Origin of the sequence: Klebsiella sp. CN_Kp066 (assembly GCF_040065135.1) — a bacterium.
Classification (GTDB): Bacteria; Pseudomonadota; Gammaproteobacteria; order Enterobacterales; family Enterobacteriaceae; genus Klebsiella; species Klebsiella oxytoca.
Window position 1 is genome coordinate 169,301 of record NZ_JBEAIU010000056.1, and the last position, 57,671, is coordinate 226,971.

A 57,671-nucleotide genomic window follows, 5' to 3' on the forward strand; every position below is an offset into this window, starting at 1 on the left:
TTCATTTGACTTTAGAGGTGAATGATTCGTTAATAAATATCGTTGAATTAAGCGGCTGAAATATAGCTATGGCTATGTTTCAGCCGCCGGGAAATGATTAAATATAGCGTAAGCTATATTGTTAACTCATTGAGTGGAAACGAGAAGTTTGTATATCTTTTCCAGGTCGTCGATATTTCGTACGCGGATCAGCAGGCGACGTTGTTCTAATTGCATCACCAGCACCCCGTCTTCTGATAAATTCATCTCTTTAATACGCTTATATTCAATCCAGATATTGGCGAAAAAAAAGCCCTGCTTTTTGAAGATGATTTTGGGCGAACGGATCCAGAAAAGATATAACCCCATTAAGGCCAGGGCAGATAATAACCAGGTGGTGATAAGTTCGCCATGATTAGCGATGTTGTTATAAATCAGAATGGCAATAAGACCGACGAAGATAATGCCATCGACGCGATTGCGGCGGAGCAGGGGGGTTGCCAGCAAAACGGGGCCATTGCGGCGCGGCATGATGAACTGGTCGTAAACCGCAAACGCGAACAGTACAAGAATAAACAGGATTAACACCAGGTCCGTGATTGTCATCCATCCTCCAAATAAAAAAGCCGGGGGCAAGCCCCCGGCGCACAACGTATTGATTACTGGCCCAGCAGGCCGACTGCGTAGCCTGCAATACCGATGACGAAGAAGCCAACGATGATCCACAGGGCGTTAACTTTCTTACGCAGCAGCCACATACAGGCGAAGGTCAGCAGCAGCGGCACCAGTCCCGGCATCAGCTGGTCAAGGATAGTTTGCACGGTGGTCACGCGCGTCTGGCCATCCTGACCGGTGATGGTGGAGACCACCAGCGGAATGTTGACGTGCGTCCATTTGTTAACCAGCGCCCCCATGACAAACAGGCCGAGAATAGACGCCCCCTCGGTCAGTTTCTGCAGGAAGCCGCCGCCCATATCTTTAACGATGTCGATACCTTTACGGTAACCGTACGCTACGCCGTAATAACGGGTCAGCAGACGCACCGCGTTAAACAGGATAAAGAACAGCAGAGGCCCGAGCAGGCTGCCGCTCATCGCGATACCGGCGCCGAGTGCGGCGAATACCGGACGAACGGTACCCCAGAAGATTGGGTCGCCTACGCCAGCCAGCGGGCCCATCAGGCCAACTTTGATACCGTTAATAGCACCATCGTCAATCTCTGCGCCGTTAGCACGCTGCTCTTCCATCGCCAGCGTAACGCCAAGAACCGGCGCTGCAACGTACGGATGGGTGTTAAAGAACTCAAGGTGACGTTTAATCGCCTGTTTACGCGCATCGTTGTTCTCCGGATACAGGCGACGAATAGCCGGTACCATGGAGAAGCAGAAGCCCAGCGCCTGCATACGTTCGAAGTTCCATGAACCCTGGAACAGGTTAGAACGAATGAACACGCCACGAATATCACTCTGAGTCAGTTTTTTCTCGGTGGTATTTTTAGTCATATCAACCATTTCGCTCACCTGTTAGTCCAGTTCGTTGTCGAGATCGTTATTACCAGCAGCCTGCACAGGCGCACCCGCTACGCGGTTATATTTCGGGCTCAGCTGGATGTAGAGCACCGCCATCACGGTACCAATGACACCCAGAGCGACCAGGTTGAAATCGGTGAACGCGGCGGTAACAAAGCCCAGATAGAAGAACGGCATCAGGTAGCCTGCGCGCATCATGTTGATGACCATCGCATAACCGACAACCACGATCATGCCGCCCGCGATGTTCAGACCGCCGGTGACCACTTCTGGAATGGCGTTCAGCATGCCCTGCACTTCGCTGGTGCCCACGGAAATCGCCACGATAACCGCCGGAATAGCGATACGCATGGCCTGCAGGAACAGAGAGGAAACGTGTAGCCAGGATATGGCCGTCAGGTTTCCGTTCTCCGCGGCCTTATCCGCCGCGTGCTGGAAGGCAACGGTGATGGTACGAACGATAATGGTCAGAACCTGGCCTGCCGCAGCCAGCGGGATGGCCAGCGCGATACCGGCACCGATGCTTTGATGGCCGGCGATAACCAGAACGGTAGAGATAATAGATGCAAGGGCGGCATCCGGCGCAACGGCCGCACCGATGTTCATCCAGCCCAGGGCGATCATTTCCAGGGTACCACCGATAATAATACCGGTTTTCATATCCCCGAGAACGGCGCCAATCAGCGTACAGGCCACCAGAGGACGGTGGAACTGAAATTCATCAAGTACCGACTCCATACCCGCAATACACGCGACGATGAACACCAGCACAATCTGAAGAAAGGTAATCTCCATTGCACTTCTCCTGTTGATTAAGTCTTAAGTTGAAAATTGCGTTGCGATCTGCGGGGTGACTTATTTCACCTTGGCGATCAGATCCATCATTTTCAGTTTCTGGTCGGTGGAAACTTTGCGGGCTTCCAGTTCGATACCGCGGGCGTTCAGCTTTTTGAACGCTTCGATATCTTTTTCATCGACCGAAATGGCGTTGTTCACCTGCGTTTTGCCCTGACGGAAAGCCATACCGCCGATGTTGACGCTGGTGATTTTCACGCCGCCTTCAACCACGCGCTCAACGTCCGTTGGGTTAGTGAACAGCAGCATAATGCGCTCGCCTGCGTATTTGGGGTTGTTATAGACGCGGATCATTTTCGCGACGTCTACAACGTGGGCGGTAACGCCCGGAGGAGCAACCTGAGTCAGCAGCGTTTTACGTACCGTATCCGCCGCAACTTCGTCGCTGACGACGATAATGCGGGAAACGTTGGTTTCTTTAGTCCAGCGGGTGGCGACCTGACCGTGGATTAAACGGTCATCGATACGCGCAAGCCCGATAACCATGTAGTCGTTTGGACCCATTGGTTTCAGCGGCGCAGCCGCTTTCGGTGCAGCAGCCTGAACCGGAGCAGGGGCGGCCTTTTCCACCGGCTTCGCTTTCAGGGCCTTCACGCCTTCGCGACCGGTTTCCACCGCCAGGGCAACCAGCTCATCGAACGACGGGTTATCGTCGCGCGCCATCAGCGTTTCGACCAGCATCGGAATATTAACGCCCGCGATGACTTCATAATGTTCTTTATCGACGACAATGCGGCTGGCAGCGTTAAACGGGCTGCCTCCCCATGTATCGACGAGAAATAACACGCCTTTTGCTGTATCCAGCTTTGCCAACTGAGCGTTGTACTTCTCGATCAACGTTTCTGCGTTTTCGCCAGGAACGAAATCGATCCAGCCAACGTTTTCCTGTTCGCCCAGCAGCATTTCTGCCGTTTTTAACAGCTGTTCTGCAGCCCAACCATGTGTGCCTATTACAATAGCAATCGTCACTTGCTACCTCCTTTATAATCGTGAATGCATCATCTGTTGTGATACATCCTGAATCACTCTTGCGAACAAAATCGATTCAGTAAGGGTGTAAGATATAAAGTAATTACTACAGCGAATTATTTTAGACAGTGAAAAAATAATTAATGTGATGAAGCTCCGCTAATTTTGCATCGGTTGGTAATTATTTTGCAGCGCAAAAAATAGTCTTAGCTATTGCAAAGACAGGTAAATTTTTTCCAATATTGCTCTATATTTTGCTATGTTTACGTTCCGTTTAATCACTCAGGAGTATAGGGCATAGCCCGCTATATGGATCGTCACCGACGCCTTTTCACCTTCCGGCATTCGTCTGCCGCCATCACCTGCTACGTTTTTTCACCAGCAACAAGTGTCTCGTCTGTGCATGACACAGCGATGACTACGCCTGTCGTTAACTGGAGCTGCTCATGGAATTCTTAATGGATCCCTCTATTTGGGCCGGTTTGCTGACGCTTGTCGTCCTTGAAATCGTATTGGGTATCGACAACCTGGTATTTATCGCCATCCTTGCCGACAAGCTGCCGCCAAAGCAGCGGGATAAGGCGCGCCTGATCGGCCTTTCGCTGGCGCTGTTTATGCGCCTGGGTCTGCTGTCGGTCATTTCGTGGATGGTGACGCTCACTAAACCGCTTTTCAGCGTTGCCGATTTCTCGTTTTCCGGACGCGACCTGATCATGCTGCTCGGCGGGATATTCCTGCTGTTTAAGGCGACCACTGAACTTCATGAACGGCTGGAGAACCGCCAGCATGACTCCGGTCATGGTAAAGGTTATGCCAGCTTCTGGGTGGTTGTACTGCAAATCGTGGTACTGGACGCCGTGTTCTCGCTGGATGCCGTGATTACCGCGGTCGGGATGGTTAACCATCTGCCGGTAATGATGGCGGCGGTGGTGATTGCGATGGCGGTGATGCTGCTGGCCTCGAAGCCGTTGACTAATTTCGTCAACCAGCATCCGACAGTGGTGGTGCTCTGCCTGAGCTTCCTGCTGATGATCGGTCTGAGCCTGGTCGCGGAAGGTTTTGGTTTCCATATACCGAAGGGCTACCTGTACGCCGCGATTGGCTTCTCGATTACCATCGAGTTCTTTAACCAGATTGCGCGTCGTAACTTTATTCGCCACCAGTCGACGCTGCCTCTGCGCGCGCGTACCGCCGATGCGATTCTGCGTCTGATGGGCGGCCGCAAACAGAGCGCTGCGGCACACGATAGCGATAACACCTCGGTGGTGCCGGTGCCGGAAGGCGCGTTTGCGGAAGAAGAACGCTATATGATTAACGGCGTGCTGACCCTGGCCCAGCGTTCGTTGCGCAGCATTATGACCCCGCGTGGGGAAATAAGCTGGGTGAACGCCGAGCAAAGTGAAGAGGAAATTCGCCGTCAGCTGCTCTCTTCGCCGCACAGCCTGTTCCCGGTATGTCGCGGCGAGCTGGATGAAATCATTGGTATCGTGCGTGCGAAAGAGATGCTGGTGGCGCTGGAAGCCGGTGAAAACGTTGCCGCACTGGCGTCGGCTTCGCCGGCGATCGTGGTCCCGGAAACCCTCGACCCGATTAACCTGCTGGGCGTCCTGCGCCGGGCTCGCGGTAGCTTTGTCATCGTCACCAACGAGTTTGGCGTGGTGCAGGGCCTGGTGACGCCGCTGGACGTACTGGAAGCGATTGCCGGGGAGTTCCCTGACGCCGACGAAACGCCGGAAATTATCATTGATGGCGACGGCTGGCTGGTGAAAGGTTCAACCGATGTGCATGCCTTGCAGCAGGCGGTAGGCGTCGACGATCTGGTCGATGAGGACGAAGATATTGCGACGGTTGCCGGGCTGGTCATTGCCGTCAACGGTCATATTCCTCGTCCTGGCGACGTGCTGGAACTGCTGCCCTTGCAGTTCACCATCGTGGAAGCCAACGACTATCGCGTCGATCTGGTACGCGTCGTCAAGCAGCGCCAGTATAACGACGAAGAAGAGTAACCTTTGTGCCCGTCGGTTTCATGCCGACGGGCTGTTTATTACCGCATTTCCCGACGCTTTTCCGCCGCCAGCCACTGCGGAAAGTCCTCTACCGGCATAGGTCGGGCATAATAATATCCCTGCAATAAATCGACGCCGTTGTCGCGCAGATAGGCTTCCTGCTCCTGGGTCTCGACGCCTTCCGCCACCATCACTATCTTCAGACGATGGGCGAGAGCGATGATCATGTCGGTCACCGTTGCGTTGACGCTATCGACACCAATCGCGCCGATGAAAGACTTATCAATCTTCAACACATCAGGACGCAGTTTTTCCAGCCAGGAAAGAGAGCTGTTGCCGGTGCCGAAATCGTCGATGGCCAGCTTTACTCCCTTAAAATGGAGATGTTCGGCCATATGGTGATCGCCATCCTGGAGCACGTCGCGTTCGGTGAGTTCAACCACCAGCTGCTGTACCGGATGGGCGCTAAACCAGTAGTGGTGCAGATCGCGCAGCAGTTCGCCATTCGCGAAATGGCGGGCGGCGACGTTAATGCTGATGTGAAACTGTTTATCCTGCGGAAAGAGGGCTAATTTATGGGCCGTCTGCGAAATAACGTAGCGGGTCAGGGGCAGTATCAGGTTATAACCTTCGGCGATGGGGATAAAGACATCCGGCGAAATAGCGCCTCTGCGCGGGTTATTCCAGCGCAGCAAAATCTCCACGCCGCAGCATTGCCGGGTGCGTAAGTCCTGCAGGGGCTGGCACCAAAGCGTGAACTCGTGGGCGGCGATTCCAAGGTTAATTTCCCGGGAAAAGCTCATTCTTCCCGCGGTCGCCAGCCACGCAATACCGGTCATCAACAGGCTGATTATCAGCGCCAGGGGCAGTTCGCCCGGTAGCTCATTGAAGGCGACCGCTGAGGCGCCCGGCCCGCTGACGCTAATCGTGAAAGGAAATTCCGTCGAATGCTGGCGATAGATGATTTGCTCGCCTGGCAACGCTTCGTGATCGACCAGCCCGGTGCCGCTAATAAAGCTTTTTTCACCGACGCTGAGGCCAATTCCGGTAATTAACGCCGATTTTGCATTGAAAATTAACTCGCCCAGCAGCTCGATATTAATCACCAGCAGCACGCCGTCGTCACCGCTAAGCGAAGCGGGATACCACTGGATGAGAACCGGCGTTCCCTTGAGCAACGAAGAGTCGTAGCTGAAAGTAAGCAGCGGGTGACTGGTCGGCAAGGCGGGCTGTAACTGGTGCACCGGAATATTTCGTTGACCAAAAATACTGGAGCAGTACAGCTGTTTCGACTGCACCAGGGCGATGGATCGCACTGTCTGTAGCGACGCCGCCAGCTTACGTAACGTGAGATGAATTTCCTGACAGGGCTGGTTTACCAGGTGCAGCAGGGGTGCGTGCTGTGCCGCCAGAGGCCGCAGGATATTATCCATGGCGGTCACCATTTTATTGGTGCTGATCTGGACGCGCTGCTGATTTAGGCTACGCTGCGAAATAAATCGTATTACTAACGTCGTCGTTAGCGTAAGTAGCGCGACCAGCAAGCAAACCAGAATGCGTTTCCTGCGATAGGTTGTGATAACTTTTTGTGCAGTCTGCATGCGCGACGCCCTGTCGGCTAAAAGTGTTAATGAGAGTAACAGCCGTTATAGAGCAAGTGTAGTGGGCGCAGATAATATCGAGAGGAAAAAGAAGAATGCGCCCGTGGGCGCATTCTGTTGAGCAATGATTAGTCGCACTGAACTTTGATTGCCAGGCCGCCGCGCGACGTTTCCCGGTATTTGGCGTTCATGTCCTTACCGGTCTCATACATCGTCTCAATGACTTTATCCAGCGACACGCGCGGTTCGCTGGTGCGGCGCATGGCCATCCGACTGGCGTTGATGGCTTTGACGGAAGCGATGGCGTTACGTTCAATGCACGGTACCTGCACCTGGCCGGCCACCGGATCGCAGGTGAGACCAAGGTTGTGTTCCATGCCGATTTCCGCCGCCACGCAGACCTGCTCGGGGCTGGCGCCAAGGATTTCCGCCAGACCTGCAGCGGCCATCGAGCAGGCCACGCCGACTTCGCCCTGGCAGCCGACCTCAGCGCCGGAAATGGAAGCGTTCATTTTATACAACGTACCGATAGCGCCAGATGCAAGGAAGTAACGAATATAGATATCCGGGCTGACGGACTCGATAAAGTGGTCATAGTAAGCCAGTACCGCCGGCACGATGCCGCAGGCGCCGTTAGTCGGTGCCGTGACCACGCGGCCACCGGCGGCGTTCTCTTCATTCACCGCCAGCGCGAACATATTGACCCAGTCCACCACGTTCATCGGGTCGCTGGAGAGTTTATCGCTGGCAACCAGCATCCGCCGCAGCGCCGAGGCGCGACGAGGCACGCGCAGCGGGCCAGGCAGTACGCCTTCGGTGTTCATGCCGCGGTCGATGCAGGCGCGCATGGTCTGCCAGATATTAGCAAAATAGTCTTCAATCTCTTTTTTGCTGTGCAGAGCCAGCTCGTTCTGCATCACCATGCCGGACAGCGACATGCCGGTCTCTTTGCAGTAGCCCAGCATCTCCTGGGCGGATTTGAACGGATAGGGTACGGAAAGTTCGCTGGCGCTCTCTTTGCCGAAATGCTCTTCATCGACGATAAAACCGCCGCCGATGGAGTAATAGGTTTTGCTGTAGATTTCTTTCTCGCCAGCCCAGGCATGAATGATCATCCCGTTTTCATGCAGCGGCAGGTTGTCGCTACGAAAACGCATGCCGTCATTCTGCGGGAAATCGACCTCATGCTGCCCCTGCGCCAGCAGCAGGCGTCCGCGCGTTTCAACGTCGCGAATAAATGCCGGTATCGCATCAATATCGACCGTATCGGGCTGATTGCCCGCCAGTCCCATAATAATAGCGATATCCGTATGGTGGCCTTTGCCGGTTAATGACAGTGAGCCGTAGACGTCAACCGCCACGCGCGTCACTGTATTAAGCAATCCCTTTTCGACCAGGTCATCGACGAACTGTTTACCGGCCTTCATCGGCCCTACAGTGTGGGAAGATGAGGGGCCGATCCCCACCTTGAACATGTCGAATATACTAATCACGCTAACACTCCTGACAGGGTTGTCGCGAGTGCGACAACGATGTAATCACTGCGCATAGTGTAAGAGGGAACCGGGTCATCAGCTTATGTATTCACATGAATTAAACTAATGGATAACCGCGGATTTACTAATGCTGTGAACCCGCGCTATTAAGTATATACCCTGGAGAATTCGAGTTGCAGAAAAGCTAGCTTACACGCAACCTGAAGTATGGCGGGTAGCGCTAAGGACGAGCGCCTATCTGCAGCGCCAGCTCGCGAATAATACCGGCGGTCATTCCCCAGACAAAATAATGCTGGTACCAGGATAGCCAGACGCGATGCGAATTGCCGCGGCGATGGATATCCAGCGGGTGATAGCGTCCCAGCCGCAGCGCTTCGGCCAGCGGCATTTCGAAGACCGCAGCGACTTCATCCTGGCTGGCATGATAGTGCAGGTCAGGTGGAATAATCCCTACCACCGGGGTGACCTGAAAGCCGGTGACGCTATCCACCGGCGGCAGAACGCCGATGACCTCAACCGACTCCGGCGGGATCGCGACCTCTTCCTGCGCCTCGCGCAGCGCGGCGGCGATCAGCGTCGCATCGCTGTTATCTACCGCGCCGCCGGGGAAAGCGACCTGACCCGCGTGCTTGCGCATCAGCGGCGAACGCTGGGTTAGCAGCAGCCCAGGCTGCGGGCGACGTACAATCGGGACCAGTACCGCAGCCTGACGCTGGTTAAGCGCGCTACGCGTGGGCTGCGGGCGCAGAAGCTGAAAACGCGAAAGGAAATCGTCAAGTTCGAGGGCGCTGTCCGCCATGTTTTAGCTCTCCAGTTGCTGCAGGATACGATTAACTTTATCAAAAGTTTCCTGATATTCCGCTGCTTCATCGCTATCGGCGACAATCCCGCCTCCGGCGGAGCAGTAAAGCTGCCCCTGCCAGGCCGTCAGCGTACGGATGGTAATGCTGGTATCCATATTGCCGCAGAAGCTGAGATATCCGATGCTGCCGCACCACGCATTGCGCCGCTGCGGCTCCAGCTCATCGATGATCTCCATCGCTCTGACCTTCGGCGCGCCGGTAATTGAGCCACCGGGAAAGGCCGCGCGCAGCAGGTCGGCGGCGTGCAGATGGGAAGGCAATCTGGCGGTCACGGTGCTCACCAGGTGATGCACGGCAGGGAAGGGCTCCACCACAAACAGTTCGGGCACCCGGACGCTACCGGGAGCGGCAACCCGGCCAATATCGTTGCGCATTAAATCGACGATCATCAGGTTTTCGGCGCGGTCTTTTGGCGAGTTCGCCAGCTTTTGCGCCTGCAGCGCGTCCTGCTCAGGGTCGGTCAGCCGGGGGAGCGTCCCCTTAATCGGCCTGGTTTGAATTTCGCCTTGCCGAAGCTGAATAAAGCGCTCGGGCGACAGGCTTAATACTGCCCCTTCATCCAGGCGAATAAAGGCGCTGAACGGCGCGCGATTGGCGCGGTTAAGCTGACGGAAGGCCTGCCACTCATCCCCACGATAGCTTGCCGTAAACCGCTGCGCCAGGTTGACCTGATAGCAGTCGCCGCTGTGCAGCCAGGCCTGGATCTGGCGAAACTTCTCGCCATACTCTTCGCGGCTCATATTTGAGCGCCACGCTGAGGTCAGGGTAAAGGTTTCGGCGACAGGCTCTGCCTGTGCTTCCAGCCACGCCAGGCGCGCCTGCGGATCGTCATAGCTGAATAACGACACCTCCCGACGCTGGTGATCGACGATCAATGCCCAGTCGTAGATCCCCACCGCCATATCCGGCAGCGCGATATCCGCATCCGCTCGTGACGGCAGAGATTCAAAGCGGCGGCCCAGATCGTAGCCGAACAGCCCCAGCGCGCCGCCGAGAAACGGCAGATGCGGATGAGGCTGCGGATGCAGGTTGAAGCGCGCCAGCTGCTGATGCACGAGCGTGAGCGGATCGGCGTCAGAGGTGATGACGGTTTCCCCCTCGTTGATGATGGTCGTTTGACCACGCGTTACCAGCGTGGCTCGCGGCTGGGCGACAACAATATCAAAACGATTATGCGGATGTTCGGCAAAGCCGGAATGCAGCAGCATCGCCCAGGGCCGGGAACTTAAGGAGCTAAAATAGTATTCAGCGGCATCCGGACGCCAGGGCAGGGAAATCATAGCGGGGGACAACATCGTCTTCTTCAATCCTGATCGTTACCGCCCGCTGGTATACAAGAGGACGGCGTGAAATAATTACGCCCCACAATGTAGCAGGAGTCAGTCATGTTTGCAGGTTTACCTTCGCTGAGCCACGAGCAACAGCAAAAAGCAGTGGAAAGAATTCAGGAGCTGATGTCCCAGGGCATGAGCAGCGGCCAGGCTATTGCTTTAGTGGCCGATGAACTGCGCGCCTCCCATACCGGCGATCGGATTGTGGCGCGCTTTGAGGATGAAGACGAGTAAACTCCCTCCAGTTGAGATCAGGTGCCGCTTTCCGCGAACGGAAAGATCGCATCGGGTCGTTTCCCGGGGGCGTCGTAAAGCGTCACGTGCGTCACGCGCTCGCCGCGCCAGAAGGTAATTTGCGTCCCGACTGGCGTATGATTCACTTGCACTTCCGTCAGCGGTGCGCTGTTGGCAAAATCCCACAGGCAGACAAAACGCGCCTGCGGCAGGTGACTGCGTATGACCAGATAGCTGAGATCGTGAGTCGCCGGGTTATCGGGCGCCACTCCCTGCCAGAGTTCACCATCACCGGAAAGCCAGAGCGCAACGGTATCGCCGTCGCGCGCAAAGTGGCGCGGCTGGCAGCCGTTCAGCGGCGCCATGGTTGCATTGGCCATATGCCGCAGCGGTCCGCTGAGCGAAAAGGGCTGCGGCGTGCCGCTCTGATCCAGCGCCTGCGCCGCCAGGTGCAAAGTCCAGTCGAGCTGCTGGCGATGTGGGTTCTCTACGGTAGAGAGATCGATCAGCACCTCTTCAAGCCATAGCAGGCGACGGCGAAAGCGCACATCTCGCCAGGCCGTCGCGTCCCACTCGACGCGGCTATGACTGTCTAGCTCCGGCGGCGGCTTGCCCCAGTCAACCTCGCTGTCCAGCCACAGAGCGTCGCTATCCATATGCCAGCCTGATACCTGCGGATTGGCCGGAGGCTGGTTGGTCTGATTGACGGAAAGCGTATTATGGGTGGCGCTGTTTTTGTAGTAGTCGTAGTGCATTTTCGCGCCGTAGCCGGTTGTGCCCATATCCGGGAGCAGCCAGCCGTCGTGATGCCAGAGCATCAGCCCCAGCCTGTCGTAATGATCGTGTTCGCCGCCCCAGGGACTGTGCTTTATCAGCAGCGCCTGCTGCGGGCGCCGCCAGAGAGTGAGCCCCGCGCCTGGCGCAAACAGCGATTGCTGAGGAATGAGCTCCTGCGTCGTTTCAGGCAGCGGCTGGTTGCGCCACAGCAAGGTCTCGCGGACATCAGGTTCCGTTTCAATAAACTGCAGCACGGCGGCGTAGAGCGGGTCACGCCAGATAAACCAGGCGAATTCGTACAGATCCCGGTGTCGCAGCTTTTCTTGTCCGGCGAGGCAGTCGTTGAGGCGAGGGAAGGTTCCGTCCGGCAGCAGCAGCGACAGCGGGAACTTCAGCATCGGCTGATACCAGGGGCCATCCAGCAGGCTCCAGCGAGTGCCGCGCGCCAGTTTTTCAAAGGCAAAAAAGCCCTGCAGCGCGTAGTAGTGGTAGTGAATCGAACCTTCAAACCATAGCCCCTCCGCCAGCAGGCCCTTTTCCAGCTGCCAGCGCAGGCCGTAAGGCTGGTTAACGGCGAATTCCAGCAGGCTCTCATCTTCGAGAACGAAACCGAGAACGCCAAGCGCCGCGCTAATTTTGACTTCGTGATTATGAATCTGCGCAGTGCGGTGCTCGCGTAGAAACGTTGCCGCGCAGCGCAGCAGGTTGTCGCGAATATGCCGCTCTTCGGCGGAGGTTAAGCCGTCGCGAATAAAGTCATAACCCAGCGCCATCTCCAGAATACAGTTGGCTTCACACAGCGTCTGGGCGTTCATCTTCCCCGGTCCGTTGTTGGGAATATCACCGTGAATTTGATAGCCGGGATAGACGTCAGCGTAACCCATCAGCAGCGTGCGAACTTTATCGCGATACGCCGTTTCGCCGGTCAGCCGCCATATCAGACCAAGCTGCTGACAGGCGCTGGCGTTACGACCGTTCATTTCTCGCCACCATGCGCCGTCCCACGGCTCACCGCTGAAAATTTCGCCATCAACCGGGCAGGCGTGGCGATGAGGCATATCCGCCCGCCACGTCAGCCGCACGCCGTGATGGGGGCAAAAATAGTAGAGGTTCCAGCTGGCGATCCCCGTTTGTGGAATGAGCGCCGTCGCGTCAAGCTGCGGTTGCGCTTCCTGCACCAGCCGTTCAAGCAGACCGCTATCGCCGGCTGCACGTCTGGCAATGTCGGGCCAGAGTCCAGAAAATTGTTTCATTAGCGGTTATCCCTGACCTCTGACGATGGGGAAAGCGGAACAATGAGCGTGGTGATATCGTCGGGATATTTCGCTCTTAACCATTGCGCTTTGGCGCGGAACAGGGGATCTTCCGGCCAGGCATGCGCGGCGGTGGCCATATTGCGCAGCGCTTTCTTGTCGTCCATCTTATCAAGGTCTTTCCAGGGCCATGGCGTATCGCTGTTAATAAACCCGGCGATGTATTGATAGCCTTTGCGCAGGCTATGGTCGTCGAGGGTGAAGTTCCAGATATCGACGCCCGCCTTCTCGCCCAGACGACCCAGTCGGTTATAGGCTTCAAGGTTGAAATTGCTGTAGTGCCACGGACGCGTGCGCTCCAGCTCGCCCATCTGGCGGCCTTCAATGTCGAATTGCCCGGCAATTCGTCGCAGCTGGGTGATGTACAGGCGCTGTTTCGCCTCGTCAGTTTTACCGCTAAACAGGGCGAAGGTCGCGGCCTGCATATCAAAATAGCTGCCGTGGTTGTTGTGCCAGTTATCTTCTTCGAAACCGTTCTGGCTGGTGGTCATCCACTGGTAATACTCGCCAAACCACTGCTTTAATGCGCTAACGTCGTTTTCGTTCAGCGCCTCTGAGGATTGCAGCAGGGCGATAGCATCCACCACCTCTACCAGCGCGCGGCTATCAATAATGCCGATACCGCGTCCGGTATTAATGCCGGGAATGGCCTGGGCATATTGCAGGTTGGGATTCATGCGCGTTTGTGGATCGATAAACCAGCTCTTCAACTGGGCCGCCGCCTTCTGCGCGTAGCGATTGTCCTGGGTGAAGTACCACGCCAGCGCAAGGGTTGATACGTCGTTACTCATCTTCACCAGGCGGTTTTTATCGGTGGCATCGCTATTGGCATCCGGGTTGGTTTGCCCATCCTTACGAATATAGGGCAGTCCGTCTTTCGTATCAGGGTTCGGCCACCAGTAGGGAGGGAAACTATAGTAGTCGTGCTTATCGCCGCTGGCGGCGACCAGGGTTTTATCCATCACCGAGAACAGCGGATGCTTGAGCGCCAGATCGGCTTTTTTTTGCAAAGCCGCTTGCGCCTGCACGAATAGCGGATCTTTCGCGGCAATCTGCTGGCGGCTAAAGGTTAAATCCTTTCCGTCGAGCGTGTACGGCTCAGCGGCATATGAGGAGGCGCTAAGGCCGGAACAAAACAGCGCAATGCCTAACAAACCTCGGCGAGGTATTGAGATCATAGTGATAACCCTTCTGCATAATATGAGAAAAGATAACAACAGAATTATACCTGTCGCGTATTTTAATGACGCATAAAACAGGCGGTTTAATTAAAGGCGAACTATTTGAATATTCGATGGCGTGCAGTGTAAAAGACAAAGTGATTTTTTTTGTGATATCCATCAAACTTATTGTCATGGATAAATAATGGCGTTTTTAATGCTGCCGCCGTCACACAATTTCGCCTTTTTCCAGATTTTTTGAATGTTTTAACAAAATCAGTAAATTTATAATTTATTGATATTATTCGATATTTTATTTGTGTCACCTTTTTTGTCACTTCTTGATGTGATCTGCTTCTATTTTTTGATTTTTGAAACGCGATTTCTTTTTAGTGTGGTTGTATTGGGAAATACATTTCTATCTAATGAAGGGAAATATTTCTTACGTCTGCTTTATTAACGTCTTAGCGATATTCAAATACCTTGCTGTGTATTAATTAAGAATTTAATTACCTTTGTGCCCTACAATAAAGGATATGCCATCATGTCTGCCAATAAATTACGTTCACTATTACTTCTCACCGCACTCGGGCTCGGCGTTAGCCAAAGCTATGCGGCTACCACCCTCAACGTTTGGATCCGCGCCAGCAACGACTCGAAAAATATCTACAAACAAGAAGCGGAAAAATTTGAAGAATCAACCGGTATCAAAATCGCGTATTTCAACGCCACTACCGACTTTGAACAGCGGCTGGCGCGCGCCACGGCGGGCAACGCCTTACCCGATCTGATTTTTAACGATGCGGCTTCGCTGGGGCAGTTTATCCAGCTGGGTATTGCCGAAGAAATTGACCCGCAAGCGATCGCCGGCGGCGACCAGCTATTCCCGACGGCCTGGAAAAGTACCCGCTATATCGACGGCAAATACTACGGCGTACCGACTTCAGCGCAAACCTTCGCGCTGTTCGTACGCAAAGACTGGCGTGAAAAACTGGGGCTGCCGCAGCCTAAGAGCTGGGATGATATCCAGACCCTGGCGAAAGCCTTCACTACCCAGGATCCCGACGGCAACGACAAAAATGATACCTACGGCTTTATCGTTCCCGCCTCCACGACACGCGGCTACGCCAGCTGGTTTATGAGCAGCTTTATCTGGCAGGCGGGCGGTGATTTCGTTAAAGAAGAGAGCGGAAAGTTCAGCGCCTCGCTCAATACGCCGGAAGTGGCTCAGGCGATGACCTTTATGCGCACCATGATGTGCGAAAAAGTCACCCAGCCGGGGGCGATTAACGCCACCACCGCCGACGTTATTCCATCCTTCCGCTCAGGGCAAAGCGGCATGTTCTTTAGCGGCCCGTACCATATCGCGCTGTTCGATAAAGATCCCGGTAAAGACAATTTTGAAGTGGTTCCGGTGGTGGGGCCAAAAGGCGAAGCGACTCTCGCGGAGGGCACCACGGTCTTTATGATGAAGAGCAGTAAACAGAAAGAGGCGGCGCGTAAATTTATCGAATTCATGATCTCGCCGGAAGGCCAGGAGATCGGCATGGGTAAAGGCAGCCAGCATATACCGGTGGTGCGCCTGCCGGTGAATAAGAACGTCGACGTCAAAGCCGTTTATCAGGACGCGCGCTGGGAAACTTTCGCCAGACTTTACAATGAACAGGGACGCTACGTGCCGCAAATTCCTAACTGGACGCCGGTACGTCAGGTGGCCGCCGACGGTTTTAACCGGATTTTTGCCGACTGCAGCAGCGATATCGCCGGCGAGCTGAAAACTATCGACGGCAAGGTGAACGCTGAGCTGAAAAAACAAAACGTGCTGGCTAACTGAGGACACAAGTGATGACGCTGCATGAGACGAAGTCCTCGCCGATAAAGCAGGCCGCTTCGCCTGACTCAACCGGATGGCTGAGCGCAAAGCGTAAGCGGGCGCTGATCCCGTGGCTGTTTTTGGCGCCTGCGCTGATTATTTTCAGCTGGTTTAAGTTTATCCCGATGATTCAGGGTCTGGTGATGAGCTTTTACAAGGTCAACTTTAATCAGCCGAACGAGTGGGTAGGACTCGATAACTTCACCCGCGCTTTTGCCGACGCAGAGTTGCACGCGGCGGTGGTGAACACTTTGCTGTACGTGGTGGTAACGATGTTCGCCGCGGCTATCCTGGCCTTCTTCCTCGCCATGCTGCTGGAAGGCCCGGCGCGCCATCTGCGCTTTATTCGAACCGCCATCTTTTTACCTGCGGTCACCAGCGCGGCAATCGTCGCTGAAATGTGGCGCATTTTGTTCAACCCGACGCCCAATGGAGTGGTTAACCACATCCTCAGCTGGTTTGGCGTCGCCGATCAGGGCTTCCTTGCCAGCTCCGATCAGGCGCTGGGGGTCATCATGCTGCTGCATATCTGGAAAGCGGTGCCCTACAACATGGTGATTTTTATTGCCGGTCTGGCGGGGATCAGCCGCGATTTATACGATGCGGCGAACGTCGACGGCGCCAGCTGGTGGAATCGTCTGCGCTACGTCACGCTGCCCGGCATGATCCCGGCGCTCTCGGTGGTGCTGATGCTCTCCTTTATCCGCGGTTTCCGCGTGTTCGCCGAGGTGTACGCCACCACCGGCGGAGGGCCGTCTAACGCCACGGAAATGGTGATGACCCATATCTACAAACTGGGTTTTGAGCAGTTTGACTATGGCTACGCCTCGGCGGTGTCGTTTCTGCTGTTCACCTTCACGGTTGTATTAACCCTCTGTCATCTGACGCTGAAAAAACGTATCGCACGTTACTAAGGAGCCGCGATGTTAAGTAAACGTTGGGATACAGCAGGGCGCTGGTGCATTTACGCGCTGCTGCTGATTGTCTTCGTCGGGCCGTTCTGGGGCATCGTGGCCACGGCCTTCAGCGGTGCGCCGGTGAAGCCGGGCGAGCTGCTGGCCTGGCCGAATCAGTTCTCGCTGGAAAACTTCATCTTTGCGTGGATGGATATCGGCGTCTGGCAGTACCTGCTGAACTCTATCCTGGTGGTGTTCTTCGGCACCGTTCTACAGGTGTCGGTCAGCGCGCTGGCGGCGTATGCCCTGGCGCGGAAAAAGTTTCGCGGCGTGGCGCTGGTGAGCCTGGTGATTTTGTCCACCATGATGCTGCCGGAAGAGGTCATCGCCATTCCGCTGTACATGATTATTAACTGGCGACTGCCGCTGATCGATGCCTCGCTCTACAACAGCTACCTCGGGATGATTTTGCCGGTGGTTGGCTGGGCTTTCTCCATCTTTGTCCTGACCGAATTTATGTCGGCGATACCGAAAGAGCTGGAAGAGGCGGCGCGGATAGACGGCGCCAACGAATGGCAGATTTTCTTCCATGTGATTCTGCCGCTGGTGAAACCGGCGCTCGGTACGGTAGTGACGTTCGGCTTCATTATGATTTGGGACCAGTACCTGCTGCCGCTGATTGTGGTTAACCAGGACAGCCTGAATACTATTCCGGTGATCCTCGGCACGCTGCGTACCGATGAGAGCATCACGCCGAACATTTTTATCGCTATTACGCTGCTGGCGATGCTCCCCAGCATCATCGTCTATCTGGGTCTGCAAAAACATTTCAACCGCGGGATTATGTCCGGCGCAGTCAAAGGATAAGGAGTGACCAATGGGATCTGTTGTACTGAATAGCGTGCGTAAATCGTATGGTGATGCGCACGTCATTAAAGACGTGTCGCTGACTATCCCGGACGGTGAATTCTGCGTTCTCGTTGGCCCCAGCGGCTGTGGGAAATCAACCCTGCTGCGCATGATCGCCGGCCTGGAGGAGATCTCTGGCGGCGAGGTGCATATTAACGAGCGCAACGTTACCGAGGTAGAACCGAAGCTGCGCGATATTGCGATGGTGTTTCAGAGCTATGCGCTCTACCCGCAGATGACGGTGCGTGAAAATATGGGTTTTGCCCTGAAGATGGCGCGCCTGCCGAAAGCGGAGATTAATCAGAAGGTTAATGAAGCCGCTGCGCTGCTGGGGCTCGAACCGCTACTGGAGCGCTTGCCGAAGGATCTCTCGGGCGGCCAGCGCCAGCGGGTGGCGATGGGGCGGGCGATCGTGCGTAAGCCGCAGGTGTTTTTGTTTGACGAACCGCTCTCCAACCTCGACGCCAAGCTGCGAACCCAGGTGCGCGGCGAAATTCGCGAGCTGCATCGCCGGCTGAAAACCACCTCGGTGTACGTCACCCACGATCAGATTGAAGCCATGACCATGGGGCAGATGATCGTGGTGCTGCGCGATGGGCGCATTGAGCAGGCGGGGACGCCGCTGGAGTTGTACGACCGGCCGGCGAATCTGTTCGTCGCTGGTTTTATCGGTTCGCCGGAGATTAACCAGCTGTCGGGCGTCGTGGTTTTGAACGGCAGCGCCACCAGCCTGCGTCTGAAAGATGGCTCGCTGCTGGCTTTGCCCGCTGGCCTTCAGGTAGCCGACGGTCAGCAGGTGGTGTACACCATTCGCCCTGAGCAGGTCAACGTCGTCCACGAAGCGCGCGACGATGCGCTGGCGGCGAAGGTGACGGCGGTGGAGAATACCGGCTCGGATATGCAGCTGTTTTGCGATACCGGCGGCGGAGCGTTTACCTCGGTGTTCAAACAGCGTCTGGCTGTAAAAGAGGGCGATAAGATCTGGCTGCAGCCGAAGCTCTCCGGCGTGCACCTGTTCGATGGACAAAGCGGCCAGCGCATAGCGTGCCGGGAGGAAAACTAAGGTGGCGATGAAGCTGTACACCCTTGACGAAACCTGCCTGGAAAACGCCCGGGCGGGCTTAAAGCAGCCGTTCTCGCCGCTGCAGCTGGCGTTAAGCAAGCTGGTGTCGGAGGCCGACATCCTGCGTCGAGAGGCGCCGGAAAGCGTGGTGCATAAAAAGCTGCGCCCGGCCAGCGGCGACGCGCACGATTACTACAGTCTGGGTACCTACTGGTGGCCGAATCCGCGGCGGCCCAACGGGCTGCCCTATATTCGTCGCGACGGGCATATCAATCCGCAATGTGAAAACAACGATACGGACACCTCGCGCATTATCCGCATGTGCGAACGGTGCCTGACCCTGGGGCTGGCATGGTACTTTACCGGCCAGCGCCAGTATGCGCAGGCCGCGGCTACGCAAATACGCTGCTGGTTCCTGGATGCCGACACGCGGATGAATCCGCATCTGAACTACGGCCAGGCGATCCCGGGGATTGTATCCGGTCGCGGCACCGGGCTTATCGATACTCGCTTAATGTGGATGGTGGTGGATACCATCGGCCTGATCAACACGGCGAGCGTGCTTGATACCGATGATATTATCGGCCTGCACCAGTGGTTCCGCGACTTTAACCACTGGATGTACTACAGCGAAATCGGCCACTCAGAGTACGTCTGGCACAATAACCACGGCACCTGGTACGACGCCCAGCGGACGGTTAACGCGTTATTCTATGGCGATAAAGGGCTGGCGGCGCGGATCATTGAGCAGGGAATTACCCAGCGTATGGCGGCGCAGATTGACCAGGATGGCCGACAAACGATGGAGCTGGAACGCACCATCCCGTTCCACTATTCGCTATTTAACCTGGAGGCGCATCTGCTGCTCAACCGCTACGCCGAACATGTTGAGTTCGATCGCTGGAACACCATCCGCGACGGGCGAGGGGTGAAGCAGGGCATCGACTATCTGGTGCCGTTTATTCGCGAGCCGGAGCTCTGGCCGTACAGCGATCTGCAGGGGATCGTGTGGGATAGCGCGCTGCGCGTACTGCTGCAGTCAGTGCGGGGTTATGCAAAGCAGTCTGCCAGCTATCGTGATGCGCTGAAGTGTGTGCCCCAGGAGACCTTACAGTTAAAGGAGCAACTGATGTGGTGTCCGGGCGGATAGAACAATGCTTCTTGCCTCCCGACGGCGCTGTGCCTGGTCGGCCTGGCTGATATGTAGCCCGATAAGGCGTTTACGCCGCTATCCGGGGAATGCGCCGGAGAGCGGCTTTGGCGCGGCTTCTTCCCGGGCGGCGCTACGCTTGCCCGGGCTACGGGGCCTCGGCTGTCTTACACTGCGGCGATGATTTTAATCTCGACTTTATACTTCGGATTCATCAGTTTCGCCTGTACGGTACAGCGTACCGGCGCATGACCGGCGACGACCCATGCATCCCAGGCCTGATTCATCGCCGCAAAGTCTGCACCGTCGGCGAGGAAAATAGTCGTATCAAGAATACGTGATTTGCTGCTGCCCTGTTTCTCCAGCACCGCATCGATCTGCGCCAGCGTATCAGCGGTTTGCGCGCAGGCATCGGCATCGAGGTTGGACGGTACGCCGGTGTAGTACAGCGTCTGGTTATGAATCACCACATCAGACCAGCGGGCTTCGGCATCAATACGCGTAATGGTCATGTTTATTTCCTCTCTGTTCCGGTTCATTAAGCTGCGGCAAGACTGCCATAATGTTTCATCTGCGTCACTACCTGCACTGGCGAAAACCCCTCCACCCTGACATAATCACTGTCCAAATAACCAGGGGGTAATGTGATCGACGATTTTGCAGCAGACGGCCAGCTGGCCAGCGCGATTGCCGGATTTAAGCCGCGCGAGCCGCAGCGCCAGATGGCTTTCGCCGTCGCCAGTGCAATTGAAGAAACTCGTCCGCTGGTGGTGGAGGCGGGCACCGGGACCGGGAAAACCTACGCCTACCTGGCGCCTGCGCTACGCGCCAACAAGAAAGTCATTATTTCCACCGGCTCGAAAGCGTTACAGGATCAGCTCTACAGTCGGGATTTACCCACTGTCGCTAAAGCGCTGAACTTCACCGGTAAACTGGCCCTGCTGAAAGGGCGTTCGAACTACCTGTGCCTGGAGCGTCTGGAACAGCAGGCGCTCGCCGGTGGCGACCTGCCGGTGCAAACCCTCAGCGATGTCATTCTGCTGCGCTCGTGGTCTAACCAGACCGTCGATGGCGATATCAGCACCTGCGTTAGCGTGGCCGAAGATTCCCAGGCCTGGCCGCTGGTCACCAGTACCAACGATAACTGCCTCGGCAGCGACTGCCCCTTATATAAAGACTGTTTTGTGGTGAAAGCGCGGAAAAAGGCGATGGATGCTGACGTGGTCGTCGTCAATCATCATCTGTTCCTCGCCGATATGGTGGTCAAAGAGAGCGGCTTTGCCGAACTGATTCCGGAAGCGGAAGTGATGATCTTCGATGAAGCGCATCAGCTGCCGGATATTGCCAGCCAGTACTTCGGCCAGTCGCTCTCCAGCCGCCAGCTGATGGACCTGGCGAAAGATATTACTATTGCTTATCGCACCGAACTTAAAGACACCCAGCAGCTGCAGAAGTGCGCCGACCGCCTGGCCCAGAGCACGCAGGATTTTCGTCTGCAGCTGGGGGAGCCCGGCTATCGCGGCAACCTGCGCGAGCTGCTGGCGGATAACAATATTCAGCGCTCGCTGCTGCTGCTTGATGATGCGCTCGAACTCTGTTACGACGTGGCAAAGCTGTCGCTGGGCCGCTCGGCGCTGCTCGATGCCGCTTTTGAGCGGGCCACCGTATACCGAGGCCGCCTGAAGCGGTTAAAAGAGACCAATCAGCCCGGCTTTAGCTACTGGTATGAGTGTACTTCCCGCAACTTCACCCTGGCGCTGACCCCGCTGACGGTGGCGGATAAGTTTAAAGAGGTGATGGCGCAAAAGTCCGGGAGCTGGATCTTCACCTCGGCGACGCTATCGGTCAATGACGATTTGCACCACTTTACCGATCGTCTGGGCATAGGCGACGCGCAAACGCTGCTGCTCCCTAGCCCCTTCGATTATGCCCACCAGGCGCTGCTGTGCGTGCCGCGCAATTTGCCGTTACCGAACCAGCCCGGCGCCGCGCGACATCTGGCGGCGATGCTCAAACCGCTGATTGAAGCCAACGACGGGCGCTGCTTTATGCTCTGCACTTCGCACGCCATGATGCGCGACCTGGCGGAACAGTTTCGCGCCACCATGACGCTGCCGGTTCTCCTGCAGGGAGAAACCAGCAAAGGCCAGCTTTTACAGCAATTCGTCAGCGCCGGAAATGCGCTGCTGGTGGCGACCAGTAGCTTCTGGGAAGGGGTGGACGTGCGCGGCGATGCGCTTTCTCTGGTGATTATCGACAAGCTGCCGTTCACCTCGCCGGACGATCCGCTGCTGAAAGCGCGGATGGAGGATTGTCGCCTGCGCGGCGGTGATCCTTTTGATGAGGTCCAGCTACCGGACGCCGTCATCACCCTCAAACAGGGCGTGGGGCGTCTGATTCGCGACATCGACGATCGCGGGGTCCTGGTTATCTGCGACAACCGTTTGGTTATGCGCCCCTATGGCGCCGTCTTCCTCGCGAGCCTTCCGCCTGCGCCGCGCACGCGCGATATCCGTCGGGCGGTGCGTTTTCTTGCGGTGCCGTCGGCGAGGTAATCCGGCGCAAAATGTGGTAAGCTGCGCGCCATTTTGTCAATCTGCTAGAGCGAGAGCGCGACAACCCATGCGAATTTTAGCTATCGATACCGCCACGGAGGCCTGCTCCGCGGCGCTGTGGAATGATGGCACCCTCAGTGCTCATTTTGAAATCTGCCCCCGCGAACATACCCAACGTATCCTGCCTCTGGTGCAGGATGTCCTCAATGAAAGCGGCACGCTATTAACCGAGCTTGACGCGCTGGCCTTTGGCCGTGGGCCGGGCAGCTTCACCGGCGTGCGCATTGGTATCGGGATTGCGCAGGGGCTGGCGCTGGGGGCCGAGCTGCCGATGATCGGCGTGTCCACGCTGGCAACCATGGCGCAGGGCGCATGGCGAAAAACCGGCGCCACCCGCGTGCTGGCCGCCATCGACGCTAGAATGGGCGAAGTTTACTGGGCGGAATATCAGCGCGATGAACAGGGCGTCTGGCACGGCGAAGAGAGTGAAGCGGTGCTGAAGCCGGAAGCGGTTCGCGAGCGTCTGCAGCAGCTGGAGGGCGAGTGGGCTACCGTCGGCACCGGCTGGCAGGCGTGGCCGGATATGGCTACCGGCTGCGGCTTAACGCTTGCCGACGGCGAAATTGAGCTTCCTGACGCGCAGGATATGCTGCCGCTGGCTTGCCATCTGTTTACGGTGGGAAAAACCGTGGCCGTTGAACACGCTGAACCAGTTTATTTACGCAATGAAGTGGCGTGGAAGAAACTTCCTGGCCGCGAGTGAATCTCAGTAACTATATGTCTGAGAAGAAGGAAGGAGTCGCGTCATGGCGGGTCAAAAAACGGTAGTGCGTTGGTTAGTCGCGGCAGCAGTGGTTGCTGCGCTGAGCGGGTGCGCTTCGGTACCGGATGCCATTAAGGGCACCACCCCGACGCCGCAGCAGGATTTAGTTCGCGTGATGAACGCGCCGCAGCTGTATGTCGGTCAGGAAGCGCGCTTTGGCGGGAAGGTCGTCAGCGTGCAGAATCAGCAGGGTAAAACCCGCCTAGAAATTGCCACCGTTCAGCTTGACGGCGCCGCGCGTCCGGAGCTGGGCGAGCCGTCGCGAGGTCGTATCTTTGCCGACGTAAACGGTTTTATCGACCCGGTGGATTTTCGCGGGCAGCTGGTCACCGTGGTTGGCCCGATCGTCGGCGTCGTCGACGGTAAAGTCGGCAATACGCCGTATAAATTCATGCTGATGAACGCTACGGGCTACAAGCGCTGGAACGTTGTCCAGCAGGTGGTCATGCCGCCGCAGCCGATGATGGACCCGTGGATGTTCGGCCCGCGCCCGTGGGGCTACGGATACGGCGGCTGGGGCTGGTATAATCCCGGTCCTGCCGAAGTCAGAAACGTTGTAACTGAATGATTTTGTAGTTTTTGTAAGTTCAAAGAAACAGCGGCTGGTCCGCTGTTTCTTCGTTTTCAGTCAAATAAGAAAAATAAATAGTGACGCGCTTCGCAACCTGTAAAACGCCTAATTAATAAACTGGTACGCTGAGTTAATATAATGTTAACAAAATGTTTGTTGATCAGGGGTTGTGATGACGACGAATAACTATTTCAGAGGTGATGCAGTGAAAAAGGTTTGGCTAAACCGTTATCCCGCAGACGTTCCTGCGGAGATAAACCCTGACCGCTATCAATCCCTGGTTGAACTGTTTGAACACGCCGTCCGCCGCTATGCCGACCAGCCGGCCTTTATTAACATGGGCGAGGTGATGACCTACCGCAAGCTGGAGGAGCGCAGCCGCGCGTTCGCCGCTTATCTTCAGGAAGGGTTAGGCCTGCAAAAAGGCGACCGTGTCGCGCTGATGATGCCTAATCTGCTGCAGTATCCGGTGGCGCTGTTTGGTATCCTGCGCGCTGGCATGATTGTCGTGAACGTCAATCCGCTTTATACCCCGCGCGAACTGGAACATCAGCTTAACGACAGCGGCGCCGCCGCCATTGTGATCGTTTCCAACTTTGCGCATACCCTGGAAAAGGTGGTTGATAAAACCCAGGTCAAGCACGTGATTTTAACCCGCATGGGCGATCAGCTTTCCACGGCGAAAGGGACGCTGGTTAACTTTGTGGTGAAGTACATTAAACGGCTGGTGCCAAAATACCATCTGCCGGACGCCATCTCGTTTCGCAGCGCGCTGCAGCACGGCTACCGCATGCAGTACATTAAGCCGGAAATCGTCTCTCAGGATCTCGCTTTTCTTCAATATACCGGCGGCACAACCGGCGTGGCGAAAGGGGCAATGCTGACCCATCGCAATATGCTGGCGAACCTTGAGCAGGTGAACGGTACCTACGGGCCGCTGTTGCATCGCGGCAAAGAGCTGGTTGTTACCGCGCTACCGCTGTATCACATCTTTGCGCTGACCATGAACTGCCTGTTGTTCATTGAACTGGGCGGGCAAAACCTGCTGATCACCAACCCGCGCGACATCCCAGGCCTGGTCAAAGAGCTGGCGAAATATCCCTTCACCGCGATGACCGGAGTCAATACCCTGTTTAACGCGCTGCTTAACAACAAAGAGTTTCAGCAGCTCGACTTCTCTTCACTGCATCTCTCCGCCGGCGGCGGAATGCCGGTACAGCAGGTCGTTGCGGAGCGCTGGGTTAAGCTGACCGGGCAGTATCTTCTGGAAGGCTATGGCCTGACGGAGTGCGCGCCGTTGGTGAGCGTCAATCCGCACGATATCGACTATCACAGCGGCAGTATTGGCCTGCCAGTGCCGTCCACCGAAGCGAAGCTGGTGGATGATGACGATAATGAAGTTGCGCCGGGAGAGCCGGGGGAGCTGTGCGTGAAAGGGCCGCAGGTGATGCTGGGCTACTGGCAGCGCCCTGATGCTACCGCTGAAATCATTAAGGACGGCTGGCTGCATACCGGCGATATCGCGGTGATGGATGACGAGGGCTTCCTGCGTATCGTCGATCGCAAAAAAGATATGATCCTTGTCTCGGGCTTCAACGTCTATCCGAATGAAATCGAGGATGTGGTAATGCAGCATTCCGGGGTTCAGGAGGTTGCTGCGGTTGGCGTACCGTCCGGAAGCAGCGGTGAGGCGGTGAAAATTTTCGTGGTGAAGAAAGAGCCGACGCTGACGGAAGAGATGCTGATCGCTTTCTGCCGTCGCCAGCTGACCGGCTACAAGGTTCCGAAGCTGGTTGAGTTTCGCGATGAGCTGCCGAAATCCAACGTCGGGAAAATTTTACGTCGAGAACTGCGTGACGAAGCCCGTGCTAAAGTAGACAATAAAGCCTGAGCTAAGAGTGAATCGCCAGACGCCGGCTAAGCCGGCGTTTTTTATGGGCGCAAGTTAAGAGAGTATGATTTGAACTATCAGATGATCACCACCAACGATGGCCTTCGCGCCGTCTGTGAAGCGGCAAGCGCGGTTTCTGCCATCGCGCTGGATACGGAATTTGTCCGTACTCGTACCTACTACCCGCAGCTCGGTCTGCTCCAGCTGTTCGACGGCAACCAGGTCTCGCTGATTGACCCTCTGGTTATCACCGACTGGGAACCGATGCGTGAACTGCTGCTGAATAAAGATGTGACCAAATTTTTGCACGCTGGCAGTGAAGATCTGGAAGTATTTCTTAATGCCTTTCATTTGATGCCTCAGCCGCTGATCGACACGCAAATTCTTGCCGCTTTTTGCGGTCGTCCGATGTCCTGGGGCTTTGCGTCGATGGTAGAAGAGTATACCGGCGTTGCGCTGGACAAGAGCGAATCTCGTACCGACTGGCTGGCGCGCCCGCTGACCGAACGCCAGTGCGTTTATGCCGCTGCCGACGTCTGGTACCTGCTGCCGATTGCCGGAAAGCTGATGGCTGAAACCGACAGCGCGGGCTGGCTTTCCGCTGCCCTGGATGAATGCCAGCTGATGCAGCAGCGTCGTCAGGAGATTCAGGATCCTGCCGAGGCGTGGCGCGACATTGGTAATGCCTGGCAGCTGCGCACTCGTCAGCTGGGCTGCCTGCAGCTGCTGGCGGAGTGGCGGCTGCGTAAAGCGCGCGAACGCGACCTGGCGGTCAACTTTGTTATCCGTGAAGAGCATTTGTGGAACGTGGCGCGCTATATGCCCACCAGCCTGGGGGAACTTGACAGCCTCGGACTCTCGGGCAGCGAGATTCGTTTCCACGGTAAGACGCTGATCGCCCTCGTCGAGAAGGCGCAGGCGCTGCCGGAAGAGGCGCTGCCAGAGCCGCTGCAAAATCTGATCGACATGCCCGGTTACCGCAAGCTGTTTAAGGATATCAAAGCGTTAGTTCAGACCGTAAGCGCCGAGAAGGGCGTGAGCGCGGAGCTGCTGGCTTCAAGAAGACAGATTAATCAGCTGCTGAACTGGCACTGGGGGCTAAAAAACGGCAACGGGCAGCCTGAACTGGTTTCCGGCTGGCGCGGTGAATTGATGGCCGATCGCCTGAATGCGCTATTAAGCGACTACCCGCGCTAGCGCCGATCGGCATAGTGAAAAAACCGGCTGCGCACAGCGTTGCCGGTTTTTTTACACCTCAGGCTCAGGGCTTCGACTCTTCAGTTTCCGGCAGAGTCACGTTCAGCTCCAGAATCGAAATATCACCGTCTCTCTGCTCCAGCTGTACGCTGACCATCTCCGGGTCGATTTGCACGTATTTGCAAATCACCTCAAGAATGTCTTTACGCAACTGCGGAAGATAGTGCGGTTCAGCGTCGCCGCGACGGCGCTCCGCGACGATAATTTGCAGGCGCTCTTTCGCAATATTGGCCGTGTTCTTTTTCCGCGAGAGAAAAAAGTCGAGTAATGCCATAATTTATCCTCCGAACAGGCGTTTGAGGAAACCTTTCTTCTCTTCTTCTACGAAGCGGAAAGGGCGTTCTTCTCCGAGCAGACGTTCAACCGTATCGGCATAGGCTTTACCCGCGTCCGAGGCGTCATCCAGAATCACCGGCTCGCCCTGGTTTGACGCGCGCAGCACGGACTGATCTTCCGGAATCACGCCCACCAGATTGATGCGCAGAATTTCCAGCACGTCTTCCATGCTCAGCATGTCACCCTTGTTTACGCGGCCTGGGTTATAGCGCGTCAGCAGCAGGTGCTCTTTAATTGGATCTTCGCCCCTTTCCGCGCGACGGGATTTGGAGGCCAGGATACCAAGGATACGGTCGGAGTCGCGAACGGAGGAGACTTCCGGGTTGGTGGTGATGATGGCTTCATCAGCAAAATACAGCGCCATCAGCGCACCGGTTTCGATGCCTGCAGGGGAGTCACAGACGATAAAATCAAAATCCATTTTTTTCAGTTCTTCGAGAACTTTGTCTACGCCTTCGCGGGTCAGGGCGTCTTTGTCACGCGTCTGGGAGGCCGGGAGAATATAGAGATTCTCCGTACGCTTATCTTTAATAAGCGCCTGGTTCAACGTGGCATCGCCCTGGATGACGTTGACGAAATCATAAACGACCCGGCGTTCACAGCCCATGATCAGGTCAAGGTTACGCAGGCCGATGTCGAAGTCGATAACGACCGTTTTCTTTCCCTTCTGGGCCAAACCAGTAGCGATGGCCGCGCTGGAGGTGGTCTTGCCAACGCCTCCTTTACCCGAAGTCACAACAATAATGCGTGCCATAGAAATTCCTTGTTAAAAAGGGATTAATTCAACGATTGAATCGTCAAAGCGCTGTCGTCTAAACGTAGACGGGCCGCTTTGCCATAAAATTCGGCCGGAATGTTATCACTCAGCCAGTATTCCCCCGCGATGGAAACCAGTTCCGCCGAGAGGTTGGTACAAAATATTTGGGCGTCTCTGTCGCCGCCTGCGCCAGCGAGCGCGCGTCCCCGCATCATGCCATATACATGGATGTTACCATCGGCGATAAGTTCAGCCCCGGCACTCACATGGTTTGTAACAATTAGATCACAGTGTGGCGCATAAATACGCTGACCGGAACGTACCGGCTGATCAATCAAACGCGTTTTTGTGATCTGATTAACAGCTGGAGGTGGGGCAACGGGTTCAGGCGCGGCCTGGCGAGTCACTTTTTCTTTCCCTTCGGTTAATAAAGGGATCCCGGCGCGGTCAATTTCCGTTTTCAGCCGGGGAAGTTTACATCCGCTTACGCCCATAATACGCAGGCCGGTAGCCGCGATCGCCTCATGCAGAGGGCGCCAGTCGACGTCATCTTCAATGCTGCTGATATTCACCACCACGGGAGCGTGCCGTAAAAAGGCGGGAGCCTGGGCGATTTTGTCTTCTAACGCCTGACGAATAACCTCGGGATTTGCATCGTGCAAATGAACCACAGATAAGGTGAAGCTACTGCCCTTAAGTTCGATTGGCGTATTTGACATCCTGGCCTTACTCAATTTGCTGTTTATCACTCGCTGAAGTGCGGTGATATTCCGAAGACTAAAAGGCATGTTATAGTCACTCATATATTGAGGCAAGTGACCACAGGTCTAATTCCGAGTAAAACTATGTTTTGTGTGATCTATCGAAGTACTAAACGCGAGCAAACCTATTTATATGTCGAAAAAAAGGACGATTTCTCCCGCGTTCCTGACGAATTAATGTATAGCTTCGGTACGCCCAAACTGGCAATGATTCTACCGCTCGATGGACGAAAAAAACTCATTCACGCCGATTTGGAGAAAGTGAAACAGGCGCTCACCGATCAGGGCTATTACCTTCAGCTGCCTCCTCCGTCTGAAAATTTACTCAAGAAACACCTGGCGGAACAGGGGAATAAATCTGATTAACCCACAGAGGGAATATAATGTACCAACATCATAACTGGCAGGGTGCGCTACTGGATTATCCGGTAAGCAAAGTGGTTTGCGTTGGCAGCAACTATGCAAAACACATCAAAGAGATGGGCAGTGCGACGCCGGAAGAGCCGGTGCTGTTTATTAAACCTGAGACGGCGCTATGCGACATCCGCCAGCCGTTGGTGCTGCCTGAGGGGCTGGGGTCGGTGCACCATGAAGTTGAGCTGGCGGTACTGATTGGCGGTACGCTGCGCCAGGCGACGGAAGATCATGTGCTGAAAGCCATTGCCGGCTATGGCGTGGCGCTGGACCTTACCCTGCGCGATCTGCAGGGAAAACTGAAAAAGGCCGGTCAGCCGTGGGAGAAGGCCAAAGGCTTTGATAACTCCTGTCCTGTTTCAGGCTTTATTCCCGCCGCCGAGTTTCACGGCGACGCGCAGAGTACTCCGCTGAGTCTGAAGGTGAACGGCGAAGTGCGCCAGCAGGGTTCGACCGCCGACATGATCCATAAGATTGTGCCACTCATCGCCTATATGTCGCGCTTTTTTACCCTGAAAGCCGGGGATGTGGTGCTGACCGGTACGCCGGAAGGCGTAGGGCCGCTGAGCAGCGGAGACGAGCTGGAAGTCGGTTTTAACGGCTTTTTGCTGACTACCCGCGTGCTGTAACGTCCGCTTGCCGCCTTCTCCGGGCGGCAAAACTTGCATCGGCGTGCCAGAGTGGTTATAAGGTGCACCCTGAACTGCAATGACGGACATCCCAATGAGCGAACAACCTTTCTGGCAACAAAAAACACTGGATGAAATGAGCGATGCGGAGTGGGAATCACTTTGCGATGGCTGCGGTCAGTGCTGCCTGCATAAGCTGATGGATGAAGATACCGACGAAATCTACTTTACCAACGTCGCCTGCCGTCAGCTCAATATCAAAACCTGCCAGTGCCGTAACTATGAGCGCCGTTTCGAGTATGAGCCGGATTGCATCAAGTTAACTCGCGACAATCTGCCTACGTTTGAATGGCTGCCGCCGACCTGCGCCTATCGTCTGCTGGCGGAAGGCCAGCCGCTGCCGCACTGGCATCCGCTGTTAACCGGTTCGAAGGCGGCGATGCATGGCGAACGCATCTCCGTTCGCCATATTGCGGTGAAAGAATCCACCGTGGTTGACTGGCAGGACCATATTTTAAATAAACCAGACTGGGCGCAGTAAGGCGCGCAGTTAGCCTTTCTTCGCGTGAAATAGCCCGCTTTCACCGTCGGCGTCATCTGCAACCCAAAAGTTAATATTGAACTGCGCGTCGTCGCTTAGCTCAATGCGGTGCCAGTACTGCGGCGGGCTGGTTGCGAACTGGCCAGCATTGATAACGACTTTTGCCTCAGGCTCTGTCGCCTGTTCATCGGCGAAACCATAGTAGGTTACCGTCCCTTCCATTACGCAAAGCTGGCCGAAAACACCCGCTGCGGTGTTGTGGTGCGTCAGCAAAGCGGCGGGTACGTTCTGTTTGGTAAAGAATGGGGTGGAGCGTTTTACCTTCCAGCTAGCGGGAATACGCAAATGAGACATCATGTGCTCCTTAGTTAACATTTATAAGATGTATTTAATATGCAACTTTATGGCGGCAACGTCAACGCGCAGGCAAAAAAAACGCTCCCGGAGGAGCGCTTTATGAGCAATCGGTCTTAGCGACCAAACAGATCGCGCTTTTTAGGTTTAAACGGCTGAGCGATAAGCACCAGTACACCGACCACCAGATAGGCTGCGAAGATGCCGACCAGCCACTGCGGCATTTCCAGCGTCAGGAATTCCCACTGGCGTACGGAGCAGTCGCCGGTAGCGACAAACACCTGAGGCAGCCATTTATCCAGCGGCAGCCACGTTGGGAAACGAGCGGCGAAATCGCAGGTCTGGAAGGGGGAAGGGTGAAGCTGAATCATGGTGTGTTCCCATGACAGCTGCAGCCCGCGCAGGGCGCTGTAGAGCCAAATCACAATCGCGACGTAGCGCAGAGGGGTTTTTGGCGCAATGGCGCCGACGATACCGGCGCCCATCACGCCAAATAGCGCGCAGCGCTCGTAAATACACAGTACGCACGGCTGCAGCAGCATCACGTGCTGGAACCATAACGCCACCAATTCAAGAATAAACGCGGTTAGCGCCATCAGGAGCCAGGCACCGCGTCCCCTTGAGCACTGGTTTAAATATCGCAACATAATCATTTCCCTGGAACATGCTAAATCATGGCAGTGTAAACGAAAACCGTAGCGACGCCAGCAGCTAGTCTGAAAATATTACGTAAACGAATATGGAATGCCCGGCGTTTTGAGCCGGGCATGGATGATTTTATTTCAGCAGTTGTGGCGTCACCAGCCAACCGTGCTCCAGCATCCACTGGGTGGCCGGCATCAGGGTAAACTCGACGCAGGCCAGGCCGACGAGGGTCAGGACGAGAGTATAGGGCAGCGCCATCCACACCATCCGGCCATAGGAGAGGCGAATCAGCGGGGCCAGCGCGGAAGTCAGCAGGAACAAAAAAGCAGCCTGGCCGTTCGGCGTAGCGACCGATGGCAGGTTGGTGCCGGTATTGATCGCCACCGCCAGCAGCTCGAACTGCGGCAAACTGATGGTACCCTGCTCCAGCGCGGACTTGACCTCGTTGATATAGACGGTTCCAACGAAGACGTTATCAGAAATCGACGACAGCAGACCGTTAAACAGATAAAACAACGATAGCTGGGCGTGCGGCGATGCCTGAAGAACGAACTCGATCACCGGGGCAAAAAGGTGCTGGTCAATAATAACCGCAACCACGGCAAAGAAGACCGTCAGTAGGGCGGTAAACGGCAGGGCTTCGGTGAAGGCTTTGCCGATAGCGTGTTCATCGGTGATGCCTGAGAACGTTGTCGCCAGCACAATCACCGACAGGCCGATCAGGCCGACTTCCGCAAGATGCATCGCAAGGGCGATAATCAGCCAGACGCCGATAAGACCCTGAGCGATAAGACGCAGGCGATCCTGACGACTGCGGCTCTGGCGGCTGCGATCGTCAAAATCCTGTAGCACTTTGCGCACGGTTGGCGGCAGCGGTTCGCCGTAGCCAAACAGGCGGAATTTCTCCAGCAGCAGACAGGTGATCAGTCCGCATACCAGCACCGGCAGGCTAACCGGCAGCATACGCATGAAGAATTCGCCGAAGTGCCAGCCTGCCGCCTTGGCGATGATCAGGTTCTGCGGCTCGCCGACCATGGTCATCACGCCGCCAAGCGCGGTGCCGACCCCGGCATGCATCATCAGGCTGCGCAAGAAGCCGCGGAACTGCTCCAGGACATCGCGATAGTGCTGCTCAATATGGCTGTCGTCGAGCATATTGTCATCATCCGGCCGCGCCGAAGCGACTTTGTGGTAAATACCGTAGAAGCCGACGGCAACGCTTATCACCACTGCGACAACGGTCAACGCGTCGAGGAAGGCGGAGAGGAAAGCGGATGCGACGCAAAACGCCAGCGACAGCAGCATCTTGCTACGAATGCCAAGCAACAAGCGGGTGAATATGAACAGCAGCAGCTGCTTCATGAAGTAGATCCCCGCGACCATAAACATCAGCAGCAGCAGGACTTCAAGATTACTGGCCACCTCTTCGCGGATATGCCCCGGGGTGGTCATGCCGATAAATACCGCTTCAATGGCCAGCAGGCCGCCCGGCAGCAGGGGATAGCACTTGAGCGCCATCGCCAGGGTGAAGATAAATTCGATAACCAGCAGCCATCCGGCAATAAACGGATGCAGATAAAAGACCAGCGGATTAACAATTAAGAAAATGATGAGAGCGAGTTTGTACCAGTCCGGGGACTGGCCAAGAAAATTGCGCCACAGGGCGCGGCCATAAGACATTTCCACGACAGACATCCTTTCTCCGTCAAATTCTGAAACATGATTTTATGCGTAACTATACGCAAGATTACCAGTTGCGCAAAACGAGACGCAACTTTCTTCGCATCACATTCTTTAGCAACAGAAAATGTGAAATGAAAAGTGGAAAATGAAACGGCGATCCCTTTTTAATTACTTTCTGGCGCTATCTGCCTTATGGCCGCTCTGGTATGATGAGTCGAATAGCAACGCTGTGTAATGGAAATCTTATTATGGTCATTAAGGCGCAAAGCCCTGCGGGTTTCGCTGAAGAGTACATCATTGAAAGTATCTGGAATAACCGTTTTCCCCCTGGTTCAATTCTTCCCGCTGAACGTGAACTTTCTGAACTGATTGGTGTTACCCGTACAACCTTACGTGAAGTGTTGCAGCGTCTGGCCCGCGATGGCTGGTTAACCATTCAGCATGGTAAACCGACAAAGGTGAACAATTTCTGGGAAACTTCAGGTTTGAATATTCTCGAAACCCTGGCGCGTCTCGACCATGACAGCGTACCGCAGCTGATTGATAATCTGCTGTCCGTGCGTACCAATATTTCGACCATTTTCATCCGTACCGCTTTCCGTCAGCATCCGGATAAGGCGCTGGAGGTACTGGCGAGCGCGCGTGAAATTGAAGACCACGCCGATGCGTTTGCCGAGCTGGATTACAATATCTTCCGCGGTCTGGCGTTTGCCTCAGGCAATCCCATCTATGGTCTGATCCTCAACGGTATGAAAGGCTTATATACCCGTATCGGTCGCCACTATTTTGCCAATCCGGAAGCGCGCAGCCTGGCGCTCGGCTTCTATCATCAGCTGGCTAAAGTTTGTGAAGAGGGCCTGCATGAGCAGGTTTATGACATCGTACGCCGCTACGGCCGCGACAGCGGTGAGATCTGGCATCGTATGCAGAAGAATCTACCGGGCGACTTAGCGATTAATATGCGTTAAGCCCACGTAATGAATAAAAAACGCCCGGTGCTTTTACCGGGCGTTTTGCTTTTCAACGGCTACAGCGGGTTCTGCCGCGGCGGGGTGCGTTCCAGCAACTCGACGCTGCCATCGGCGTTTTGCTGCTCCAGAAGAACGTCAAATCCCCACAGGCGGTGAACGTGCTTAAGCACCTCACGGCGGCCTTTATCCAGCGGCACGCGGTTGTGCGGCACGTAGCGCAGGGTGAGCGAGCGGTCGCCGCGCAGGTCCACATTCCATACCTGAATGTTTGGCTCGAGGTTGCTCAGGTTGTACTGCGCTGAAAGTTTGGAACGAATCTCACGATATCCCTCTTCATTATGAATTGCGGATATTTCGAGATAGTTGTTGTGATCGTCATCCAGCACGGTGAAGAAGCGGAAGTCGCGCATGATTTTCGGCGACAGGAACTGGCTGATAAAGCTTTCATCCTTAAAGTCGCGCATCGCGAAGTGCAGAGTTTCAAGCCAGTCAGAGCCGGCAATATCCGGGAACCAGTATTTGTCCTCTTCCGTCGGCGACTGACAAATACGTTTGATATCCTGGAACATGGCGAACCCCAGCGCGTAGGGGTTAATACCGCTATACCACTGGCTGTTGTATGGCGGCTGGAACACCACATTGGTGTGGCTGTGCAGGAACTCCAGCATAAAGCGCTCCGTCACTTTACCTTCATCATAAAGGTGATTCAGGATGGTGTAGTGCCAGAAAGTCGCCCAGCCTTCGTTCATCACCTGAGTCTGCTTCTGCGGATAAAAATACTGGCTGACCTTGCGCACGATGCGCAGGATCTCACGCTGCCACGGCTCCAGCAGCGGCGCGTTTTTCTCCATGAAATAGAGCAGATTTTCCTGCGGTTCAGAAGGGTAGCGACGCGCGGCTTCGATGGTTTTTTCCTCTTCTCGCTTCGGCAGCGTGCGCCACAGCATATTCACCTGGCTTTGCAGATACTCTTCCCGGCTTTTTTGCCGCGCCTTCTCCTCCTGCAGGGAGATTTTTTGCGGGCGTTTATAGCGGTCAACGCCGTAATTCATCAGGGCATGACAGGAGTCGAGCAGTTTTTCAACTTCATCAACGCCGTAGCGCTCTTCACATTCGGTGATGTATTTCCGCGCGAAGATGAGATAGTCAATGATTGAGCTGGCATCGGTCCAGCTGCGAAAGAGATAGTTATTTTTGAAAAACGAGTTATGCCCGTAGCAGGCGTGCGCCATCACCAGCGCCTGCATGGTAATGGTGTTCTCTTCCATCAAATAGGCAATACAGGGGTTGGAGTTAATGACGATTTCGTAAGCCAGCCCCTGTTGGCCGTGCTTATAGGCCTGTTCGGTCTCGATGAATTTTTTACCGAACGACCAGTGCGGATAGTTAATCGGCATCCCGACGCTGGAGTAGGCATCCATCATTTGTTCGGAAGTAATGACTTCGATTTGGTGCGGATAGGTGTCAAGACGGTACAGCTTCGCCACCCGGTCGACTTCTGCCAGATAGGTCTCCAGCAGTTCAAAAGTCCAGTCGGGTCCATCGCTTAAACGGGTTGTGTCCTTGTTCATGGAATCAATCGTAGCCATTAGCGCGCCCTCGTTGTTGATGGTTCTCTCTGTACGGAAAACCTCTAAACAAGCATAGAACACGGCGTCGCAAACTGCGTCTATCCGCATTTCCTTTCTTCGCGATTTCACAATCTTAAAGGCGCTGTTTTGCGTTTTAATCAGAATTTTATTCTGTAGAAAAATGAGGCGCAGCAGGAGATGGTAAAGCGACGGGGTCAGCGCTGGCGCAGAATCCTGTGAGATAAGTCACCATAAATAAAGCGTATGTTGAATAATATTTTCATCTGAGTTATCAATTTGTAATTAGATGATTGTTCTTTAACGATTACGGAGCCGCTATGCGCGTCGTCATACTGGGAAGTGGGGTTGTAGGAGTCGCAAGCGCCTGGTATTTAAGCCAGGCAGGACATGAAGTGACGGTTATCGACCGTCAGCCGGGACCGGCCGAAGAGACCAGCGCCGCTAACGCCGGGCAGATCTCCCCCGGCTACGCCGCGCCCTGGGCGGCGCCGGGCGTCCCTTTGAAGGCGATTAAGTGGATGTTCCAGCGCCACGCTCCGCTGGCTATCGGTCTGGATGGCACCCAGTTCCAGCTGAAATGGATGTGGCAGATGCTGCGCAACTGCGACACTCGCCACTATATGGAAAATAAAGGACGAATGGTGCGCCTGGCCGAGTACAGCCGCGACTGCCTGAAAGCGCTGCGCGAGAGCACCGGTATTCAGTATGAAGGGCGCCAGGGTGGTACGCTCCAGCTATTCCGCACTGACAAGCAGTTCGAGAACGCGACCCGCGATATTGCGGTGCTGCAGGATGCGGGCGTGCCTTACCAGCTGCTGGAAGCGAATCGCCTGCTGGAAGTTGAGCCGGCGCTGGCAGAAGTGAGCCATAAGCTCACGGGCGGTTTGCGCTTACCTAATGATGAAACCGGCGACTGCCAGCTCTTCACCACTCGTCTGGCCCGAATGGCGGAGCAGGCGGGCGTGACTTTCCGTTTTAATACTCCGGTGGATGAACTGCTCTATGAAGGGGATCTCATCTCGGGTGTGAAGTGCGGCGCTGAAATTATTAAAGCCGATGCGTACGTTATGGCATTCGGATCCTATTCGACGGCCATGCTGAAAGGGCGGGTGGATATTCCGGTCTATCCCCTGAAAGGCTATTCGCTGACGATCCCCATCGCGGAAGAGGACGGCGCGCCGGTTTCGACTATCCTTGATGAAACCTACAAAATCGCCATCACCCGTTTCGACAGGCGTATTCGCGTTGGTGGAATGGCAGAAATTGTTGGATTTAATAAAGAACTGCTGCAGCCGCGGCGTGAAACCCTGGAGATGGTAGTGCGCGATCTGTTCCCGCGCGGCGGCCACGTTGAACAGGCAACCTTCTGGACCGGACTGCGTCCGATGACTCCGGACGGTACGCCGGTGGTGGGGCGTACGGGGTATAAAAATCTGTGGCTCAACACCGGCCACGGCACGCTGGGATGGACCATGGCCTGTGGTTCAGGGCAGCTGATTAGCGACCTGATCTCCGGACGCACGCCGGCGATCCCGTATGACGATCTTGCCGTCGCCCGCTACGGACGCGGCTTTACGCCGGCCCGCGCTCAGCATCTGCATGGCGTTCACAATTAACAAGGAGCTTTCATGTCTCGTCCTGTAAAGGCCAGCATTGATATGTCAGCCTTACGCCAGAATCAACAAATTGTTCGCCGCGCGGCGCCCGGCTCGCGCCTGTGGGCGGTGGTCAAAGCCAATGCGTATGGCCACGGTCTGGCAAGGGTCTGGAATGCGCTTAGCGCCGCAGACGGTTTCGCGATGCTGAATCTTGAAGAGGCGATACTGCTGCGTGAGCTGGGCTGGAAAGGGCCGATACTGATGCTGGAAGGCTTTTTTCATGCCGATGAGCTGGCGTTATTTGATAAATACCGCTTGACCACCAGCGTGCACAGTAACTGGCAAATTAAGGCCCTTCAGCAGGCGAAGCTGCATGCGCCGCTTGATATTTACGTCAAGGTGAATAGCGGGATGAACCGGCTGGGGTTTATGCCGGATCGTCTGCAAATCGTCTGGCAGCAGCTGCGAGCGCTCAGCAACGTCAGTGAAATGACGTTGATGTCGCATTTTGCCGAAGCGGAAAATCCGGATGGCATCGCGGAGCCGATGCGGCGCATTGAGCAGGCGGCGGAAGGGCTGGATTGCCCGCGCTCGCTGGCGAACTCGGCGGCCACCTTGTGGCATCCGGAGTCGCATTTTAACTGGGTGAGGCCGGGGATCGTGCTTTATGGCGCTTCGCCTTCCGGCCAGTGGCAGGATGTGGCCAATACCGGGCTGAAACCGGTCATGACGCTAAGCAGCGAAATTATCGCCGTGCAGAATCTGAAAGCCGGTGAAGCGGTTGGATACGGCGCAACCTGGCGCACGGCTGAGGAGCGGCGAATCGGCATCGTTGCCTGCGGCTATGCCGACGGCTACCCGCGCTTAGCGCCCAGCGGAACGCCGGTGCTGGTTGATGGCGTCCGCACCGTAACGGTCGGGCGTATCTCAATGGATATGCTGGCGGTGGACCTGACAACCTGCCCGCAGGCAGGCATTGGCGCGCCGGTCGAGCTATGGGGTAAAGAGATCAAAATTGACGATGTCGCAGCCTCCTGCGGCACCGTCGGATATGAATTAATGTGCGCCCTTGCGCCGCGCGTGCCGGTTGTGACAGTGTAACCTGAACCGAGGCGGATCACCCCGCCTCATCTTCCGCCATCCGTACGCCAACCCGCAGAACGTGATCCTCTTCTTTTTCCGCCACCGTCCACACCATGCCGGCAAATTCCACCTGGTCGCCGACAACCGGGGCTGCGCCTAACAGGTGCTGTATGACGTCACCCAGCGACTGCTGACGATCGCGAAACTCTTCTCCCCCGTCAATGCCGTAAATCTGCGCCACGTCGGCGAACCTGGCGCTGGCATCGAGAATAAAATCACCGAAGAAGCGCTGATCGAGAGCCACCGGCGGCGACTGGCTGAACAGTTTACCCAGCGCGGGTAAATCGCGTTCGCGGCCAATCACGCAGAGAATATCGCCTTCCAGCAGGCGGGTGCTGCCGGTAGGGTGCAGCAGAGCATTATCGCGGAATAGCGCGGCAATCCGCGTTTCCGGCGGCATATGCAGGTCGCGCAGCGCCGCGCCGACGCACCATTTCTCCGCGCTCAGCTGATAGACAAACTGCTCCCACGGATTTTCCGGATGGATATCCAGCCCGACGCGTGAGATGGGCGATCCGACCGGTGGCACCACTACTTTGGCTTTTTTGGCCGCCCAGGAGAGCGACGTACCCTGTAAAAGCAGCGAGACCAGCACCACGAAGAAAGCCACGTTAAAGAACAGGCGCGCATTCTCCAGGCCCGCCATCATCGGAAAGACGGCGAGAATAATCGGCACCGCGCCGCGCAGACCCACCCAGCTGATAAATATGCGCTCGCGCAGGTTAAAGCCGCGAAACGGCAGCAGGCCGGCGAATACCGACAGCGGACGGGCGATGAAAATCATCCACATCGACAGAATGAGCGCCGGGATGGCGATGGGCCACAGATCTGACGGCGTGACCAGCAGGCCGAGCACCAGGAACATGGCGATCTGCGCCAGCCACGCCAGCCCGTCAAAGTTTTGCAGAATGCCGTGGCGGTTGCGAATCGGCCGGTTGCCCAGCAGGAAGCCGCACAGATAGACCGCGAGGATGCCGCTGCCGTCCAGCGAGGTGGTGGCGGCGAAAATCATGATCCCGCCGCTCAGCGCCAGCAGGGGGTAAAGCCCGGCGGGCAGCACAATGCGGTTAATCATCTGCAGCAGCAGATAGCCGCCGCCGAGACCGATGGCGATACCTAAGCCAAACTGCTGGACGATATGCACCAGGAACATCCAGCTCAGGCCGGTTTCATGCTGCTGAATCATCTCGATAAGCGTAATGGTCAGGAACACGGCCATCGGGTCGTTGCTGCCGGATTCAATTTCCAGCGTTGAGCCGACGCGTTCGTTTAGCCCTTTTCCGCCGAGCAGAGAGAACACCGCTGCGGCATCCGTCGAGCCGACAATCGCGCCGATCAGCATGCCTTCAATCAGGTCGAGTTTAAACAGCCAGGCCGCCATGAGTCCGGTCAGGGCCGAGGTAATTAACACCCCGACCGTGGCAAGCGACAGCGCGGGCCAAAGCGCTACGCGAAAGGAGCTAGCCTGGGTGCGCATCCCGCCGTCAAGCAGAATGACCGCCAGCGCCAGGTTACTTACCATGTAGGCGAAAGGGTAGTTGTCAAACGGAATGCCGCCGATACCGTCAATACCCGCCAGCATCCCAATGGCTAAGAAGATAACCAGAATCGGGATGCCGAGGCGTGAGGAAAAGGAACTTAATAAGATGCTACAGGTTACTAAAACAGAACCCAGGATAAACAGACTGATGACCGCAGCGGCGTCCAATGTTGACGTACTCCTTACCGGCGTGAAGATAAATTAAAAACTACACCATTTTAACAATCCGACGCCGATCAGGATATGCGTTAGAGGAATTTTTATTCTGTCAGTACCGGGTGGCCGCTGATGCTCAACGTCGTGGCAGAGGCGTTGTTGACCAGCAATGCTCTGGCGCCAAGCGGTAGGGTGACCGTGCGCTGCTCGTGGCCAAAATCCAGGCCGCTGATGACCGGAATGTTAAGCTGCTGGCGAAGGTAGTCGTATACCATCGGCAGATCGTATCCGGCATCGTAGTCGTTGGCGACAGCGCCGGTAAAGCTGCCGAGGATAATCGCCCGCTGGCGCGCCAGAATACCGCTATTAAGCAGCTGCAAGAGCATACGCTCAACGCGGAAGGGATGCTCGTTAATATCCTCCACAACCAGAACCCCGTCGCTAATCTTCGGCATCCACGGGGTACCGATAAGCGAGGTCAGCATCGCCAGGTTGCCGCCCCATAGCGTGCCGCTGGCGCGACAGTCGGGCCCCTCGCCGTGCCATTCAAGCGTAAACGCCGGGTTGCGCAGGGCCTGCCAGAAATGGTGTTCGGTAAATTCATTAAGCGCTTCGGCGCCAAAGTTTCCCGCCAGCATCGGCCCGCTAAAAGTGATTATGCTACCCTTTGCCAGCAGGCCCATCTGGATGGCGGTGAAATCGCTGTGGCCGCAAATGAGCAGCGGATCCCGCTGCTGACGGGCAATGAGCCCCTGCCAGTCAATTTGCGGCAGCAGGCGGGTCGCGCCGTAGCCGCCGCGTACCGCCAGCACGATACGGTTTTTGCCGTCGAGGGTGGCGAGCTGGTTAATATCGGCAAGGCGTTGGTTCTCAGTCCCGGCAAAGCGCAGCGCCCGGCGGGGAATGACTTCCTGGTGCGCCACCTGATGCCCGGCCTCCTGCAGACGTTGCACGCCGCGATTCGCCGCCTCCTGGTTGATGCAATAGCCGGAGGGGGCGATGAGATAAAACTGAGACATGACAATTCCTTGCTAAGAATGAAAGGGTTATCATGCCGCCTGGAGCGTTTATTGTCATCTCCATGCGGCAAACTTCAGCCAATAAGGATAGATGTGTGAAATTGAGATGGTGTGTTTTTTTATTTGTATTGTTGGCCGGTTGTAGTTCAAAACACGATTATCGTAACCCGCCGTGGAATCCGGAAGTCCCGGTTAAGCGGGCGATGCAGTGGATGCCAATCAGCGAAAAAGCCGGCGCGGCGTGGGGCGTTGATCCCCAGCTGATTACCGCCATTATCGCCATTGAATCCGGCGGCAACCCGACGGTGGTCAGCAAATCCGGCGCGGTTGGCCTGATGCAGCTGAAACCCTCAACGTCCGGGCGCGATGTTTACCGGCGGATGGGCTGGAGCGGCGATCCTTCGGTGAGCGAACTGAAAAATCCCGAGCGTAATATTTCTATGGGGGCGGCCTACCTTAGCATTCTCGAGAACGGTCCGCTGGCGGGGATTAAAGATCCGCAGGTAATGCGCTATGCGGTGGTGGTTTCCTACGCCAACGGCGCGGGCGCGCTGCTGCGCACCTTCTCGTCTAATCGCCAGGATGCGATTGAGGAGATTAACGATATGGACGCCGATGATTTCTTTGAGCACGTGGTGAAGAAACATCCGGCACCGCAGGCTCCGCGCTATATCTGGAAGCTGCAGAAAGCGCTGGACGCCATGTAACGGGCGCTCCCCACTGGCTTAGCTTGCCGGGGGTCATCAGCCCAGCCGATTCAGGGACAGTAAAGTGAGAAAGACGCGCGGCGGAGTTCCGCCGCGCGAAGGTTCACTGCGCGGCTTTTTTCTCCTCAACCGCAGCAGGTTGATGCGCGGCAGGCTGCGCCGAGCCGATATCGTCATTCGCCGCCGGGCGCGCGGTAGGCACGGAATCGCACGGCTTCTCTTTCGGGCACACCAGGTCCAGCATCTTCAGCGTGACGCCGTTGGTCCAGCCAAAGCCGTCCTGTAGCGGATACTCGCCGCCGCCGCCGCCGGTTCCCGTCGAACTGACATCATATTTTTCCACCAGCTTCTGTTTGCTGTCGTAAGTGTGCTGGACGTTGCTCAGGAAACGCCAGCTTACCTCCATCGCAATTTTTTGCTGGCCATATTTTTGCAAACCCTCCGCCGCGACCCACTGCAGCGGCGCCCAGCCGTTGGGGGCGTCCCACTGCTGGCCGCTATTCACCGTGGTGGTGGTCAGGCCGCCGGGCTTAAGTAGCCGCGTTTCGGTGGCGGCGGCGACTTTCGCAGCGCGTTCGCTGGAGGCGGCGTTAACGTACAGCGGGAACAGCGCCGCGGCGGTCAGCTGATTGCGCACCTTATGACTTTTAAGATCGTAATCGGCGTACCAGCCCTCTTTATCATTCCACAGGTAGTTTTCCAGCGCTTTCTGGCGGGCATTGGCTAACGCGTCATACTTCGCGGCTTTGGTCGAGTCTCCCGCCGCTTTGCTGGCGCGAGCGATGGCTTTTTCCATATGGAACATCAGCGAGTTCAAATCGACCGGAACAATAGAGGTGGTACGTATAGTGCCGAGCTGCTGCGGGTTATCCATCCAGCGTGAGCTAAAGTCCCAGCCGGATGCCGCGGCAGAGCGCAGATCGCGGTAGATTTCAGTCGCCGGACGATTGGGGTTATTTTTGGCGGTGGTCACATCGTCCAGCCAGGATTCCGGGCGCGGCGTGTCGTTATCATCCCAGTAGCGGTTGAGCAGCGCGCCGTCGGCCATGCGCACCACGCGCTTGCTGGCGCTGCCGGGCTGAAGCGCCTCAGCGCCATCCATCCAGTACTGGTACTCTTTCTCCATCTGCGGCAGCCATTTCTTGAGTGCCTCGTCGCCATCATGGGTGGCCAGCAGTTCAACCATAAACGGGAAGAATGGCGGCTGCGAACGGCTCAGATAGTAGGTGCGGTTGCCGTTGGGAATATGACCCCAGGTGTCGATCTCGGCGGCAAAGTTGGTCACCATATCTTCGATTTTATCCCAGTGGCCGCTCTCAGCCAGGCCAAGCATGGTGAAGTAGCTATCCCAGTAATAGACTTCGCGAAAGCGTCCGCCGGGCACCACGTAAGGTTTTGGCAGCGGCAGCAGCGAATCCCATTTTTCTACTTCAACGGTACTGCGGGTCAGCACTGGCCAGAGTCCATTGATATGCTGGCGCAGGGTTTGCCCTTTTGGCGGAACGTACTGGTCGTTTTCCTGAGGCAGGGTAAAATTAAGCTCGACAAAGTGCCGCAAATCAAAGCTGGTCTGATTTTTCTGCATCCGATAATCGGCAAGGATCATCAGCGGGTCGCCGTTAGGGATGGCGTCAGCGAACGTTTTCTGGTCAGAGAAAAGTTTGGCGCTTTGCACGTCGTTAAACAGCGGTCCGAGCAGGATATCGGGCGATTGCGGGGTAGGGCGGGTCTCTTCAGCCTGAGCCGTCAGCGTCGCCAGAGCGACAAATGCGCCCCCGAGCGCCAGACGAAGGGTTGCGGGGCGACGGGAAACCGGACTCGTCATAAATTGTTCTCCTTATCATTGCAGACTATGTGCCACTGCATTCGGCCATCAGAAAACCTTAGACGAATATCCGCCGCTGCGCGTGTCCGAGGTAACATTTTAAGTGAAAACAGAGTATTTACCGGGCATCGCTCTGTTCCGCGCCGACAAAATATTGGCGATTAAAACAGTGCTGTCTTGTATGGTACTTCGGGGGGCGCTGAATATCTGGTAATTGATAAAAAACATAATCCGTGAATAAGAAAAATAAATAGACAAGCGGCATGGTATTCCTATATGGCATTTTTATCGGCTCATCCCTGTCGCCTGAAAAAAGTTAGCGAAGTATTAAAACATGTGATCTGCCAAACAAAAAACCGGGTTCTAATACCATTGAAGGCTGACAGGATCACATAAATAAAAAAACATAAATAATTAATAAAAAAACATAATGGCATCTGTAGGAGGGAAAAGTAAAAAATGCAGACTTTACAGAAACCGGTTTCATTTTTTCGTAAAGGAGTGATGTATGTCTGCTGGCGACAAAATTTCTGTCAGAGAAAAAGTAGGTTACAGCCTGGGGGACGCAGCGAGCCATATTGTATTTGACTCATCCGTGGCTATTCTGGCTTATTTTTATACCGATATATATGGCCTGCCGCCCGCCGTGATGGGGACGATGTTTTTGCTGGTTCGTCTGCTGGATGCGATTACCGATCCGATTATGGGGGCGATTGCGGATGCCACCTCAACCCGCTGGGGGCGCTTTCGTCCTTGGCTGCTGGCGATATGCGTCCCCTTTGCGGTGAGCTGCGTGCTGGTTTATTCCATTCCATCTTTCTCTGACTCGGGAAAAATTGTTTACGCCGTGGCGGCATATATATTCATGACACTGATGTATACCGCGATAAATATCCCTTACTGCTCGCTGGGCGCGGCGCTGACCTCCGATCCGCGCGAGAGTCTCTCGCTGCAATCCTGGCGTTTCGCTATCACGCCGATCGGCGGGGCGCTCGGTACCGCGTTTATTTTACCGCTGGCTGATCTTCTTTATCCGGGCGATCGGGCGACGGGTATTCAGGTCTCCATGGCGATATTTGGCGTTATAGGCTGCCTGATGTTTGTCGTCTGTTTCGCGACCACTAAAGAGCGCGTTCAGCCGATTAAAGAAGAAAATCTGAATATTGCCCGCGATGTGAAAATTCTTTTCCGCAACGATCAGTGGCGTATTCTTTCCGTTTACAATTTTATGATGCTGGTCGCCGTGGTGATTCGCGGCGGGGCGGTGGTATATTACGTCAATAGCGTGCTGAATAAAGGTGCGGACGTTATTACACTATTCATGCTCGGCGGGATGTTTGCCTCCATGCTGGGTTCGGTGCTGGCAAAACCGTTTGGTACGCGTTTCTGTAAGGTCAGACTCTCTTTCTGGATTAATCTCGTCACCGCTGCGCTGGGGGTCGTGTGCTTTATTGTACCGGTGCAGTATTGGCTTCTGGTGCTTGGGGTCCATATTCTGATCTCCATTATTCAGGGCGGTAACGGCGCGCTGCAGTGGTCGATGATTACCGATGTGAACAACTACGGCGAATGGAAAACCCAGCGGCGTATTACCGGTATGAACGTTGCGGCCAATATCTTTGTGATAAAACTGGGCGTCGCCGTCGGTGGGGCGATCCTTGGCTGGATATTAGCCTATTACCATTACGCCGCTAACACCACGGTACAGCCGGCTTCCGCCGTACAGGGGGTGGTGCTGTTATTCACGCTGGTACCTTCTGTTTTTTATGTTCTTACCGCAGTCTCTATTAAATTCTATGGCTTAACTGAAAATAGAATGAACGGCATCGTTGATGATTTGAAAAACGGAACTTTTGCTGAATCCTGATTAAACACTAAAAAAGTGCAAGGGCTATCTGATTTATTGCCTCCGGATAGCCCTGTGGTATCCGGGATGACATATACAATAACGTAATTAGGGATGTTAAAAATGAAAGTGAAATATATCGCTCTGGTTATGAGTGCCGTATTTTCTGGCGGTCTGCTGGCCGCCCAAAATAATAACTCTGTGGATATTGAAAAACGGTTAGCACAGCTTGAACAGCGTTTAATTAACGCTGAACAGCGGGCCGCCGATGCGGAAGCGAAAATTCAGACGCTAACCCAGCAGCAGAACGTGGCGGCGAAAAATGCGCCAACCGTGAAGGTCGAGTCTGCGGAGCCCGTCGCACCGGGCGCGGCGCCAACGAAACTGACGCTCTCTGGCTATGGGGATATCAAGTTTTACGGCGATGTCGAATTCAACATGGACGGCGCCAGCAGCAGCGGTAGCCTGACGTCGGTAAAAACCTCTTCGAATAAAAACTGGGCGCCGGGTACTAAAGAACGTTGGGATATTAACGGCCGTATTCTGCTGGGCTTCGATGGTATGCGCAAAATGGATAACGGCAATTTCGCCGGTTTCTCCGCCCAGCCGCTGGCCGATATGACCGGTAAGATGAACCTTGATGATGCGGTATTCTTCTTTGGCCGGGAAGATGACTGGAAGGTCAAAGTTGGTCGTTTCGAAGCCTACGATATGTTCCCGCTGAATCAGGATACGTTTGTCGAATACTCCGGCAACACGGCTAACGACCTTTATAGCGATGGCTACGGCTATATTTACATGATGAAAGAGGGCCGCGGCCGTAGCAGCAGCGGTGGCAACTTCCTGCTCAGTAAAACGATAGATAACTGGTATTTCGAACTTAATAATCTGGTGGAAAATGGCAGCACGCTGTTCCGGGACTCCAGCTATCATGGCAATAACCTGGAAAATGAGAAAAACGTTGCCTATTTACGTCCGGTGATTGCGTGGAATAGCGGTCGCTTCTCTACCGCCGTCGCGATGGAAAAGAACGTCGTGAAGAATGCTTACGGTTATTACGACAATCGCGGCAGTTGGATCGACCAGTCGGACCGCACCGGCTATGGCTTGACGATGTCATGGAATGGACAAAAAACCGATCCGGAAGATGGGGTCACCACTAACCTGAACGTGGCCTATATGGATGCCTCCGATGAGAAGGATTTCACCGCAGCTATTAACTCCCTCTGGCATCGTTTTGAACTGGGTTATATCTACGCCCACAACAAAATCGACAAGTTCAACTCGGCTAATTATGTCTCTACTTGCGACGATGGCTGCTGGATCTCCAACGTGGGTGACTACGATATCCACACCATTCACGCGTCGTACCTGTTCCCCAATGTCATGGATATGAAGAACTTCAATATCTACCTTGGCGCTTACGCCTCGTGGATTGAAGCGAAACCAACGGATGGCGACAAACATGAAGACTCCCGCTACGGCGGCCGTCTTCGCTTCAAATATTTCTTCTGATCAAAGCCGAGCCCGCATTGCGCGGGCTCTGGTCATGATGCCATTACGCCTCCTGCGGAGGCTCGAGTTAACAGGACAACACCATGTATGACAGTAAAGCGGGGACCCCGCTGGAAGGGTTTGCCGAATTTGCCGCCGCCGCCGCTGCCGAGGGCGCGGTGCTGCTGAGAAACGATCGCGGCATGCTGCCGCTTGACGCTCAGCAGCCGGTTTCGTTATTTGGCCGTACGCAAATTGACTACTATCGTAGCGGTACCGGCTCGGGCGGGGCGGTAAACGTGGTGAGCCGAACCACCTTGTTGCAGGCCATGCGCGCGCGCAGCGGGGAGAAGCTCAATGAGCAGCTGGCCGCGCTTTACGAGAGCTGGACGCAACAGCATCCTTTTGACAACGGCGGCGGAGGCTGGGCGGCTGAGCCCTGGTATCAGCAGGAGATGCCGCTGAGCGATGAGCAGATTCGTCAGGCCCGCGCCGTCTCGACCCAGGCGGTGATTGTCCTTGGCCGTACCGCTGGTGAAGATCAGGATAACGCGGATGTTGAAGGCGGATACCGGCTCACGGCCGACGAAATGATGCTGCTACATCAGGTCTGCCGCGAGTTTGACGATGTGGCGGTCGTGCTGAATACCGCCGGGCTTATCGATCTCACATGGGCCGACGATCCGCTGCTGCGTACTCGCATTCGCGCGCTGCTGTACGTGTGGCACGGCGGCGCAGACGGGGCGCAGGCGGCTGCTTCGCTGCTCTATGGTGAGGTAACGCCATCCGGCAAGCTGGTGGGTAGCATCGTCAAATCGCTGGATGACCATCCGGCATCGCCCTGCTGGGGAGCGGAAGCGCAAAACCTCTATCAGGAGGATATCTACGTCGGCTATCGCTACTTTGAAACCTTTTGTCCCCAGCGTCTGCAGTTTCCTTTTGGGTTTGGTCTCTCCTATACCCGCTTCACCCTGCAATCGGCGCGGGCGGAAGCCTTTGGCGACCAGATCAAGGCGACCGTCGCCGTAACCAACGACGGCGCGCGTTTTGCGGGCAAAGAAGTCGTCCAGATTTACCTCCAGGCGCCGCAGGGTGCGCTCGGGAAACCGGCCAGGGCGCTGGTGGCCTTCGCCAAAACCCGCCTGCTGCAGCCGGGTGAAAGCGAAACCTTAACGTTATCGATCCCGCTGGAGCGTTTTGCCTCCCTCGACGATAGCGGGGCTACCGGGCATCCCCATTGCTACGTGATGGAACCCGGACTGTATCGTTTATTGATCGGTAACAGCGTGCGCGATCTACAACCTTTGCCGGTAGACGGAGAGGCAGGGTACACGCAGAAGACTCTGCGGATCCTCTCCCGCCATCAGCAGGTGCTGGCGCCAACGGTACCTTTCGTGCGCATTAGGCCCGCTGGCGATGGCGGCGATGGGCGCTACCAGATCGAATGGGAAGAAGTGCCGCGGCGGAAGATCAACCTGCGCTCGCGTATTGAGGAGCGCCTGCCAGAGAGCATCACTCTCACCGGCAACCAGGGGCTTACCCTCAGCGACGTTGCGGAAGGGCGCGCGACGATGAACGCTTTTGTTGCTCAGCTGTCGGTGGAGGAGCTGGCCTGTCTGGTGCGCGGGGAGGGCATGTGCAGCTACAAAGTCACCCCCGGCGTCGCGTCGGCCTTTGGCGGAGTGGCGGACAGCCTGCTGGAAAAAGGCATTCCGCTGGCGTGTGCCGCCGACGGGCCTTCCGGTATTCGCATGGATAACGGCGCAAAGGCCACTCTGCTGCCCAGCGGTACGCTGCTGGCCTCCAGCTGGGACCCGATACTCGTGGAGCGTTTATACGTGATGGAGGGCAAGGAGCTGCTGCGCAACGGTATCGACCTGCTGCTGGGGCCGGGGATGAACATCCAGCGCCATCCGCTCAACGGGCGCAATTTTGAATATTTTTCCGAAGATCCGCTTATCACCGGGATGATGGCGGCGGCGGTGGTGCGCGGCATTCGCAGCGGCGGCGGCGTGGCGACGCTTAAGCACTTTGCCTGTAATAATCAGGAGTTTGCCAGAGCCACAGCGGACTCGGTAGTGTCGGAGCGCGCGCTGCGTGAAATCTACCTGAAAGGCTTTGAGTACGCGGTGAAATCCGCCGGCGCCAGCGCGGTGATGACCGCCTACAACCCGGTCAACGGTTACCAGGCGGCCTCCAGCTACGATCTCACCACCACCGTACTGCGCGAAGAGTGGGGCTTTCGCGGGATCGTCATGACCGACTGGTGGGCAACGATGAACGATCCCATCGATGGCGGCGCGGCGAGCACCCGCAACACCGCGGCGATGATCCGCGCGCAGAACGATCTCTATATGGTGGTCAATAATAACGGCGCGGAGGTTAACGCTGCCGGTGATAACACCCTGGCGGCGCTGGCAAAAGGGGAACTCACGCTCGGTGAGCTTCAGCGCTGCGCGATAAACATCCTCGATTTTATGCTGCAGACTCAGGCCTTTAAGCATGGGGAGGCGCCCCGGGCGCATGTGATTCACCTGGCGGCAGAACCAGCCTGCGCCGCCGGCTGCGAGGGGGCAATTAAAATCGCCGAGCAGTCGCGTCTGCGCTATGACGAGGACCTGGTGCTGAGCGTTGAACAGGCGGCAGTCTACGATGTGCTGGTCAGCGTGTACGCCGACGGCGCGCCGCTGGCGCAAACCGCCGGCAATCTGCTGCTCAATGACCAGTTCGTGGCAACGATACACACCCACGGCACGCTCGGCCGGGAAATGGTGCAGAAGCTGTGTCGGGTTGCGCTACAGCCGGGGAAATACCGCGTGGGGTTTGACGTTATCAAGCCGGGTCTGGTGGTGGAGTGGCTGGAGCTGAGGCGCGTTAACGACTAACCGTGGCAGACGTTCAGGTCGCGTGCGGCCTCTTCGCGAGCCGTTATCTGGCGACGGATGCGGGCTATCGACCCGCCCGTTAACGCGGGAGCGAACGCCCCAATTTGGTGCGATTCTGGCTGACGGCAGAGCCTGAACAAGCAAAATAACGGGTTATTTTTTATTCAGATAAGCGCGGCGTTACGCTATGCCGCTGCGCTGTGCTACCTGGCATAATTAATGCTTATCTCTCCCGGGGATGACCTCAAAGTGAGTACAACCGGAGGAGACGGCCATGATAAAAATAACGCTTCCTGACGGGCATTATTATGATGAGATGCTTACCGTACAGGGAGAGCAGCGTCAGCACTATAACGCCTGGTGGCAATGGTTTCGCAGTACCGATCAATTCTCTATCCGGCAGAAAAAAGAGCAGGCGGAGCTGCTCTTTCACCGCATCGGCATCACTTTTAACGTCTACGGCGAAGACGAGGGGACCGAACGTCTGATCCCTTTCGACAGCGTGCCGCGCATTATCCCCGCCGGCGAGTGGCAGCGAATCGACTGCGGCATCCGCCAGCGGGTGAAGGCGCTCAACGCCTTTCTTTACGATATTTACCACGATCAAAATATCCTGCGCGCGGGACTGATCCCGGCCGAACAGGTGCTGGCGAATGAACAGTATCAGCCCTGTATGCAGGGGATAAACTTACCCAATAACACCTATGCCCATATCACCGGGGTTGATATGGTGCGCAACAGCGACGGCCAGTATTACGTGCTGGAGGATAATCTCCGCACCCCCTCCGGCGTCTCCTACATGCTGGAAAACCGCAAAATGATGATGCGGCTCTACCCCGAAATGTTCGAACAGCACCGTATTGCGCCGGTAGAACGCTACCCCAGCTATCTGCTGCAAACGCTGCGCGAAAGCTCGCCCGTGGACGACCCGTGCGTGGTGGTGATGACCCCAGGGCGGTTTAACAGCGCCTATTTTGAACACAGCTTTCTGGCCCAGCAGATGGGCGTTGAGCTGGTGGAGAGCGCGGATCTGTTTATTAAAACCGGGGCGGTGTATATGCGCACCACCGAGGGGCCGCGGCGCGTGGACGTTATATACCGGCGGATCGACGATGCGTATCTCGACCCGCTGGCCTTTCGCGCCGACTCTATGCTGGGCGTGCCGGGGCTGCTGTCGGTGTACCGCGCCGGAGGCGTGGTGCTGGCGAATGCCATCGGCACCGGCGTCGCCGACGATAAATCGATCTACCCCTTCGTGCCGGAGATGATCCGTTTCTATCTGGGCGAGCAACCGATCCTCAGCAATATTCCCACTTGGCAATGCCGTAAAGCGGAAGATCTCAGCTACGTGCTGAGCCATCTTGAGCTGATGGTCGTGAAGGAGGTTCACGGCGCGGGCGGCTACGGCATGCTGGTCGGTCCGCGCTCGACCAAAGAGGAGCGCGAAGCGTTTCGTCAGCGTCTGCTGGCAAACCCGGCCAACTATATCGCCCAGGACACCCTGGCGCTGTCAACCTGCCCGACCTTTATAGAAGAGGGGCTGGCGCCGCGCCATATCGATCTCCGGCCCTTTGTCCTTTCCGGTCAGGAGATCCGCCTGGTTCCCGGCGGCCTGACGCGGGTGGCGCTAACCGAAGGCTCGCTGGTGGTGAACTCGTCGCAGGGCGGCGGAACCAAGGATACCTGGGTGATGGAGGAGGACGAATCATGTTAAGCCGCACAGCGAGTGAACTCTTCTGGATGGCGCGCTATCTTGAGCGCGCAGAAAGCTATGCCCGGGTGCTGGACGTGACCTGGAAGCTGTCGATGATCCCCCGCCATAGCCAGCAGTCGCGGGATTTAGCCTTGCCGCTAAATCTATCGCTGACCCACGAGCTGTTTCAGGCCCGGCACGCGCGTTTCACCATGAGCAACCTGCTTAATTTTTTCGCCCTCGACGGCAACAACCCGTACAGCATTTTTAGCTGCGTCGAGATGGCGTGGAACAACGCCCACGCGGTGCGCGGCAGCCTGTCGGCGGAAGTGTGGGAAAGCATCAACGCCACGCGTATTGAGCTGCGAAAACTGCGCCAGCAGGGGATCGGCGAGCTGGGCAACGACGCTTTCTTTGAGTGGGTAAAAGAGCGGGTTCATCTGTTTCGCGGGGCGATTCTCGGCACGCTGCTGCGTAACGACGCCCTGAGCTTTATCGGTATCGGGACGCTGATCGAACGGGCATCCGCCACCGCCCAGCTGCTGCTGATTAAGGATCAGCAGTTAAACAGCGATCCCGATCCGGTCCGCGAGTATTACCGGCTGGATACGCTGCTTAACGCGGTCAGCGCACGCGAGGCCTATAACAGCATCTACCGCCAGCCGGTCAGCCGCGAAACGGTGATGGAGCTGCTGATCCTGCGCAACGATGTGCCGAGATCGCTGCGAGCGAGCATTTCCGACCTCGTCGGGCAGCTGGAGCAGATTGCCAACGATCGTTCGCACCTGCCGCTGCGCCTGGCGCACCAGCTTAACGTCGACCTGCGTTTTAGCACCCGCGACGATCTGGCGCAGGCTGATTTGCAGGTCACCCTTAATGCACTGCTGGCGCGGATTAACGCGCTTTCCGACAGCATCAGACAAACCTATCTGGAGGCGTTATGAAACTGGTAATCGATCACCTGACCCGCTACGGCTACGATGAAGAAGTGAAGTTTTCAACCCAGTACCTGCGCCTGACGCCGCGCAGCAGCGGTCGGCAGAAGATCACCGCCTGGACATTAACCCTGCCGGACGGTTCCGCCGTCGCCACCACCGACGCGTGGGGCAACGTGCTGCACGTGCTGACGCTGGATAATCCGCATAAAGAGATTACCATCCGCGCCAGCGGGATCGTCGATATCGTGGAAGAGGGGGAAGAGATTGGCGCGGAGCCGCAGGAGCTGCTGTCGCCGCTGGTTTTCTTGCGCTGTACCCCGCTTACCCGCGCTGACGGCCCGATCCGCGAATTTGCCCAGCGCTGGTATCAGCCGGAGGCTCAGGAAGCGAGCCTGAACCGGTTAATGGCCGAGCTGCTGCTGAGAATGCCCTATTCGCCGGGCGCCACCCAGGTACAGGACTCTGCCGCCGACGCGTTCGCGCGATCGAAAGGGGTTTGCCAGGATCACACCCATGTGTTTCTCGCCTGCTGCCGGGCGCTGGCGATCCCGGCGCGCTACGTCAGCGGCTATGTCTACAGCGATAACGCCGAGCATGTCGCTATGCACGCCTGGGCTGAAGTATGGCTGAACGATCGCTGGCAGCCGTTTGATATCACGAACAATACCCGCCGTCTGAATCAGCATTTGCGGCTGGCGACCGGGCTGGACTATCTTGATGCGTGTCCGGTGCGCGGTACCCGCCTCGGCGGCGGCGGAGAAATTTTGTTAACTAACGCTGAGGTGCGCGAGCATTCACAGCAGGCGCAGCAGCAATAACCGCAGGAATGAAACGATGACCTATTGCGTGGCCATGTGTTTGTCAGATGGACTGGTGTTTGCCTCAGACTCCCGCACCAACGCGGGAGTGGACCATATTGCAACGTTTAAAAAACTGCACGTTTTCCATCAGGATGGCGAACGCGTCATGGTCCTGCAGTCTGCGGGCAACCTGGCCACGACTCAGAGCGTGATTAGCCTGCTCAGCGCCCGCATTCGTACCCAGCAGGAACCGAATCTGATGCAGGTGACTTCGTTATACGACGCGGCGATGCTGATCGGCAAAACGTTGCAGGAGGTGATTCAACGCGACGCCAGCAATCAGCAGAACTGCGGCAATACCAACTTCAACTGTAACCTGCTGCTCGGCGGGCAGATCGCCGGGGAAACGCACCGGCTGTTCCATATCTATCCGGAAGGCAACTTTATTGAAGCCACGCGCGACACGCCCTATTTCCAGATTGGCGAGAGTAAATACGGCAAACCGATCATCGACCGGGTCCTGACCATCGATACCCCCCTTGAGCAGGCGATGTGCTGCGCGCTGATCTCGATCGACTCCACCTTGCGCAGCAATCTTTCGGTGGGACTGCCGCTGGACACGCTGCTCTACCGCAGCGGTAGCCTGAGCAGCGCCGGGCAGCATCGGATCACCGAGAACGATCCCTATTTCAATACCATTCGCAAAGCCTGGTCCGAGGGGTTACAAAGCACCTTCCTGCAGCTGCCGCCGTTCACGCCGGGCGGCCAGGATCAGGGGGCGAAATAGCGTCCCGGCGTCATGCCGGTCATGGTGCGGAAAAAGTAGATAAAGGCGCTATCGCTGGCGAAATCAAGCGCCATCGCGGTATCGGTAATCCGCTGCCCGGTAGCCAGCATCTCAACTGCCTTCATTAATCGCCACTGCTGACGCCACTGCTGGTAGGACATACCGGTATCGCGGCGGAACAGGCGGCTGATGGTTTTTTCGCTGGCACCGCAGCGGGCTGCGAGCGTCCCAAGCGCCGGCGGTAGCGCATCGCCGGAAAGCTGCGCCAGCCGTTTATCCTGCGGCAGCGCCAGCATCATCGGCTCCTGGGCGGCGGCGCGAATTTCCGCCTGGCACAGGGCCGCGAGATGCCGCGCCGGCTCGGTTTCCCAGTCGGTATCCCAGGGGCTGGCGCTGATACGCTCTAAGAGTTCGCGCAGCAGTGGCACCACGTTGAGTATCGCCGCCTGCGTTGGCAATTGAGGGTAACGCTGCGGCTGAAACCAGACTGAACGATAATCGACAATATTTTTCATCTCCGCGCGATGGCTGATACCGGCCGGGATCCAGGCGGCGCGTCCCGGCGGAAGCAGGCACAGCAGCGCGCCATCGTCGAGCGTCAAACGTACGCATCCCTGACGGGTAAACAGGATCTGCGCCATCTTATGCTGGTGGCTGCCGGAGTCATGGTTACCCAGCGCCGACTGCACGCCAATCAGGCTTTTTATTAACGCATCCGGATCGAATGCCGCATCAGCGTCAAGCCAGGCCATAATGTCTGATTTCCGATATTTAAAGTCATTATGTTTATAATGTTCGATAAACGGCTTACCTACAATAGCGCCTCTTGTTTATCAGGAGGTAGATATGTTGGGACGTGCCGCGCTGGTACTGGTTACTGCGCTATTGATGTTTCCGCAAATAGCGGAAACGATTTATAGCCCGGCGCTGACCGATATCAGCGCCCGGTTTTCCGTGAGCGCAGCGCAGGCGGCGCAAACGCTCTCCGTATACTTTATCGGTTTTGCCGTCGGCGTTCTGTTGTGGGGCGGATTCAGCGATCGCTACGGTCGGCGCCCGGCCCTGCTGGCGGGGTTAGGTGTCTACGCGGCGGGGTGCCTGCTGGCGCTGTGGGCCAGCGATTTTTCGCTGCTGCTGGTGGCGCGGATCGTCACGGCCGCTGGCGCGGCAACCGGCTCAGTAGTGACGCAGACGGTTCTGCGGGACTGCTATAGCGGGCGGCAGCTGGCGGGGATTTTTTCGTTTATCGGCCTGGCGCTGGCGGTGAGCCCGGCCATCGGGGTCTATATCGGCGGTGGGTTGACCGCCATCTGGGGTATGCGCGGTGTATTCAGCGCGCTGGCGATTTTTGCCGCCGCGCTCCTGCTGGGCTGCCTGTGGTTGATGCCGGAAACGCGCCCGCATAACCTCAGGGGAGGGTCTTTTCTTGACGTGCTGAGGCGGATGGCGGGCGACAGGCGTATCGCTCTGGCGGCAATTCTGGTGGCGGCATTTAACATCAGCCTGTTCAGCTACTACAGTCTGGCTCCCTTTCTGTTCGCCAGATTCGTTCTCGATGCCCTGGCCTTTGGCTACAGCGGCGTGGCGCTTGCCGCGGGTTCGCTGTTCGGCGCGCTGCTTAACCGCCGTCTGCTGCGTCAGAATGTCCCGCTGGGGCAAATGCTCGCGATCGCCTGCATCCTCCACCTGGCGGGCGCTGCCGCCGTGTACGTGCTGCGGGAATCGCTGTGGTTTGTGGCGCCGGTCGCGCTGGTCACCCTCGCGTATGCGATGGCGATCCCGCTGGTTCTGGGATCGGCGCTGAGCGCCTATGGCGACTGTCGGGGCACCGCCGGCGCCATTTTCGGCTTGTTTTATTATCTTCTGATAGGCGCCGGTCTGCTGGCGGCCGGATGGGGGCAATCGCTGGGCGCATCGCTGTTGCTGTGCGCTGGGGTAAGCCTCATCGCCGGGTGGCGCTATATGCACTCGCTCAACGACGCATAAGGCCGATTTCTGGCAAAGCTTAGTGATTTAATTTCTTTGTTATTTAACGCGTTATCTCACATCTTCGGGGGAGCAAAACGATAACGCGAAAAGGTAGCTTCAGGAATGGCAAAAAGCAGATCGGCCTATTTGCATCCGCAGCAGCGCGAGCGGATTCAGCAGTTGTCCCGCAGCTGGCTGTGGCGCAGCGAACTGCCGACCTGGCTACTGATTTTTGCGATCTACGGCGGCTGGTTTGCCTCGCTGGCCTGGTGGCGCGCGCTGGGGCTGTTCCCGGCCACGCTGCTGCTGGTCTGGTTCACCGCCTGGTATATGTCACTGCAGCACGAGCTCATTCACGGCCATCCCACTTCGCGGCCGTGGTTTAATCAACTGCTGGGGACCCTGCCGCTGGCGGTCTGGTACCCATATGGTCTGTATCGCGACTCGCACCTGGCGCACCATAATCATCATCTGCTGACGCAGCCGGTTGACGATCCGGAATCCTACTATTTTACGCCGCAGAGCTGGCAGCATTTTGCCCCCTTGCAGCGCAGTCTTATTCATCTGCGCAATACGTTTATCGGCAGGCTGCTGGTAGCGCCGCTGCTGGATATTGCCCAGACGCTCAGCTGCGCGCTGACGGCGCTGCGTCTTCGGCGGGTGAAGACGCTAGCGATGTGGCTGGTTCACGGCCTGCTGCTGGCGGCGCTGTTCGCGTGGATGCATCACCTTGACTTTTCGCCGCTCTATTTCGTGCTGGCTGTCAGCTATCCTGCGCTGGCGTTAACCAAAGTGCGCTCTTTTCTTGAGCACCGCGCCGCGGACGATCCGCTGGCCCGTTCGGTGATTAACGAGGCGGGGCTGGTCTGGCGGGTGCTGTTCCTCAATCTCAACTACCATTCAGTGCATCACGATTTGCCGGGCGTACCGTGGTACGGGCTGCGAAAAATCTATCTGCATAATCAGGCGGAGTATCAGCGGCGCAACGCCGGGTTTGTGGTGCGCGGCTACGGTGAATGGCTGCGGCATTTTTTTGCCAGACCGGTGACGGTGAATGCGCATCCCGGGTTCAACCAGCAGGGTAAGGCGGATGAAGAGCATGAGTGAAAGGCTGGCGTTTCCGATGTACGCGGTGAATGACGAGGATACTCAGGCGCTCTGGCGGGCGGTGCGGCAGCTGCTGGCGGCTCGCGGCGTGGTGGATGAGGATGGGCTGTCATATACGGTACCTGAGGATCTGCTGGCGCACTGGCGCCATCCGGCGCTGCTGTTGAGCCAGACCTGCGGTTATCCGCTGGTGACGCTGTTGGCGAACGTGCAAACGGTCGGCTGTTTTCACTATTCGGCGCCCGGATGCGAAGGGCGGAACTACCGCAGCCTGCTGGTGGCGCGTGAAGCGGACGGAGGGAAGTCGCTGGCAGATTTTCACGGGCGTCGGGTCGCGTGCAATTCGCCGGATTCCCAGTCCGGCTATAACGTGCTGTTAAA

Annotated in this window: 51 protein-coding genes (1 of these 51 cut by a window edge); 29 read left to right on the forward strand and 22 right to left on the reverse strand. The window is 56.4% G+C overall.

What is annotated here, in order from left to right:
* Positions 1-126: 126 nt before the first annotated feature.
* The 4 genes from ABLV75_RS24450 to manX are packed head-to-tail and all read right to left on the reverse strand — an operon-like array spanning position 127 to position 3,332.
* Positions 127-585, reverse strand: a complete 459-nt coding sequence (locus ABLV75_RS24450; RefSeq protein ID WP_047720989.1) for a DUF986 family protein — start codon at positions 583-585, stop codon at positions 127-129.
* Between the two features lie 53 nt (positions 586-638).
* Positions 639-1,490 carry a PTS mannose transporter subunit IID gene (locus ABLV75_RS24455; protein WP_004103307.1) on the reverse strand — a complete coding sequence of 284 codons (852 nt, stop codon included), beginning with the start codon at positions 1,488-1,490 and terminating at the stop codon, positions 639-641.
* Between the two features lie 12 nt (positions 1,491-1,502).
* The gene (gene manY, locus ABLV75_RS24460; RefSeq protein WP_004103305.1) at positions 1,503-2,303 is read right to left on the reverse strand and encodes a PTS mannose transporter subunit IIC; all 801 of its coding nucleotides are present in this window, start codon (positions 2,301-2,303) and stop codon (positions 1,503-1,505) included.
* A gap of 60 nt (positions 2,304-2,363) precedes the next feature.
* Positions 2,364-3,332 (reverse strand): PTS mannose transporter subunit IIAB, encoded by a 969-nt coding sequence (gene manX, locus ABLV75_RS24465; protein ID WP_004103303.1) that lies wholly within the window; start codon positions 3,330-3,332, stop codon positions 2,364-2,366.
* Between the two features lie 446 nt (positions 3,333-3,778).
* Between manX and yoaE the strand changes: the two genes are divergently transcribed.
* On the forward strand, positions 3,779-5,338 hold the full coding sequence (gene yoaE, locus ABLV75_RS24470; protein WP_004103301.1) for a CNNM family cation transport protein YoaE: 1,560 nt from the start codon (positions 3,779-3,781) through the stop codon (positions 5,336-5,338).
* A 38-nt stretch (positions 5,339-5,376) separates the two neighbouring features.
* Here the strand turns inward: yoaE and ABLV75_RS24475 are convergent, their stop codons facing one another.
* The 4 genes from ABLV75_RS24475 to pabB form a co-directional block, all read right to left on the reverse strand.
* Positions 5,377-6,939 carry an EAL domain-containing protein gene (locus tag ABLV75_RS24475; RefSeq protein ID WP_004113734.1) on the reverse strand — a complete coding sequence of 521 codons (1,563 nt, stop codon included), beginning with the start codon at positions 6,937-6,939 and terminating at the stop codon, positions 5,377-5,379.
* Positions 6,940-7,067: 128 nt separating this feature from the next.
* Complete coding sequence (gene sdaA / locus ABLV75_RS24480) at positions 7,068-8,432, reverse strand: L-serine ammonia-lyase (protein WP_064370031.1); 1,365 nt, start codon at positions 8,430-8,432, stop codon at positions 7,068-7,070.
* A gap of 223 nt (positions 8,433-8,655) precedes the next feature.
* Positions 8,656-9,234, reverse strand: coding sequence for a CoA pyrophosphatase (locus ABLV75_RS24485; RefSeq protein WP_004103295.1), 579 nt, complete (start codon positions 9,232-9,234; stop codon positions 8,656-8,658).
* Positions 9,235-9,237: 3 nt separating this feature from the next.
* Entirely contained in the window at positions 9,238-10,593 is a 1,356-nt protein-coding gene (pabB, locus tag ABLV75_RS24490; protein ID WP_004103293.1) for an aminodeoxychorismate synthase component 1, read from the reverse strand.
* A 90-nt stretch (positions 10,594-10,683) separates the two neighbouring features.
* Here pabB and ABLV75_RS24495 point away from each other — a divergent pair, with 90 nt between their 5' ends.
* Positions 10,684-10,863: a YoaH family protein gene (locus tag ABLV75_RS24495; protein WP_004103292.1), complete on the forward strand. Its 180-nt coding sequence runs from the start codon at positions 10,684-10,686 to the stop codon at positions 10,861-10,863.
* 17 nt (positions 10,864-10,880) lie between these two features.
* Here the strand turns inward: ABLV75_RS24495 and ABLV75_RS24500 are convergent, their stop codons facing one another.
* Together ABLV75_RS24500 and ABLV75_RS24505 are read right to left on the reverse strand one after the other, a co-directional pair.
* Complete coding sequence (locus tag ABLV75_RS24500; RefSeq protein WP_004103290.1) at positions 10,881-12,893, reverse strand: heparinase II/III family protein; 2,013 nt, start codon at positions 12,891-12,893, stop codon at positions 10,881-10,883.
* The gene (locus ABLV75_RS24505) at positions 12,893-14,131 is read right to left on the reverse strand and encodes an alginate lyase family protein (RefSeq protein WP_004103289.1); all 1,239 of its coding nucleotides are present in this window, start codon (positions 14,129-14,131) and stop codon (positions 12,893-12,895) included. The genes ABLV75_RS24500 and ABLV75_RS24505 overlap by 1 nt, the downstream gene beginning before the upstream one ends.
* Positions 14,132-14,657: 526 nt before the next feature.
* On the opposite strand from ABLV75_RS24505, the gene ABLV75_RS24510 reads away from it, so the two are divergent.
* From ABLV75_RS24510 to ABLV75_RS24530, 5 genes are read left to right on the forward strand one after another with little or no spacing between them, the layout of a single operon-like run.
* The gene (locus ABLV75_RS24510; protein WP_004103288.1) at positions 14,658-15,947 is read left to right on the forward strand and encodes a sugar ABC transporter substrate-binding protein; all 1,290 of its coding nucleotides are present in this window, start codon (positions 14,658-14,660) and stop codon (positions 15,945-15,947) included.
* Between the two features lie 11 nt (positions 15,948-15,958).
* The gene (locus ABLV75_RS24515; RefSeq protein WP_004103287.1) at positions 15,959-16,900 is read left to right on the forward strand and encodes a sugar ABC transporter permease; all 942 of its coding nucleotides are present in this window, start codon (positions 15,959-15,961) and stop codon (positions 16,898-16,900) included.
* A gap of 9 nt (positions 16,901-16,909) precedes the next feature.
* Positions 16,910-17,749, forward strand: a complete 840-nt coding sequence (locus ABLV75_RS24520) for a carbohydrate ABC transporter permease (protein WP_004103286.1) — start codon at positions 16,910-16,912, stop codon at positions 17,747-17,749.
* Between the two features lie 10 nt (positions 17,750-17,759).
* The gene (gene ugpC, locus ABLV75_RS24525; protein WP_004103285.1) at positions 17,760-18,854 is read left to right on the forward strand and encodes a sn-glycerol-3-phosphate ABC transporter ATP-binding protein UgpC; all 1,095 of its coding nucleotides are present in this window, start codon (positions 17,760-17,762) and stop codon (positions 18,852-18,854) included.
* A gap of 7 nt (positions 18,855-18,861) precedes the next feature.
* Positions 18,862-20,004, forward strand: coding sequence for an alginate lyase family protein (locus ABLV75_RS24530; protein ID WP_004103283.1), 1,143 nt, complete (start codon positions 18,862-18,864; stop codon positions 20,002-20,004).
* Between the two features lie 167 nt (positions 20,005-20,171).
* Here ABLV75_RS24530 and ABLV75_RS24535 read toward each other — a convergent pair whose 3' ends face one another.
* Entirely contained in the window at positions 20,172-20,516 is a 345-nt protein-coding gene (locus tag ABLV75_RS24535) for a RidA family protein (RefSeq protein ID WP_004103281.1), read from the reverse strand.
* Between the two features lie 132 nt (positions 20,517-20,648).
* Here ABLV75_RS24535 and ABLV75_RS24540 point away from each other — a divergent pair, with 132 nt between their 5' ends.
* The 5 genes from ABLV75_RS24540 (at position 20,649) to rnd (ending at position 27,041) form a co-directional block, all read left to right on the forward strand.
* A complete protein-coding gene (locus ABLV75_RS24540; RefSeq protein WP_004103279.1) occupies positions 20,649-22,559 on the forward strand; it encodes an ATP-dependent DNA helicase in 1,911 nt (636 codons plus the stop codon).
* Positions 22,560-22,626: 67 nt separating this feature from the next.
* Entirely contained in the window at positions 22,627-23,322 is a 696-nt protein-coding gene (gene tsaB / locus ABLV75_RS24545; RefSeq protein WP_004103277.1) for a tRNA (adenosine(37)-N6)-threonylcarbamoyltransferase complex dimerization subunit type 1 TsaB, read from the forward strand.
* A 43-nt stretch (positions 23,323-23,365) separates the two neighbouring features.
* A complete protein-coding gene (locus tag ABLV75_RS24550; protein WP_004103275.1) occupies positions 23,366-23,950 on the forward strand; it encodes a Slp family lipoprotein in 585 nt (194 codons plus the stop codon).
* Between the two features lie 208 nt (positions 23,951-24,158).
* A complete protein-coding gene (fadD, locus tag ABLV75_RS24555) occupies positions 24,159-25,844 on the forward strand; it encodes a long-chain-fatty-acid--CoA ligase FadD (RefSeq protein WP_085955773.1) in 1,686 nt (561 codons plus the stop codon).
* A gap of 81 nt (positions 25,845-25,925) precedes the next feature.
* Positions 25,926-27,041 carry a ribonuclease D gene (rnd, locus tag ABLV75_RS24560; protein WP_162098340.1) on the forward strand — a complete coding sequence of 372 codons (1,116 nt, stop codon included), beginning with the start codon at positions 25,926-25,928 and terminating at the stop codon, positions 27,039-27,041.
* Between the two features lie 64 nt (positions 27,042-27,105).
* Here rnd and minE read toward each other — a convergent pair whose 3' ends face one another.
* From minE to minC, 3 genes are read right to left on the reverse strand one after another with little or no spacing between them, the layout of a single operon-like run.
* Positions 27,106-27,375, reverse strand: a complete 270-nt coding sequence (gene minE / locus ABLV75_RS24565) for a cell division topological specificity factor MinE (RefSeq protein WP_004103270.1) — start codon at positions 27,373-27,375, stop codon at positions 27,106-27,108.
* A 3-nt stretch (positions 27,376-27,378) separates the two neighbouring features.
* Positions 27,379-28,191 (reverse strand): septum site-determining protein MinD, encoded by an 813-nt coding sequence (minD, locus tag ABLV75_RS24570; RefSeq protein ID WP_004103267.1) that lies wholly within the window; start codon positions 28,189-28,191, stop codon positions 27,379-27,381.
* A 23-nt stretch (positions 28,192-28,214) separates the two neighbouring features.
* On the reverse strand, positions 28,215-28,913 hold the full coding sequence (minC, locus tag ABLV75_RS24575) for a septum site-determining protein MinC (protein ID WP_004103264.1): 699 nt from the start codon (positions 28,911-28,913) through the stop codon (positions 28,215-28,217).
* A gap of 126 nt (positions 28,914-29,039) precedes the next feature.
* Here minC and ABLV75_RS24580 point away from each other — a divergent pair, with 126 nt between their 5' ends.
* From ABLV75_RS24580 to ABLV75_RS24590, 3 genes are all read left to right on the forward strand, one after another.
* A complete protein-coding gene (locus ABLV75_RS24580) occupies positions 29,040-29,321 on the forward strand; it encodes a YcgL domain-containing protein (RefSeq protein WP_004103262.1) in 282 nt (93 codons plus the stop codon).
* Between the two features lie 17 nt (positions 29,322-29,338).
* Entirely contained in the window at positions 29,339-29,998 is a 660-nt protein-coding gene (locus tag ABLV75_RS24585; RefSeq protein WP_004103259.1) for a fumarylacetoacetate hydrolase family protein, read from the forward strand.
* A gap of 94 nt (positions 29,999-30,092) precedes the next feature.
* Positions 30,093-30,539 carry a YcgN family cysteine cluster protein gene (locus ABLV75_RS24590; protein WP_004103257.1) on the forward strand — a complete coding sequence of 149 codons (447 nt, stop codon included), beginning with the start codon at positions 30,093-30,095 and terminating at the stop codon, positions 30,537-30,539.
* A 9-nt stretch (positions 30,540-30,548) separates the two neighbouring features.
* On the opposite strand, the gene ABLV75_RS24595 is transcribed toward ABLV75_RS24590, so the two are convergent.
* The 3 genes from ABLV75_RS24595 to nhaB form a co-directional block, all read right to left on the reverse strand.
* Positions 30,549-30,893 (reverse strand): DUF1971 domain-containing protein, encoded by a 345-nt coding sequence (locus tag ABLV75_RS24595; RefSeq protein WP_004103255.1) that lies wholly within the window; start codon positions 30,891-30,893, stop codon positions 30,549-30,551.
* A 116-nt stretch (positions 30,894-31,009) separates the two neighbouring features.
* Positions 31,010-31,540, reverse strand: a complete 531-nt coding sequence (gene dsbB / locus ABLV75_RS24600) for a disulfide bond formation protein DsbB (protein ID WP_004103253.1) — start codon at positions 31,538-31,540, stop codon at positions 31,010-31,012.
* 130 nt (positions 31,541-31,670) lie between these two features.
* Positions 31,671-33,224 (reverse strand): sodium/proton antiporter NhaB, encoded by a 1,554-nt coding sequence (nhaB, locus tag ABLV75_RS24605; RefSeq protein WP_024274390.1) that lies wholly within the window; start codon positions 33,222-33,224, stop codon positions 31,671-31,673.
* A gap of 245 nt (positions 33,225-33,469) precedes the next feature.
* Here nhaB and fadR point away from each other — a divergent pair, with 245 nt between their 5' ends.
* Complete coding sequence (gene fadR, locus ABLV75_RS24610) at positions 33,470-34,189, forward strand: fatty acid metabolism transcriptional regulator FadR (protein WP_004103249.1); 720 nt, start codon at positions 33,470-33,472, stop codon at positions 34,187-34,189.
* Between the two features lie 59 nt (positions 34,190-34,248).
* On the opposite strand, the gene ABLV75_RS24615 is transcribed toward fadR, so the two are convergent.
* On the reverse strand, positions 34,249-35,781 hold the full coding sequence (locus tag ABLV75_RS24615) for a SpoVR family protein (RefSeq protein ID WP_004103247.1): 1,533 nt from the start codon (positions 35,779-35,781) through the stop codon (positions 34,249-34,251).
* A 320-nt stretch (positions 35,782-36,101) separates the two neighbouring features.
* Between ABLV75_RS24615 and ABLV75_RS24620 the strand changes: the two genes are divergently transcribed.
* Entirely contained in the window at positions 36,102-37,400 is a 1,299-nt protein-coding gene (locus ABLV75_RS24620; RefSeq protein WP_004103245.1) for a D-amino acid dehydrogenase, read from the forward strand.
* Positions 37,401-37,412: 12 nt separating this feature from the next.
* Positions 37,413-38,483: a catabolic alanine racemase DadX gene (dadX, locus tag ABLV75_RS24625; RefSeq protein ID WP_004103243.1), complete on the forward strand. Its 1,071-nt coding sequence runs from the start codon at positions 37,413-37,415 to the stop codon at positions 38,481-38,483.
* A 16-nt stretch (positions 38,484-38,499) separates the two neighbouring features.
* Here the strand turns inward: dadX and ABLV75_RS24630 are convergent, their stop codons facing one another.
* Together ABLV75_RS24630 and ldcA are read right to left on the reverse strand one after the other, a co-directional pair.
* Positions 38,500-40,233 (reverse strand): potassium/proton antiporter, encoded by a 1,734-nt coding sequence (locus ABLV75_RS24630; protein WP_348855197.1) that lies wholly within the window; start codon positions 40,231-40,233, stop codon positions 38,500-38,502.
* A gap of 92 nt (positions 40,234-40,325) precedes the next feature.
* Positions 40,326-41,240, reverse strand: a complete 915-nt coding sequence (gene ldcA / locus ABLV75_RS24635; protein ID WP_348855198.1) for a muramoyltetrapeptide carboxypeptidase — start codon at positions 41,238-41,240, stop codon at positions 40,326-40,328.
* Between the two features lie 95 nt (positions 41,241-41,335).
* Between ldcA and emtA the strand changes: the two genes are divergently transcribed.
* A complete protein-coding gene (emtA, locus tag ABLV75_RS24640) occupies positions 41,336-41,947 on the forward strand; it encodes a membrane-bound lytic murein transglycosylase EmtA (protein ID WP_016808276.1) in 612 nt (203 codons plus the stop codon).
* Between the two features lie 103 nt (positions 41,948-42,050).
* Here the strand turns inward: emtA and ABLV75_RS24645 are convergent, their stop codons facing one another.
* Positions 42,051-43,772, reverse strand: a complete 1,722-nt coding sequence (locus ABLV75_RS24645) for an alpha,alpha-trehalase (protein ID WP_224330375.1) — start codon at positions 43,770-43,772, stop codon at positions 42,051-42,053.
* A gap of 508 nt (positions 43,773-44,280) precedes the next feature.
* Between ABLV75_RS24645 and ABLV75_RS24650 the strand changes: the two genes are divergently transcribed.
* The 7 genes from ABLV75_RS24650 to ABLV75_RS24680 all read left to right on the forward strand — a co-directional run bounded on the left by ABLV75_RS24650 (position 44,281) and on the right by ABLV75_RS24680 (position 54,215).
* Entirely contained in the window at positions 44,281-45,639 is a 1,359-nt protein-coding gene (locus tag ABLV75_RS24650; RefSeq protein WP_004103224.1) for a glycoside-pentoside-hexuronide (GPH):cation symporter, read from the forward strand.
* Positions 45,640-45,741: 102 nt separating this feature from the next.
* On the forward strand, positions 45,742-47,133 hold the full coding sequence (locus tag ABLV75_RS24655) for a carbohydrate porin (RefSeq protein ID WP_004103222.1): 1,392 nt from the start codon (positions 45,742-45,744) through the stop codon (positions 47,131-47,133).
* Between the two features lie 83 nt (positions 47,134-47,216).
* Positions 47,217-49,997, forward strand: coding sequence for a glycoside hydrolase family 3 N-terminal domain-containing protein (locus ABLV75_RS24660; RefSeq protein WP_348855199.1), 2,781 nt, complete (start codon positions 47,217-47,219; stop codon positions 49,995-49,997).
* A gap of 274 nt (positions 49,998-50,271) precedes the next feature.
* Positions 50,272-51,711 (forward strand): circularly permuted type 2 ATP-grasp protein, encoded by a 1,440-nt coding sequence (locus tag ABLV75_RS24665; protein WP_004103218.1) that lies wholly within the window; start codon positions 50,272-50,274, stop codon positions 51,709-51,711.
* Entirely contained in the window at positions 51,705-52,634 is a 930-nt protein-coding gene (locus ABLV75_RS24670) for an alpha-E domain-containing protein (RefSeq protein WP_004103215.1), read from the forward strand. The genes ABLV75_RS24665 and ABLV75_RS24670 overlap by 7 nt, the downstream gene beginning before the upstream one ends.
* Positions 52,631-53,446 carry a transglutaminase family protein gene (locus ABLV75_RS24675; RefSeq protein ID WP_004103213.1) on the forward strand — a complete coding sequence of 272 codons (816 nt, stop codon included), beginning with the start codon at positions 52,631-52,633 and terminating at the stop codon, positions 53,444-53,446. The genes ABLV75_RS24670 and ABLV75_RS24675 overlap by 4 nt, the downstream gene beginning before the upstream one ends.
* A 16-nt stretch (positions 53,447-53,462) precedes the next feature.
* On the forward strand, positions 53,463-54,215 hold the full coding sequence (locus ABLV75_RS24680) for a proteasome-type protease (protein ID WP_004103211.1): 753 nt from the start codon (positions 53,463-53,465) through the stop codon (positions 54,213-54,215).
* Here the strand turns inward: ABLV75_RS24680 and ABLV75_RS24685 are convergent.
* On the reverse strand, positions 54,200-54,967 hold the full coding sequence (locus ABLV75_RS24685; protein WP_004103208.1) for a helix-turn-helix transcriptional regulator: 768 nt from the start codon (positions 54,965-54,967) through the stop codon (positions 54,200-54,202). The genes ABLV75_RS24680 and ABLV75_RS24685 overlap by 16 nt on opposite strands.
* Positions 54,968-55,061: 94 nt before the next feature.
* Between ABLV75_RS24685 and ABLV75_RS24690 the strand changes: the two genes are divergently transcribed.
* The 3 genes from ABLV75_RS24690 to ABLV75_RS24700 form a co-directional block, all read left to right on the forward strand.
* Positions 55,062-56,201: a multidrug effflux MFS transporter gene (locus ABLV75_RS24690; protein ID WP_004103206.1), complete on the forward strand. Its 1,140-nt coding sequence runs from the start codon at positions 55,062-55,064 to the stop codon at positions 56,199-56,201.
* A 105-nt stretch (positions 56,202-56,306) separates the two neighbouring features.
* Positions 56,307-57,290 carry a fatty acid desaturase gene (locus ABLV75_RS24695; RefSeq protein ID WP_004103204.1) on the forward strand — a complete coding sequence of 328 codons (984 nt, stop codon included), beginning with the start codon at positions 56,307-56,309 and terminating at the stop codon, positions 57,288-57,290.
* Positions 57,283-57,671, forward strand: partial view of a PhnD/SsuA/transferrin family substrate-binding protein gene (locus tag ABLV75_RS24700; protein WP_032704698.1) — the start only. The gene runs 412 nt beyond the window's last position; only the first 389 of its 801 coding nucleotides appear in the window; the start codon lies at positions 57,283-57,285; its stop codon lies beyond the right edge, outside the window. Before ABLV75_RS24695 ends, ABLV75_RS24700 begins: the two co-directional genes overlap by 8 nt.

What these genes read in the sequence shown, in the direction of transcription:
- ABLV75_RS24535 (WP_004103281.1), bottom strand. Translation starts at nt 20,516, where the DNA reads ATGACCATTACGCGTATTGATGCCGAAGCCCGCTGGTCTGATGTGGTG.
- tsaB (WP_004103277.1), top strand. Translation starts at nt 22,627, where the DNA reads ATGCGAATTTTAGCTATCGATACCGCCACGGAGGCCTGCTCCGCGGCG.
- ABLV75_RS24615 (WP_004103247.1), bottom strand. Translation starts at nt 35,781, where the DNA reads ATGGCTACGATTGATTCCATGAACAAGGACACAACCCGTTTAAGCGAT.
- ABLV75_RS24595 (WP_004103255.1), bottom strand. Translation starts at nt 30,893, where the DNA reads ATGTCTCATTTGCGTATTCCCGCTAGCTGGAAGGTAAAACGCTCCACC.
- ldcA (WP_348855198.1), bottom strand. Translation starts at nt 41,240, where the DNA reads ATGTCTCAGTTTTATCTCATCGCCCCCTCCGGCTATTGCATCAACCAG.
- ABLV75_RS24685 (WP_004103208.1), bottom strand. Translation starts at nt 54,967, where the DNA reads ATGGCCTGGCTTGACGCTGATGCGGCATTCGATCCGGATGCGTTAATA.
- ABLV75_RS24695 (WP_004103204.1), top strand. Translation starts at nt 56,307, where the DNA reads ATGGCAAAAAGCAGATCGGCCTATTTGCATCCGCAGCAGCGCGAGCGG.
- ABLV75_RS24520 (WP_004103286.1), top strand. Translation starts at nt 16,910, where the DNA reads ATGTTAAGTAAACGTTGGGATACAGCAGGGCGCTGGTGCATTTACGCG.
- ABLV75_RS24515 (WP_004103287.1), top strand. Translation starts at nt 15,959, where the DNA reads ATGACGCTGCATGAGACGAAGTCCTCGCCGATAAAGCAGGCCGCTTCG.
- ABLV75_RS24675 (WP_004103213.1), top strand. Translation starts at nt 52,631, where the DNA reads ATGAAACTGGTAATCGATCACCTGACCCGCTACGGCTACGATGAAGAA.
- pabB (WP_004103293.1), bottom strand. Translation starts at nt 10,593, where the DNA reads ATGTTGTCCCCCGCTATGATTTCCCTGCCCTGGCGTCCGGATGCCGCT.
- ABLV75_RS24485 (WP_004103295.1), bottom strand. Translation starts at nt 9,234, where the DNA reads ATGGCGGACAGCGCCCTCGAACTTGACGATTTCCTTTCGCGTTTTCAG.
- minE (WP_004103270.1), bottom strand. Translation starts at nt 27,375, where the DNA reads ATGGCATTACTCGACTTTTTTCTCTCGCGGAAAAAGAACACGGCCAAT.
- rnd (WP_162098340.1), top strand. Translation starts at nt 25,926, where the DNA reads ATGATCACCACCAACGATGGCCTTCGCGCCGTCTGTGAAGCGGCAAGC.
- dadX (WP_004103243.1), top strand. Translation starts at nt 37,413, where the DNA reads ATGTCTCGTCCTGTAAAGGCCAGCATTGATATGTCAGCCTTACGCCAG.
- ABLV75_RS24530 (WP_004103283.1), top strand. Translation starts at nt 18,862, where the DNA reads ATGAAGCTGTACACCCTTGACGAAACCTGCCTGGAAAACGCCCGGGCG.
- ABLV75_RS24690 (WP_004103206.1), top strand. Translation starts at nt 55,062, where the DNA reads ATGTTGGGACGTGCCGCGCTGGTACTGGTTACTGCGCTATTGATGTTT.
- dsbB (WP_004103253.1), bottom strand. Translation starts at nt 31,540, where the DNA reads ATGTTGCGATATTTAAACCAGTGCTCAAGGGGACGCGGTGCCTGGCTC.
- ABLV75_RS24680 (WP_004103211.1), top strand. Translation starts at nt 53,463, where the DNA reads ATGACCTATTGCGTGGCCATGTGTTTGTCAGATGGACTGGTGTTTGCC.
- ABLV75_RS24495 (WP_004103292.1), top strand. Translation starts at nt 10,684, where the DNA reads ATGTTTGCAGGTTTACCTTCGCTGAGCCACGAGCAACAGCAAAAAGCA.
- ABLV75_RS24455 (WP_004103307.1), bottom strand. Translation starts at nt 1,490, where the DNA reads ATGGTTGATATGACTAAAAATACCACCGAGAAAAAACTGACTCAGAGT.
- manY (WP_004103305.1), bottom strand. Translation starts at nt 2,303, where the DNA reads ATGGAGATTACCTTTCTTCAGATTGTGCTGGTGTTCATCGTCGCGTGT.
- minC (WP_004103264.1), bottom strand. Translation starts at nt 28,913, where the DNA reads ATGTCAAATACGCCAATCGAACTTAAGGGCAGTAGCTTCACCTTATCT.
- ABLV75_RS24450 (WP_047720989.1), bottom strand. Translation starts at nt 585, where the DNA reads ATGACAATCACGGACCTGGTGTTAATCCTGTTTATTCTTGTACTGTTC.
- ABLV75_RS24660 (WP_348855199.1), top strand. Translation starts at nt 47,217, where the DNA reads ATGTATGACAGTAAAGCGGGGACCCCGCTGGAAGGGTTTGCCGAATTT.
- ABLV75_RS24585 (WP_004103259.1), top strand. Translation starts at nt 29,339, where the DNA reads ATGTACCAACATCATAACTGGCAGGGTGCGCTACTGGATTATCCGGTA.
- ABLV75_RS24505 (WP_004103289.1), bottom strand. Translation starts at nt 14,131, where the DNA reads ATGATCTCAATACCTCGCCGAGGTTTGTTAGGCATTGCGCTGTTTTGT.
- ABLV75_RS24620 (WP_004103245.1), top strand. Translation starts at nt 36,102, where the DNA reads ATGCGCGTCGTCATACTGGGAAGTGGGGTTGTAGGAGTCGCAAGCGCC.
- minD (WP_004103267.1), bottom strand. Translation starts at nt 28,191, where the DNA reads ATGGCACGCATTATTGTTGTGACTTCGGGTAAAGGAGGCGTTGGCAAG.
- ABLV75_RS24590 (WP_004103257.1), top strand. Translation starts at nt 30,093, where the DNA reads ATGAGCGAACAACCTTTCTGGCAACAAAAAACACTGGATGAAATGAGC.
- ABLV75_RS24580 (WP_004103262.1), top strand. Translation starts at nt 29,040, where the DNA reads ATGTTTTGTGTGATCTATCGAAGTACTAAACGCGAGCAAACCTATTTA.
- ABLV75_RS24645 (WP_224330375.1), bottom strand. Translation starts at nt 43,772, where the DNA reads ATGACGAGTCCGGTTTCCCGTCGCCCCGCAACCCTTCGTCTGGCGCTC.
- ABLV75_RS24665 (WP_004103218.1), top strand. Translation starts at nt 50,272, where the DNA reads ATGATAAAAATAACGCTTCCTGACGGGCATTATTATGATGAGATGCTT.
- ABLV75_RS24475 (WP_004113734.1), bottom strand. Translation starts at nt 6,939, where the DNA reads ATGCAGACTGCACAAAAAGTTATCACAACCTATCGCAGGAAACGCATT.
- yoaE (WP_004103301.1), top strand. Translation starts at nt 3,779, where the DNA reads ATGGAATTCTTAATGGATCCCTCTATTTGGGCCGGTTTGCTGACGCTT.
- fadR (WP_004103249.1), top strand. Translation starts at nt 33,470, where the DNA reads ATGGTCATTAAGGCGCAAAGCCCTGCGGGTTTCGCTGAAGAGTACATC.
- ABLV75_RS24550 (WP_004103275.1), top strand. Translation starts at nt 23,366, where the DNA reads ATGGCGGGTCAAAAAACGGTAGTGCGTTGGTTAGTCGCGGCAGCAGTG.
- ABLV75_RS24655 (WP_004103222.1), top strand. Translation starts at nt 45,742, where the DNA reads ATGAAAGTGAAATATATCGCTCTGGTTATGAGTGCCGTATTTTCTGGC.
- ABLV75_RS24510 (WP_004103288.1), top strand. Translation starts at nt 14,658, where the DNA reads ATGTCTGCCAATAAATTACGTTCACTATTACTTCTCACCGCACTCGGG.
- ABLV75_RS24670 (WP_004103215.1), top strand. Translation starts at nt 51,705, where the DNA reads ATGTTAAGCCGCACAGCGAGTGAACTCTTCTGGATGGCGCGCTATCTT.
- ABLV75_RS24650 (WP_004103224.1), top strand. Translation starts at nt 44,281, where the DNA reads ATGTCTGCTGGCGACAAAATTTCTGTCAGAGAAAAAGTAGGTTACAGC.
- ugpC (WP_004103285.1), top strand. Translation starts at nt 17,760, where the DNA reads ATGGGATCTGTTGTACTGAATAGCGTGCGTAAATCGTATGGTGATGCG.
- ABLV75_RS24500 (WP_004103290.1), bottom strand. Translation starts at nt 12,893, where the DNA reads ATGAAACAATTTTCTGGACTCTGGCCCGACATTGCCAGACGTGCAGCC.